53 protein-coding genes and 3 pseudogenes (2 of these 56 running past the window's edge) are annotated in these 55,357 nt (G+C 60.6%); 31 read left to right on the top strand and 25 right to left on the bottom strand.

The window, feature by feature from the left end; all coding sequences use genetic code 11:
* Positions 1–324: pseudogene (locus tag ACZZ0A_RS29225) on the top strand (ABC transporter permease); it begins 601 nt to the left of the window's first position.
* A 58-nt stretch (positions 325–382) separates the two neighbouring features.
* Here the strand turns inward: ACZZ0A_RS29225 and ACZZ0A_RS29220 are convergent.
* Positions 383–817: a hypothetical protein gene (locus tag ACZZ0A_RS29220; RefSeq protein ID WP_463544122.1), complete on the bottom strand. Its 435-nt coding sequence runs from the start codon at positions 815–817 to the stop codon at positions 383–385.
* Positions 818–900: 83 nt separating this feature from the next.
* Here ACZZ0A_RS29220 and ACZZ0A_RS29215 point away from each other — a divergent pair, with 83 nt between their 5' ends.
* The 3 genes from ACZZ0A_RS29215 (at position 901) to ACZZ0A_RS29205 (ending at position 3,571) form a co-directional block, all read left to right on the top strand.
* Positions 901–1,251 (top strand): MerR family transcriptional regulator, encoded by a 351-nt coding sequence (locus ACZZ0A_RS29215; RefSeq protein WP_095114408.1) that lies wholly within the window; start codon positions 901–903, stop codon positions 1,249–1,251.
* A gap of 22 nt (positions 1,252–1,273) precedes the next feature.
* Positions 1,274–1,960 carry an SDR family oxidoreductase gene (locus ACZZ0A_RS29210; RefSeq protein WP_086935984.1) on the top strand — a complete coding sequence of 229 codons (687 nt, stop codon included), beginning with the start codon at positions 1,274–1,276 and terminating at the stop codon, positions 1,958–1,960.
* 252 nt (positions 1,961–2,212) lie between these two features.
* Positions 2,213–3,571, top strand: a complete 1,359-nt coding sequence (locus ACZZ0A_RS29205; protein WP_463544065.1) for an 8-oxoguanine deaminase — start codon at positions 2,213–2,215, stop codon at positions 3,569–3,571.
* 127 nt (positions 3,572–3,698) lie between these two features.
* Here the strand turns inward: ACZZ0A_RS29205 and ACZZ0A_RS29200 are convergent, their stop codons facing one another.
* Complete coding sequence (locus tag ACZZ0A_RS29200; RefSeq protein ID WP_095114406.1) at positions 3,699–4,790, bottom strand: calcium:cation antiporter; 1,092 nt, start codon at positions 4,788–4,790, stop codon at positions 3,699–3,701.
* A 274-nt stretch (positions 4,791–5,064) separates the two neighbouring features.
* Between ACZZ0A_RS29200 and ACZZ0A_RS29195 the strand changes: the two genes are divergently transcribed.
* The 3 genes from ACZZ0A_RS29195 (at position 5,065) to ACZZ0A_RS29185 (ending at position 8,286) form a co-directional block, all read left to right on the top strand.
* The gene (locus tag ACZZ0A_RS29195; RefSeq protein ID WP_007914696.1) at positions 5,065–6,138 is read left to right on the top strand and encodes a BMP family ABC transporter substrate-binding protein; all 1,074 of its coding nucleotides are present in this window, start codon (positions 5,065–5,067) and stop codon (positions 6,136–6,138) included.
* A 148-nt stretch (positions 6,139–6,286) separates the two neighbouring features.
* Positions 6,287–7,252: a 2-oxoglutarate and iron-dependent oxygenase domain-containing protein gene (locus tag ACZZ0A_RS29190; RefSeq protein WP_095114405.1), complete on the top strand. Its 966-nt coding sequence runs from the start codon at positions 6,287–6,289 to the stop codon at positions 7,250–7,252.
* A gap of 80 nt (positions 7,253–7,332) precedes the next feature.
* The gene (locus tag ACZZ0A_RS29185; protein ID WP_007914694.1) at positions 7,333–8,286 is read left to right on the top strand and encodes an adenosine deaminase; all 954 of its coding nucleotides are present in this window, start codon (positions 7,333–7,335) and stop codon (positions 8,284–8,286) included.
* Positions 8,287–8,404: 118 nt separating this feature from the next.
* Here ACZZ0A_RS29185 and ACZZ0A_RS29180 read toward each other — a convergent pair whose 3' ends face one another.
* The 3 genes from ACZZ0A_RS29180 to ACZZ0A_RS29170 all read right to left on the bottom strand — a co-directional run bounded on the left by ACZZ0A_RS29180 (position 8,405) and on the right by ACZZ0A_RS29170 (position 11,896).
* Positions 8,405–9,787 carry an MFS transporter gene (locus tag ACZZ0A_RS29180; protein WP_463544064.1) on the bottom strand — a complete coding sequence of 461 codons (1,383 nt, stop codon included), beginning with the start codon at positions 9,785–9,787 and terminating at the stop codon, positions 8,405–8,407.
* 127 nt (positions 9,788–9,914) lie between these two features.
* Entirely contained in the window at positions 9,915–10,649 is a 735-nt protein-coding gene (locus tag ACZZ0A_RS29175; RefSeq protein ID WP_007914692.1) for an ArsR/SmtB family transcription factor, read from the bottom strand.
* Positions 10,650–10,966: 317 nt separating this feature from the next.
* Positions 10,967–11,896, bottom strand: coding sequence for a LysR family transcriptional regulator (locus tag ACZZ0A_RS29170; protein ID WP_123376368.1), 930 nt, complete (start codon positions 11,894–11,896; stop codon positions 10,967–10,969).
* Positions 11,897–12,015: 119 nt separating this feature from the next.
* Here ACZZ0A_RS29170 and ACZZ0A_RS29165 point away from each other — a divergent pair, with 119 nt between their 5' ends.
* The 3 genes from ACZZ0A_RS29165 (at position 12,016) to ACZZ0A_RS29155 (ending at position 13,687) form a co-directional block, all read left to right on the top strand.
* The gene (locus ACZZ0A_RS29165; protein WP_007914690.1) at positions 12,016–12,309 is read left to right on the top strand and encodes a putative quinol monooxygenase; all 294 of its coding nucleotides are present in this window, start codon (positions 12,016–12,018) and stop codon (positions 12,307–12,309) included.
* A 30-nt stretch (positions 12,310–12,339) separates the two neighbouring features.
* Positions 12,340–13,353, top strand: a complete 1,014-nt coding sequence (locus ACZZ0A_RS29160) for a zinc-binding alcohol dehydrogenase family protein (protein ID WP_007914689.1) — start codon at positions 12,340–12,342, stop codon at positions 13,351–13,353.
* Between the two features lie 160 nt (positions 13,354–13,513).
* Positions 13,514–13,687 carry a hypothetical protein gene (locus tag ACZZ0A_RS29155; protein ID WP_007914687.1) on the top strand — a complete coding sequence of 58 codons (174 nt, stop codon included), beginning with the start codon at positions 13,514–13,516 and terminating at the stop codon, positions 13,685–13,687.
* Between the two features lie 7 nt (positions 13,688–13,694).
* Here the strand turns inward: ACZZ0A_RS29155 and ACZZ0A_RS29150 are convergent, their stop codons facing one another.
* Positions 13,695–14,897: a multidrug effflux MFS transporter gene (locus ACZZ0A_RS29150; RefSeq protein ID WP_007914685.1), complete on the bottom strand. Its 1,203-nt coding sequence runs from the start codon at positions 14,895–14,897 to the stop codon at positions 13,695–13,697.
* An 87-nt stretch (positions 14,898–14,984) separates the two neighbouring features.
* The gene (locus ACZZ0A_RS29145; RefSeq protein ID WP_007914683.1) at positions 14,985–15,182 is read right to left on the bottom strand and encodes a cation transporter; all 198 of its coding nucleotides are present in this window, start codon (positions 15,180–15,182) and stop codon (positions 14,985–14,987) included.
* A gap of 147 nt (positions 15,183–15,329) precedes the next feature.
* On the opposite strand from ACZZ0A_RS29145, the gene ACZZ0A_RS29140 reads away from it, so the two are divergent.
* From ACZZ0A_RS29140 to cueR, 3 genes are all read left to right on the top strand, one after another.
* A complete protein-coding gene (locus ACZZ0A_RS29140; RefSeq protein ID WP_007914681.1) occupies positions 15,330–15,713 on the top strand; it encodes a hypothetical protein in 384 nt (127 codons plus the stop codon).
* A gap of 163 nt (positions 15,714–15,876) precedes the next feature.
* Positions 15,877–18,270, top strand: a complete 2,394-nt coding sequence (gene cueA, locus ACZZ0A_RS29135) for a copper resistance metal-translocating P1-type ATPase CueA (protein WP_463544063.1) — start codon at positions 15,877–15,879, stop codon at positions 18,268–18,270.
* On the top strand, positions 18,267–18,680 hold the full coding sequence (gene cueR / locus ACZZ0A_RS29130) for a Cu(I)-responsive transcriptional regulator (RefSeq protein ID WP_007914676.1): 414 nt from the start codon (positions 18,267–18,269) through the stop codon (positions 18,678–18,680). The genes cueA and cueR overlap by 4 nt, the downstream gene beginning before the upstream one ends.
* Here cueR and ACZZ0A_RS29125 read toward each other — a convergent pair.
* Both ACZZ0A_RS29125 and ACZZ0A_RS29120 read right to left on the bottom strand, forming a co-directional pair.
* Positions 18,634–19,842, bottom strand: a complete 1,209-nt coding sequence (locus ACZZ0A_RS29125; RefSeq protein WP_414916624.1) for an MFS transporter — start codon at positions 19,840–19,842, stop codon at positions 18,634–18,636. The genes cueR and ACZZ0A_RS29125 overlap by 47 nt on opposite strands.
* Positions 19,843–20,176: 334 nt before the next feature.
* Positions 20,177–21,073 (bottom strand): PA4780 family RIO1-like protein kinase, encoded by an 897-nt coding sequence (locus ACZZ0A_RS29120; RefSeq protein ID WP_007914672.1) that lies wholly within the window; start codon positions 21,071–21,073, stop codon positions 20,177–20,179.
* A gap of 447 nt (positions 21,074–21,520) precedes the next feature.
* Between ACZZ0A_RS29120 and ACZZ0A_RS29115 the strand changes: the two are divergent.
* Positions 21,521–22,609: pseudogene (locus ACZZ0A_RS29115) on the top strand (cache domain-containing protein); the annotation flags it as partial.
* Positions 22,610–22,699: 90 nt separating this feature from the next.
* On the top strand, positions 22,700–23,467 hold the full coding sequence (locus ACZZ0A_RS29110; RefSeq protein ID WP_371748302.1) for a methyl-accepting chemotaxis protein: 768 nt from the start codon (positions 22,700–22,702) through the stop codon (positions 23,465–23,467).
* A 210-nt stretch (positions 23,468–23,677) separates the two neighbouring features.
* Here ACZZ0A_RS29110 and ACZZ0A_RS29105 read toward each other — a convergent pair whose 3' ends face one another.
* On the bottom strand, positions 23,678–24,955 hold the full coding sequence (locus tag ACZZ0A_RS29105; protein WP_463544062.1) for an acetyl-CoA C-acetyltransferase: 1,278 nt from the start codon (positions 24,953–24,955) through the stop codon (positions 23,678–23,680).
* 257 nt (positions 24,956–25,212) lie between these two features.
* Here ACZZ0A_RS29105 and ACZZ0A_RS29100 point away from each other — a divergent pair, with 257 nt between their 5' ends.
* From ACZZ0A_RS29100 to ACZZ0A_RS29085, 4 genes are all read left to right on the top strand, one after another.
* Positions 25,213–26,565 carry a 3-oxoacyl-ACP reductase gene (locus tag ACZZ0A_RS29100; RefSeq protein ID WP_463544061.1) on the top strand — a complete coding sequence of 451 codons (1,353 nt, stop codon included), beginning with the start codon at positions 25,213–25,215 and terminating at the stop codon, positions 26,563–26,565.
* 2 nt (positions 26,566–26,567) lie between these two features.
* A complete protein-coding gene (locus tag ACZZ0A_RS29095; protein WP_463544060.1) occupies positions 26,568–27,422 on the top strand; it encodes a MaoC family dehydratase in 855 nt (284 codons plus the stop codon).
* Between the two features lie 299 nt (positions 27,423–27,721).
* Positions 27,722–29,347, top strand: a complete 1,626-nt coding sequence (locus ACZZ0A_RS29090; RefSeq protein ID WP_463544059.1) for a collagen-like triple helix repeat-containing protein — start codon at positions 27,722–27,724, stop codon at positions 29,345–29,347.
* A 134-nt stretch (positions 29,348–29,481) separates the two neighbouring features.
* Positions 29,482–31,152, top strand: a complete 1,671-nt coding sequence (locus tag ACZZ0A_RS29085; protein WP_463544058.1) for a ShlB/FhaC/HecB family hemolysin secretion/activation protein — start codon at positions 29,482–29,484, stop codon at positions 31,150–31,152.
* 636 nt (positions 31,153–31,788) lie between these two features.
* Here the strand turns inward: ACZZ0A_RS29085 and ACZZ0A_RS29080 are convergent.
* The 3 genes from ACZZ0A_RS29080 to ACZZ0A_RS29070 all read right to left on the bottom strand — a co-directional run bounded on the left by ACZZ0A_RS29080 (position 31,789) and on the right by ACZZ0A_RS29070 (position 32,711).
* On the bottom strand, positions 31,789–32,199 hold the full coding sequence (locus tag ACZZ0A_RS29080) for a response regulator (RefSeq protein ID WP_463544057.1): 411 nt from the start codon (positions 32,197–32,199) through the stop codon (positions 31,789–31,791).
* A 71-nt stretch (positions 32,200–32,270) separates the two neighbouring features.
* Complete coding sequence (locus tag ACZZ0A_RS29075; RefSeq protein WP_007914651.1) at positions 32,271–32,483, bottom strand: Flp family type IVb pilin; 213 nt, start codon at positions 32,481–32,483, stop codon at positions 32,271–32,273.
* An 18-nt stretch (positions 32,484–32,501) separates the two neighbouring features.
* On the bottom strand, positions 32,502–32,711 hold the full coding sequence (locus ACZZ0A_RS29070) for a Flp family type IVb pilin (RefSeq protein WP_007914649.1): 210 nt from the start codon (positions 32,709–32,711) through the stop codon (positions 32,502–32,504).
* 331 nt (positions 32,712–33,042) lie between these two features.
* Between ACZZ0A_RS29070 and cpaB the strand changes: the two genes are divergently transcribed.
* From cpaB to ACZZ0A_RS29030, 8 genes are read left to right on the top strand one after another with little or no spacing between them, the layout of a single operon-like run.
* Positions 33,043–33,984, top strand: a complete 942-nt coding sequence (cpaB, locus tag ACZZ0A_RS29065) for a Flp pilus assembly protein CpaB (protein ID WP_007914647.1) — start codon at positions 33,043–33,045, stop codon at positions 33,982–33,984.
* A gap of 20 nt (positions 33,985–34,004) precedes the next feature.
* The gene (locus tag ACZZ0A_RS29060) at positions 34,005–35,222 is read left to right on the top strand and encodes a type II and III secretion system protein family protein (protein ID WP_414893248.1); all 1,218 of its coding nucleotides are present in this window, start codon (positions 34,005–34,007) and stop codon (positions 35,220–35,222) included.
* Complete coding sequence (locus ACZZ0A_RS29055; protein WP_095114394.1) at positions 35,219–36,409, top strand: AAA family ATPase; 1,191 nt, start codon at positions 35,219–35,221, stop codon at positions 36,407–36,409. Before ACZZ0A_RS29060 ends, ACZZ0A_RS29055 begins: the two co-directional genes overlap by 4 nt.
* Positions 36,406–37,674, top strand: coding sequence for a CpaF family protein (locus tag ACZZ0A_RS29050; protein WP_463544056.1), 1,269 nt, complete (start codon positions 36,406–36,408; stop codon positions 37,672–37,674). The genes ACZZ0A_RS29055 and ACZZ0A_RS29050 overlap by 4 nt, the downstream gene beginning before the upstream one ends.
* 18 nt (positions 37,675–37,692) lie before the next feature.
* A complete protein-coding gene (locus tag ACZZ0A_RS29045) occupies positions 37,693–38,577 on the top strand; it encodes a type II secretion system F family protein (RefSeq protein WP_007914640.1) in 885 nt (294 codons plus the stop codon).
* Position 38,578: 1 nt separating this feature from the next.
* A complete protein-coding gene (locus ACZZ0A_RS29040) occupies positions 38,579–39,463 on the top strand; it encodes a type II secretion system F family protein (protein WP_007914637.1) in 885 nt (294 codons plus the stop codon).
* A gap of 22 nt (positions 39,464–39,485) precedes the next feature.
* On the top strand, positions 39,486–40,208 hold the full coding sequence (locus ACZZ0A_RS29035) for a tetratricopeptide repeat protein (RefSeq protein WP_095114391.1): 723 nt from the start codon (positions 39,486–39,488) through the stop codon (positions 40,206–40,208).
* Positions 40,209–40,218: 10 nt separating this feature from the next.
* A complete protein-coding gene (locus ACZZ0A_RS29030; RefSeq protein WP_007914635.1) occupies positions 40,219–40,491 on the top strand; it encodes a DUF3613 domain-containing protein in 273 nt (90 codons plus the stop codon).
* A 20-nt stretch (positions 40,492–40,511) separates the two neighbouring features.
* Here the strand turns inward: ACZZ0A_RS29030 and ACZZ0A_RS29025 are convergent.
* The 4 genes and pseudogenes from ACZZ0A_RS29025 to ACZZ0A_RS29010 form a co-directional block, all read right to left on the bottom strand.
* Positions 40,512–40,718 (bottom strand): annotated as a pseudogene (locus ACZZ0A_RS29025) (hypothetical protein); the annotation flags it as partial.
* A gap of 600 nt (positions 40,719–41,318) precedes the next feature.
* On the bottom strand, positions 41,319–41,681 hold the full coding sequence (locus ACZZ0A_RS29020) for a DUF6124 family protein (RefSeq protein ID WP_123376376.1): 363 nt from the start codon (positions 41,679–41,681) through the stop codon (positions 41,319–41,321).
* 1,152 nt (positions 41,682–42,833) lie between these two features.
* Positions 42,834–43,622 carry a response regulator transcription factor gene (locus tag ACZZ0A_RS29015; RefSeq protein WP_463544055.1) on the bottom strand — a complete coding sequence of 263 codons (789 nt, stop codon included), beginning with the start codon at positions 43,620–43,622 and terminating at the stop codon, positions 42,834–42,836.
* A 126-nt stretch (positions 43,623–43,748) separates the two neighbouring features.
* On the bottom strand, positions 43,749–44,219 hold the full coding sequence (locus ACZZ0A_RS29010) for an A24 family peptidase (protein WP_176472353.1): 471 nt from the start codon (positions 44,217–44,219) through the stop codon (positions 43,749–43,751).
* 75 nt (positions 44,220–44,294) lie between these two features.
* On the opposite strand from ACZZ0A_RS29010, the gene ACZZ0A_RS29005 reads away from it, so the two are divergent.
* Positions 44,295–44,738 carry a TadE/TadG family type IV pilus assembly protein gene (locus ACZZ0A_RS29005; protein WP_414893245.1) on the top strand — a complete coding sequence of 148 codons (444 nt, stop codon included), beginning with the start codon at positions 44,295–44,297 and terminating at the stop codon, positions 44,736–44,738.
* Positions 44,735–47,488 (top strand): PAS domain-containing protein, encoded by a 2,754-nt coding sequence (locus ACZZ0A_RS29000; protein ID WP_463544054.1) that lies wholly within the window; start codon positions 44,735–44,737, stop codon positions 47,486–47,488. The genes ACZZ0A_RS29005 and ACZZ0A_RS29000 overlap by 4 nt, the downstream gene beginning before the upstream one ends.
* Here ACZZ0A_RS29000 and ACZZ0A_RS28995 read toward each other — a convergent pair.
* The 5 genes from ACZZ0A_RS28995 to ACZZ0A_RS28975 all read right to left on the bottom strand — a co-directional run bounded on the left by ACZZ0A_RS28995 (position 47,485) and on the right by ACZZ0A_RS28975 (position 51,977).
* Positions 47,485–49,482 (bottom strand): pilus assembly protein TadG-related protein, encoded by a 1,998-nt coding sequence (locus ACZZ0A_RS28995; protein WP_007914629.1) that lies wholly within the window; start codon positions 49,480–49,482, stop codon positions 47,485–47,487. The two genes, ACZZ0A_RS29000 and ACZZ0A_RS28995, sit on opposite strands and share 4 nt — an antisense overlap.
* 204 nt (positions 49,483–49,686) lie before the next feature.
* Entirely contained in the window at positions 49,687–50,244 is a 558-nt protein-coding gene (locus ACZZ0A_RS28990; protein ID WP_414893243.1) for a DUF4136 domain-containing protein, read from the bottom strand.
* Between the two features lie 54 nt (positions 50,245–50,298).
* Positions 50,299–50,913, bottom strand: coding sequence for a DUF4136 domain-containing protein (locus ACZZ0A_RS28985; RefSeq protein WP_463544053.1), 615 nt, complete (start codon positions 50,911–50,913; stop codon positions 50,299–50,301).
* A 12-nt stretch (positions 50,914–50,925) separates the two neighbouring features.
* Positions 50,926–51,675, bottom strand: a complete 750-nt coding sequence (locus ACZZ0A_RS28980; RefSeq protein ID WP_007914626.1) for a methyltransferase — start codon at positions 51,673–51,675, stop codon at positions 50,926–50,928.
* Complete coding sequence (locus ACZZ0A_RS28975; RefSeq protein WP_122606447.1) at positions 51,675–51,977, bottom strand: MazG-like family protein; 303 nt, start codon at positions 51,975–51,977, stop codon at positions 51,675–51,677. The genes ACZZ0A_RS28980 and ACZZ0A_RS28975 overlap by 1 nt, the downstream gene beginning before the upstream one ends.
* A 183-nt stretch (positions 51,978–52,160) precedes the next feature.
* Here ACZZ0A_RS28975 and ACZZ0A_RS28970 point away from each other — a divergent pair, with 183 nt between their 5' ends.
* Complete coding sequence (locus ACZZ0A_RS28970) at positions 52,161–52,454, top strand: hypothetical protein (RefSeq protein WP_007914623.1); 294 nt, start codon at positions 52,161–52,163, stop codon at positions 52,452–52,454.
* Between the two features lie 70 nt (positions 52,455–52,524).
* Here the strand turns inward: ACZZ0A_RS28970 and ACZZ0A_RS28965 are convergent, their stop codons facing one another.
* Complete coding sequence (locus tag ACZZ0A_RS28965) at positions 52,525–52,983, bottom strand: ecotin family protein (protein WP_007914622.1); 459 nt, start codon at positions 52,981–52,983, stop codon at positions 52,525–52,527.
* Between the two features lie 110 nt (positions 52,984–53,093).
* Positions 53,094–53,537, bottom strand: coding sequence for an ecotin family protein (locus ACZZ0A_RS28960; protein WP_463544052.1), 444 nt, complete (start codon positions 53,535–53,537; stop codon positions 53,094–53,096).
* A gap of 211 nt (positions 53,538–53,748) precedes the next feature.
* Between ACZZ0A_RS28960 and ACZZ0A_RS28955 the strand changes: the two genes are divergently transcribed.
* The gene (locus ACZZ0A_RS28955) at positions 53,749–55,098 is read left to right on the top strand and encodes an MATE family efflux transporter (RefSeq protein WP_463544051.1); all 1,350 of its coding nucleotides are present in this window, start codon (positions 53,749–53,751) and stop codon (positions 55,096–55,098) included.
* Here the strand turns inward: ACZZ0A_RS28955 and ACZZ0A_RS28950 are convergent.
* Positions 55,092–55,357, bottom strand: the 3' end of a protein-coding gene (locus ACZZ0A_RS28950; RefSeq protein ID WP_007914619.1) for an alpha/beta hydrolase. 610 nt of this gene lie beyond the right edge of the window; the window shows 266 of its 876 coding nt (coding positions 611–876); its start codon lies beyond the right edge, outside the window; the stop codon is at positions 55,092–55,094. The genes ACZZ0A_RS28955 and ACZZ0A_RS28950 overlap by 7 nt on opposite strands.

Genomic DNA, 55,357 nt, shown 5'->3' with positions numbered 1-55,357 from the left:
TTGGCCGGGGCTTATTTGTCGCTGGCGTATACGCCGATGTGGGCGGAGAACATGACCGCCGGGCGTGGCTGGATCGCGTTGGCGCTGGTGGTGTTTGCCAGTTGGCGGGTGTGGCGGTTGTTGCTCGGGGCGTATCTGTTTGGCCTCGCCAGCATCCTGCATTTGGTGGCGCAGGGATTGGGGCTGGCGATTCCGTCGAGTTTGCTGGCGATGCTGCCGTATGTGGCGACGATTGTGGTGTTGGTGCTGTTGTCGCGGGATGCGCTGCGGACGCGGTTGTATGCACCGGTTTCGCTTGGGCAGCCTTGGCAGTCAGGGCATTGATGCGGTGATCTCACTGGCCCCATCGCTGGCAAGCCAGCTCCCACAGGTTTAGTGCTGATCACAAATTTTGCGCACTACTCGGACACTGTGGGAGCTGGCTTGCCAGCGATGAGGCCCTGACAGGCAACACTTGAGCGATGCCCCACGCCAGTTCGAAGACCAGGAAAACCAGCAAAATCGAACTGGCGCCATGGAGCAAGGCATACGCCTGCCAAGCCGCAAACAGAAACCGCGCCACCACGTCATAGCGTCCATAAAGCGCCTGCGGATCACGAATCCGCAGCACCGCCCACACGCACACCACCGAGCCCAGCAGATTCGCCATCAACATATGCACAGGCTGAAACACCGGCAGCTCGCCGGGCAAATTCAGCACGCTCAACAATCCGTGCAAAGCGGCAAAACTCCACGGCGTGGCAAACGCCGCCGTGACGACCAGGTCATACCAGGCACTGCCGCGCACCACGTTGCGATATTGCGTTGAAGTCCACATCATCCATGCTCCAGAAATTTGAGGAGCAACCACGGTAAAGCCTGGAGTATGCTCCAGGGTCAATAGCCCTTTTGAGAACCAGCATGCGCATCGGTGAGTTAGCCCAGGCCAGTGCCGTCAGCCGTGACACCCTGCGCTTCTACGAGCAGCGCGGGTTGATTGCGGCGCAGCGCAGCGCCAACGGTTATCGCGACTATCCGCCGGAGATGGTGCAACTGGTGCTCTATATCAAAACGGCGCAACGCCTGGGATTTACCCTCGGCGAGATCGGCAACAGCGTCGCCGCGTTGTGGAATGCCCCCAATCCTGACAACGCCGTGGCGCAGTTGCTGCGCGACAAACTGCAACTGATCGAAACCCGCATGCGCGAACTCGACGCGCTGCGTCAGGAGTTGCAACTTCGCCTCGGTCAGGCCTGTCCATTGAATCCATGATCCTCATTCATCAAGGAAGCCCATCATGTCTGCAAAAAACGCACTGATCATCGGCGCCTCCCGGGGCCTTGGCCTCGGTCTGGTGAAAACCCTGCTGGCCGACGGCTGGCAAGTCACCGCCACCGTGCGCAATCCGCAAAACGCCGAGGCGCTGCAAGCGCTGGGCAAAGTGCGGATCGAGAAGCTCGACATGGACGATCAGCAAGCGGTGATCGCTCTGAGTCAGCAGCTCAAAGGCGAAACCTTCGACCTGCTGTTCGTCAACGCCGGGGTCAAAGGCCCGGCCGATCAGACCCCGGGCGGCGCGACTCTGGCTGAAGTCGGTCAGCTGTTTTTCACCAACGCGGTGGCGCCGATCAATCTGGCGCAACGGTTTGTCGGGCAGATTCGTGACGGCAGCGGTGTGCTGGCGTTCATGAGTTCCGGGCTGGGCAGTGTGACGGTGCCCGACGCGCCGGAACTGGCGTTATACAAGGCCAGCAAGGCTGCGCTGAATTCGATGACCAACAGTTTTGTCACCCAATTGGGCGAGCAGAAGATGACGGTGTTATCGCTGCATCCGGGTTGGGTGAAGACCGATATGGGCGGTGAAGGGGCTGACCTTGACGTTGAGACCAGCACCCGTGGGTTGATCGATCAGGTGAATGCGTACACCGGCAAGGGCGGACATCACTTCATCAATTACAAGGGCGAAACGATTCCCTGGTAATTGATGATCCCCTGTAGGAGCTGCCGAAGGCTGCGATCTTTTGATCTTAAAAACAAAATCAAAAGATCGCAGCCTTCGGCAGCTCCTACAGGGGTTGTGTATTTTGGTGATGTTGTCCTGTCGGGTTGGGCTTGCCCGGCGTGGCAATTTGTTTGAAACTGCGCACCTCGTCCCTCGCGGCGACCCTGGATCAGCAGACAGGGCATCACTGAGCTGGCAACCCTGAACCCCATTTTCAGAGGAGCCGGCAACATGCCCGCGACCCGTACCTGGTTAAAAAATCCCCTCGCCATTTTCACCTCCAACGAGCTCGATGCCCGTGGCGGTCTTGTCGTGCAAGACGGTGTCATCGTCGAAGTCCTCGCCGCTGGCCAACAGCCGTCGGCGCCGTGCAATGCAGTGTTCGATGCCCGCGAGCATGTGATCCTGCCAGGCCTGATCAACACCCACCATCACTTCTATCAAACCCTCACCCGCGCCTGGGCGCCGGTGGTCAATCAGCCGTTGTTCCCATGGCTGAAAACCCTGTACCCGGTGTGGGCGCGCCTGACGCCGGAAAAACTCGCACTCGCCACCAAAGTGGCGTTGGCTGAATTGCTGCTGTCGGGCTGCACCACCGCTGCCGACCACCACTACCTGTTTCCGGACGGTCTGGAAAACGCCATCGACGTGCAAGTCGAAAGCGTCCGCGAACTGGGCATGCGCGCCATGCTCACTCGCGGTTCGATGAGCCTCGGCGAGAAGGACGGCGGTCTGCCGCCGCAGCAAACCGTGCAGGAAGGCCAGGTGATTCTCGACGACAGTCAGCGCCTGATTCACGAGTACCACGAACGTGGCGACGGCGCGCAGATCCAGATCGCCCTGGCGCCGTGCTCGCCGTTCTCGGTGACCCCGGAAATCATGTCGGCCAGCGCCGAACTGGCGAACAAGCTCGACGTGCGTCTGCACACGCACTTGGCGGAAACCCTCGACGAAGAGGATTTCTGCCTGCAGCGTTTCGGCCTGCGCACCGTCGATTATCTCGACAGCGTCGGCTGGCTCGGCCCGCGCACTTGGCTGGCCCACGGGATCCACTTCAACCCGGACGAAATCACTCGACTCGGCGAGGCGGGCACCGGTATCTGCCATTGCCCGAGCTCGAACATGCGTCTGGCTTCCGGCATCTGCCCGAGTATAGATCTGACTGACGCGGGTGCGTTGTTTGGTCTGGGCGTGGATGGGTCGGCGTCCAACGATGCGTCGAACATGATTCTCGAAGCGCGTCAGGCGCTGTACATCCAGCGTCTGCGTTACGGCGCCGAGAAGATCACCCCGGAACGCGTACTGGGCTGGGCGACCAAGGGTTCGGCGAGCTTGTTGGGCCGTACCGATATCGGTGAGATTGCCGTGGGCAAGCAGGCGGATCTGGCGTTGTTCAAGCTTGATGAGCTGCGCTTCTCGGGCAGCCATGATCCGATTTCCGCGTTGCTGTTGTGCGGCGCGGATCGTGCGGATCGGGTGATGATTGGTGGCAAGTGGCGTGTGGTCGATGGGCAGGTTGAAGGGCTTGATCTGAAAGGTCTGATTGCCGATCACAGCCAGGCGGCTCGGCAGCTGATCGCAGGTACCTGATCCCCCTCCCCATCTGATCGTTCCCACGCTCTGCGTGGGAATGCATCTCGGGACGCTCCGCGTCCCAGCGGCGGACGCAGAGCGTCCATGGCGGCATTCCCACGCGGAGCGTGGGAACGATCAATCATCAGAGACCGAGCAGGGACAGCATGATGAAGGTCGCGAACAGCACGAAGTGCGTCATGCCTTCGATGGCATTGGTCTCACCGTCATTCAAGTTGATCGCACTAACGATCAGCGTGATGAAGATCATCACCGTCTGCACCGGCGTCATCGCCATCTGAAACGGCTGGCCGGTGTACAGGGCCATCGCCTCCATCACCGGCACCGTCAAAATCACCGTCGACAGTGACGCGCCCATCGCAATGTTCACCACCGACTGCATGCGGTTGGCCAATGCTGCGCGCAACGCGGTCAGAATCTCCGGCGCTGCGGATATCGCCGCCACCAGAATCGCCGTGATCACCGGCGGTGCACCCGTGCCTTCCAGGCCCAGATCGAGGGTCTTCGACATTACCTCGGCCAATGCGCCGATCACCACAATGCCAAACACCAGAATGCCGATCGACAGACCGATGCTCGGTGCTTTTGCCTGCGCGTCCTGCGGTTCTTTCTTGCGGCGTTTGTCGGGGTAGCTGTAGCTGAAAAAGTAGCTGTGCGGGCCGACCTGCATGCGCAGAAACAACGCGTAAAGCACGACCATCGCGCCGATGGTGAACGCTGAATAAATCTTCCAGTTGGCCTCGGGAATGAACTCCGGCACCACCATCGACACGCCCATGGCGGTGAGGATCATCACGCTGTAGCTGCGCGCGGAATCGTCGTTGTAGGACTGTTCGCCGTGTTTGATCCCGCCCATCAGCGCTGCGAGGCCGAGGATGCCGTTGATGTCGAGCATCACGGCGGAGTAGATCGTGTCGCGCACCAGCGTGGGCGACGCTTCGTTGCTCATCATGATTGCCAGAATAACCACTTCGACCAGCACGGCCGCAAGCGTGAGGATCATCGTGCCGTAAGGGTCGCCGACCTTTTCGGCGAGCAATTCGGCGTGATGGGCGACGCGCATCGAGGCGGCGACGATGAAGGCGATCAGCACCAGACCGGCAGTCAGCGCGACGATCTGGCCGCTGTGCAGCATCCAGTGTTCCAACGAATAGGCAACGCACGCGGCGATAACTGCCAGCAGGAGAAAGCTTTCTTGCTTGAGGAGGGTGAGCATGGCGGGCCTTTTGCCGAAGAGAGCGAATGAGCTACTGACTGCGGAGCGGCGCTAACGTTTCGTTACACCTTAGCGCACCAAGCGATGGCGTGAACTCGCGGACTTGCACTGCGTTGGTCCGGGCGCTGAAAAGATCGCAGCCTTCGGCAGCTCCTACAGCTTGCGCATTCCCATGTAGGAGTTGCCGAAGGCTGCGATCTTTTTTGTTTGTTGTCCTGTTGGTCAGCAATTTGCATTGGCCCTGACCACACACAACAAAACGGAGCTCCAATTCATGCAAATACGTCCGCTGCACAAACTGCTGTGCGCCGCCCTCGGTCTGGGGATCAGCCTGAGCGCCAGCGCTGCCGATCCGCTGAAGGTCGGTTTCGTCTATATCGGCCCGATCGGTGACCACGGCTGGACGTATCAGCATGAACAGGGGCGCAAGGCACTCGCGGAGAAATTCGGCAATCAGATCACCACCAACTACGTCGAGAACGTCGCCGAAGGTGCCGACGCCGAGCGGGTGATCCGCAACATGGCCAAGGACAAGTACGACCTGATCTTCACCACCTCTTTCGGCTACATGAACCCCACTGTCAAAGTCGCCAAGCAGTTTCCCAAGGTGACCTTCGAACACGCCACCGGCTACAAACAGGACAAGAACCTCGGCACCTATCTGGCGCGCACTTACGAAGGTCGCTACGTCGGCGGCTTCCTCGCAGCGAAGATGACCAAGACCAAAAAGATCGGTTACGTCGCCTCGTTCCCGATCCCCGAGGTGATCCGCGACATCAACGCGATTCAACTGGCCCTGAACAAGTACAACCCGGGCACCGAGATCAAAGTGGTGTGGGTCAACTCGTGGTTCGACCCGGGCAAGGAGGCCGACGCGGCCAACGCGCTGATCGATCAGGGCGTCGACGTGGTGTTCCAGCACACCGACAGCCCGGCGCCGATTCAGGCGGCTGAGCGTCGTGGCGTGTACGCGGTGGGTTATGCCTCGGACATGGCGCACTTCGGGCCAAAAGCGGTGCTGACCTCGATCGTCAACGACTGGGCGCCGCACTATATTCAGGCGACGCAAAGCGTGATCGACCACACCTGGAAATCCCAGGACTACTGGGGCGGGCTGAAGGAGGGCACGGTTGAACTGCCGATCAGTGACTTGGTGCCAGCGCCGGTGAAAGCCGAGGCCGAGCAACTCATTGCCGACATCAAGAGCGGTGCGTTGCAGCCGTTTACCGGGCCGATCAAGGATCAGGCCGGCGTGGAGAAAATCCCCGCAGGCGTGAGCGCGACGAATGCGGAGCTGGCGTCGATGAACTACTACGTTGAAGGCATGAAGGCCGAGATGCCGAAGTAATCCCCCTGACCCCGATCGTTCCCACGCTCTGCGTGGGAATGCCGCCCGGGACGCTCCGCGGCCCTGCCAAAAGCGGACGCAGAGCGTCCATTGAGGCATTCCCACGCGGAGCATGGGAACGATCTCCCGTACTTTTCAAGGATTGTGTATGGATCAGCTTCCGATCATCGATATCAGCCCGCTCTACAGCGACGATGAAAACGCCTGGCCCGCCGTGGCCGGGCAAATCGACCACGCCTGCCGCGAGTGGGGCTTTTTCTACATCAAGGGTCACCCGATTTCGGCGCAACGCATCGACGCGGTGCTCGATCAGACTCAGCGTTTTTTTGCTCTGCCCGCAGCGGAAAAACTCAAGATCGACATCACCCAGACCCGCCACCATCGCGGCTACGGTGCGATCGCCACCGAGCAACTCGACCCAAGCAAACCCAGCGACCTCAAAGAAACCTTCGACATGGGCCTGCACCTGCCGGCCAACCATCCCGACGTACTCGCCGGAAAACCGTTGCGCGGGCCGAACCGTCATCCGGCGCAAACCGGCTGGGCCGAGTTGATGGAACAGCATTACCTCGACATGCAGGCTCTCGCCCAAACCCTGCTGCGGGCAATGACTCTCGCGCTGGGCATCGAGCGCGACTTCTTCGACAGCCGTTTCAACGACCCCGTCAGCGTGCTGCGCATGATCCATTACCCACCGCGCCACACCGCCAGCTCCGCCGAGCAGCAAGGCGCCGGCGCGCACACCGATTACGGCTGCGTCACCCTGCTCTATCAGGACAGCGCCGGTGGCTTGCAAGTGAAGAATGTCAAAGGCGAATGGATCGACGCGCCACCGATTGAGGGCACTTTCGTGGTCAACCTCGGCGACATGATGGCGCGCTGGAGCAACGACCGTTATCGCTCGACGCCGCACCGCGTCATCAGTCCGCTCGGGGTCGATCGCTATTCGATGCCGTTCTTCGCCGAGCCGCACCCGGACACGCGCATCGAATGCCTGCCCGGTTGTCAGGACGCACAACACCCAGCGAAGTATCCGACCACCACCTGCGCCGAATTCCTGCTCTCGCGCTTCGCCGATACCTACGCTTATCGCCGTGAGCAGGAAGCCGTTTGATGGATCGCTTGGTCAGGTTTTGCCAATTGTTTCGGCGAGCATCTGTAGAATGCCGCCATTGCACCTGATGAGAAAAGAATATGTACGACTGGCTCAACGCCTTGCCCAAGGCTGAACTGCACCTGCACCTGGAAGGCTCGCTGGAGCCCGAGCTGCTGTTCGCCCTGGCCGAACGCAACAAGATCGCCCTGCCGTGGAACGACGTGGAAACCCTGCGCAAGGCTTACGCCTTCAACAACCTGCAGGAATTCCTCGACCTGTATTACCAAGGTGCCGACGTATTGCGCACCTCGCAGGACTTCTACGACCTGACTTGGGCCTACCTGCTGCGCTGCAAAGCACAGAACGTCATTCACACTGAACCGTTCTTCGACCCGCAGACCCACACCGACCGGGGCATCCCGTTCGAAGTGGTGCTCAACGGCATCGCCGCGGCACTCAAGGATGGCGAGCAACAACTGGGCATCACCAGCGGTTTGATCCTCAGTTTCCTGCGCCACCTCAGCGAAGAACAAGCCGAGAAAACTCTCGATCAAGCGCTGCCGTTCCGTGATGCGTTTGTCGCGGTCGGCCTCGACAGCTCCGAGATGGGCCACCCGCCGAGCAAGTTCCAGCGCGTGTTCGACCGTGCCCGCCACGAAGGCTTCCTGACCGTCGCCCACGCTGGCGAAGAAGGCCCGCCGGAGTACATCTGGGAGGCCATCGACCTGCTGAAAATCCAGCGTATCGACCATGGCGTACGCGCCATCGAAGACGAGCGCCTGATGCAGCGGATCATCGACGAGCAGATCCCGCTGACCGTGTGCCCGCTGTCGAATACTAAGCTTTGCGTGTTCGATCACATGTCGCAGCACAACATCCTCGACATGCTCGAGCGTGGCGTGAAGGTTACGGTGAACTCCGATGACCCGGCGTACTTCGGTGGTTACGTGACCGAGAACTTCTACGCACTGCATGAGCATTTGGGCATGACCCAGGATCAGGCCAAGCGCCTGGCGCAGAACAGCCTGGATGCGCGACTGGTAAAGCCATAAGCAACACCGCAAAACCTTTGTAGGCCTTCGCCTGCTCGCGATAGCAGGGTGTCAGCTAAAAAATCTATATCTGACACTCCGCTATCGCGAGCAGGCGAAGGCCTACATTGGATCTGTGTTAGCCGATAGATTGGGTTTCAGTCAGCTCTTCAAGGGTTTTCCCGCGCGTCTCCATCCCGAACAGCCACACCACCCCCGCCGCTATCGCAAAGCATGCCGCGCCCAGCGCAAACACCCCGCCCTGCCCGGTAATCGGGAACACCAGCCCGGTCACCAACGGCCCGAGCAGCGACCCCACGCGGCCAATTGCCGAGGCGAAGCCCGAGCCTGTCGCCCGCGCCGACGTCGGATACAACTCCGGCGTGTAGGTGTAGAGCACCGCCCACATACCGAACAGGAAAAACTGCATCAACAGCCCGGTGCTGATCAGCAGCGCAACGTTGCCGCCAAACACCGCGCTCTGCCCATACAGAAACGCCATCACCCCGCCGCCGAGCAACGTGACGATGCACACCGGTTTGCGCCCCCAGCGCTCGACCAGCCACGCCGCCATCAGAAACCCGGGAATCCCGCCCAGGGAAATCAGCACCGTGTAATACACCGACTGCGTCACTGCGAAACCCGACTGTTGCAGCAGCGCACTGAGCCACGACGTCAGCCCGTAAAAGCCAAGCAGCGCAAAGAACCACAGACTCCAGATCATCGTGGTGCGCTGGCGATACTGCGGCGACCAGATCTGATTGAGCGCCGAAAAGAAGTTGCCCGGCGGCGTCACAGTGCGCGGCAAACGAATCGGTTCCGGCAGCGCCGCACCGCCCAGCGAGTTGCGCACCCGCGCCTCGATGCCGTTCAACACCTTGTCCGCAGCGTCATCGCGCCCCGCCTGTTCCAGCCAGCGCGGTGACTCGGGAATGAAAAAGCGGATCGCCAGCACAAACACTGCCGGCACGGCCAACACCAGAAAGATGTCGCGCCAGCCAATCAGTGGCAGCAGAAAGTAGGACAGCACGCCAGCAGCGACGAAGCCGAGCGGCCAGAAGCCGTCCATCAACGCGATGTAACGACCGCGACGTTGCGCCGGAATCAGCTCGGACAACATCGACTGGGCGATGGGAAACTCCATGCCCATGCCGATCCCCAACAGGATGCGGAACAGTGTCAGCGTCTCGACCGTTTGCGCCGTCGAGCACAGATAACTGGCCACGCCCCACAGCACGATGCTCCACTGAAACACCGGTTTGCGCCCGAAGCGGTCGGCGAGCATGCCCGACAGCGACGCTCCCAGCACCATGCCGAAGAAGCTCGAACTGGCGAGCAGCCCCGCTTGCGCACTGCTCAGGCCGAACTCGGCTTTGATCGAGCCGAGCAGGAACGTCATCATCGCCAGGTCCATGGAGTCGAAGAAAAACGCCAGGGCAATAATGATGAAAATGATCCGGTGATAACCGCTTATTGGCAGTCGCTCCAAGCGTTCCGCCGCGCTGTAGCCGTGTGTGTCCATGCCGCCTCCCCCGATCCGAAATATCCCCGGATCGAGTGTGCGCGATAGCGCTCAGGCGTTGCTGCTGGATGCGACCTGTTCGCAGTCGTGGACGACGCCAGAAGTGCTGACGTCGAATGCGAGTGCTCTACAACGCCATTTCCAGTTCGGTTTCCTTGGCGAAGCGGTGCAGTTCCCGTTGGCCAGTGGCCGTCAATTGCAAGGCTCTGGAATCGTTGGGCAGGGTCAGCCAACCGGACTGCATGAACAACTGCAGCAACGCGGCACCCAGTGAGCCTCCCATGTGCGGACGACGCTCGCTCCAGTCCGGACAGGCACACGCCACTTGTACGTTGCGATGGGCCAACGCTTGAATGAACACACCGCGCCCAGCCAACAATTTCGCCCCCTTGTGGGTCACCACGACGCGTTGCTCAAGCTGTTCGATCCAACCGGCATCAAGCAGCCGCTGATACAGATCCGCCGCCAGCGTACCGCCCAGATGGTCATCGCAAAAACGCGCACGCAACAGTGAGGACGGCGCGGTCTGCGGTTTGGCCATGGGGGTGGTGCGTTTGAATACCTCGGGAATGTCCCTTGGAGCACTGGCAATGGTAGCGCTGGCCAACGCTTCTATTGCAGCGCCGACCTCCGGTGCCGAGAGACGGAAAAACCGCTTGCGACCGCGGACTTCGACCTTCAACAGACCACCCGTGGAAAGCCGCGCCAAGTGCGCGCTGGCCGACGACGGCGACAGCCCTGCCAGTAGCGCAAGCTCCTCGGTTTGCCGGGCCGAGCCATCCATCAACGCCCACATCATCGCGCTGCGCTTGGGGTCGGCCAGCAACGTGGCGATCTGGCTGATGCAAGGTGCATGTTCCATGTGTTCACTCCCTGTTGAATCGTATCGTCTACTGCTCGGAGACATCTTGGCCGGTAATGAGTCATCGGCCAAGACGCGAAAATCGCCATGAACCGGGACAAGGCAGGCCAGTGACGCAGCCTGCTCCAGCACAGAACCCGCAGCAGTTGCGCGACCATCACTCGAATACTGGCGACGCGGTGCGAGGGTCTCCGGGCCGGGGTGTCGGTGCTGGCATGAGGCGGGCGCTAGTATAAGCGGGTTAGCTCCCGCGTCCCGCGCCGGGGCCTGCGCAGGTGGTGATTGTTCCTGACAGAAATTTCTCTATTTACCTGCGACTAATGATCAACTTCCGAAAAAGCGGGAAATTGACTACTCAAATCAGCGCATCGGCTGGCGAGCATTTCCCGCAGAAGGTTCACCGGCTTACTCAATTGAGCGCGATGGGCGCACAACAAATTCAGCGGTGCGCGCTCACACAGCAACTCCGGCAGCAGCACTTTGAGACGCCCGGCGAGCACATCGGCGCCCACGTCCAGCCACGACTTGTAGGCAATTCCGGCGCCGGCCACCGCCCACAGGCGCACCACGTCGGCGTCATCGCTGAAACGGTCACCACTGACGGTCAGGCCGACTTCACGTTTGCCGTCATGAAAACTCCAATGGTCATGCACCCGACTGCCGAGCATGTACAGCAGGCAGTTGTGCTGGGCCAGTTGTTCGAGCTGGCGCGGTTCGCCGTGCCGGGCCAGATACGCCGGCGAGGCACACAGCACACGACGGTTATGCGGGGCGATGGGCAAGGCGACCAGGCTTGAGTCTTCCGGTTCGCCATAACGCAAGGCGATGTCTACCGGTTGGCGGAACAGGTCAGCAATGCGGTCGCCGAGCAGCAAACGCACGGTCAGCTTCGGGTGTTCACGCTGGAACGCGTCGAGCCATGGCAGCAACAGATTGCGGCCGAAGTCCGAAGGTGCCGACAACTGCAAGACCCCACTGACCTGATCCTGGCCGCTGGCCAGCAAGCGCCGGCCTTCATCGAGATGGCTCAACGCCGCGCGGGCGTATTCGAGAAAGCCTTCACCTTCGGCCGTCAGACGCAAACTGCGGGTCGAACGCGCGAGCAACCGCGCGCCGAGTTGCTGTTCGATCCGTTTCAACGCCGCACTGGCCACGGCCGCAGACATGTCCATTACCCGCGCTGCCGCCGACAGACTGCCCAGATCCGCCGCCCGGACAAACAACTGCAAGTCATCGAAACGCAGCATGCTCAGCCTCGATTATCAAAAAAATATTGAAAGAGACTGCTCTTTTAGCCGGTTTTATCTCGCAGAGAAATAGCCAATCATCACTCCATCGCATTCATCCCGCTTCTCTGGAGCCGAGCATGTCCCAGCCTTTCACCGCTATCGCCACCCTGATTGCCAAACCCGGTCAACAGGATCTTCTCGAACAGGGCTTGCGCGCCCTGGTTGAACCGAGCCGCGCCGAACACGGTTGCAGCCAGTACGACCTGCACCGCGACCTCACCGACCCGCAGGTGTTTTATGTGATCGAACACTGGGCCAGCGAAGCGATTCTTGAGGCGCACAACAACAGCGCGCACTTTCAGAACTTCCAGGCCACTGCCGGCCACACCATCGAACACTTCCAGCTCAAGCGCCTTGGCGTGATTGCCTGATCTTCTTCTATTAACTGTACGGAGCCCTTCATGAAAGCCATTGCCTATTACGCTTCCCTGCCGATCAGCGACGCCAAATCCCTGCAAGACATCGAACTGCCAGAACCGGTCGCCGGCCCGCGCGACCTGCTGGTGGAAGTCAAAGCCATTTCGGTCAACCCGGTCGACACCAAAGTGCGGCAGAACGTGGCACCGGAAAACGCTGCAGCGAAAGTGCTGGGCTGGGACGTCGCCGGTGTGGTCAAGGCTGTCGGCAGCGAAGTGACGCTGTTCAAGGCTGGCGACAAGGTTTTCTACGCCGGCTCCATCGCCCGTGCCGGCGGCAACAGTGAACTGCACGTGGTCGATGAGCGCATCGTCGGCCATATGCCGAAATCTCTCGGGTTTGCCGAAGCTGCCGCACTGCCGCTGACCGCGATCACCGCATGGGAATTGCTGTTCGAACGCTTGCAAATCCGCGAAGGCAAAACCAACGAAGATCAGAGTTTGCTGATCGTTGGCGCGGCCGGCGGGGTTGGCTCAATCCTCACGCAATTGGCCAGGCAACTGACCGGCCTGAAAGTCATCGGCACCGCATCCCGTGAGCAAACCCGTGACTGGGTCAAACAACTGGGCGCCGACCTCGTCATCGATCACAGCCAGCCGCTGAGCGAAGAGCTCAAGCGCGCCGGGATCGACAGCGTGACCCACGTCGCCAGCCTGACCCAGACCGAACAGCACCTCGATCAACTGGTCGAAGCGCTGGCGCCGCAAGGCAAACTGGCACTGATCGACGATCCGAAGTCGCTGGACGTGAGCAAACTCAAGCGCAAGAGCCTGTCGCTGCACTGGGAGTTCATGTACACCCGCTCGCTGTTCGAGACGCCGGACATGATCGAACAGCACAAACTGCTTAACCGCGTGGCGCAGCTGATTGATGCCGGGACGTTGAAGACCACGGTGGGCGAGCACTTCGGCACGATCAATGCGGCGAACCTGCGTCGTGCTCATGAGCTGCTGGAAAGTGGCAAAGCCAAGGGGAAAATTGTTTTAGAAGGTTTCTAAAAAACCGCACGTCGCAGCCTTCGCCGAACCTAGAGCGGTCGGCGGGGCTGCGCTGTTTTTTGCCGTCAGTCCGATGCTTGACCGTTGTCACAATTGCGATCGTATTCAGGTCTACAATCGAAGCCTCTGCGATACATCTTTTACGCAAGGGAGGTCAGCAATGAAGATCCTGATAAAAGAAGTGGCAAAGTCTCAATGGCAGGTTCGACTGGACCAACACGCCGTGACATTCCGCAGTGAAGCCGAAGCACTGGCCTTCACCCGCACCCTCGAAGCGCGACTGTGCGCGCCCCATCAGATTCCCGACCGCAGCCAGCAGCGCGCTGCCGGCTGAGGCTGTTTTATGCCTCGGCCTGAGCTTGCGCCAGTGCCCGGGCATTCTGCAGACGGCGGGTGAGCAGCGCCACGCACACCACCAGCAAACCGCACAGGCTGATAACAATCGCCATCGGCACGGCTGTGCCGTCGTGCAACACCCCCACCAGTGCCGAAGCGCCGGCGGCGACGCTGAATTGCATGCAGCCGAGCAGCGCCGAGGCACTGCCGGCGCGCGCACCCTGGCCGTTCATCGCGCAGGCAGCGGCGTTGGGGCTGATGCAGCCCAGGCTCGACACGCAGATGAACAGTGGAATCAGCAGCGGCCACAAGGACTCGGTATGCATTGCGCTGACCGCGAGCAGCGCCAGCCCGGCAGCGAAATACACCCACACTGCCCTCGACAGCAGGAACGCCGGGCCGCGTTTGGCCAACATCCGCGCATTGACCTGCGCCACCAGAATGAAGCCCGCCGCATTGGTACCGAACAGCCAGCCGAAATGTTCGGCCGGGACGCCATACAACTTGATGAAGATAAACGGCGAGCCGGCGATGTAGGCAAACATCCCGGCGATGGCGATGCCACCGGTCAGGGCATGACCGAGGTAAACCCGATCCTTGAGCAAGCGCCCGTACTGGCGCAGGGCGCCGGACAACGGCTGGCGCGGCATGTGCGCCGGCATACTTTCCGGCAGCCCCAGCGCCACGGCCAAACCGGCCAAGGCACTGAACCCGGTCAGCACAAGGAAGATCGACTGCCAGCCTGTGGTGTTGACCAGCAGACCGCCGAGCATCGGCGCCAGAATTGGCGCCAGGCCCATCACCAGCATCAATTGCGAGAAGACTTTCGCCGAACCCACCGCGTCGCACTTGTCGCTGACCACCGCCCGGGAAATCACCATCCCCGCACAACCGCCCAACGCCTGGACGAAACGTGCGCCGATCAGCCATTCCAGGTTCGGCGCATAAGCGCAGGCGAGCGACGCCAGGGTGAACAGCGTAAGCCCGACGAGTAACGGGATGCGTCGGCCAAAGCGATCCGCCACCGGCCCATAAGCCAGTTGGCCGATCGACAACCCGGCGAAATATGCCGCCAGCGTCATCTGCACGTGTTTCTCGTCGGTGCCGAACGCCAGCGCCATCGAGGGGAATGCGGGTAAATAGAAGTCGATGGCCAAGGGCCCGAAGGCGGTCAAGGCACCGAGAATCAGAATGGTACGGAAGTTCATCAGGCATCCAGGTTGCAAGTCGGCAGCCCGACAGTCTAGCCGCGCCCGGACGCCTTGAACATTCCGATAGCTCGCTAACGATCAATTTCAGACGAGCTTCACCTCATATCCCTCTTCGCGAATCGCTTCGATGACCTGATCAGCACTCATGGCGCTTTCGACGCCGACCTCTTTCGCCGCCAAATCGACCCGCACGCTGGCGGCCGGATCCTTGGCCTGCACGGCGTTGGTGATGGCTTTGACGCAGTGACCGCAGGACATGCCTTGAACGTTGAACACTTGCATGGAATGACTCCTTTGAGTGAGGTTGCCGCCACTTTCGAGCTTGCCACGATGGCAAGGTCAAGTTCTTCAATAAACTGCCGGGCTGGCAATCGGCGCCGCGCTCGGCCAAGCTGCGTACATCAATGACTCGATTCAGGAGATTCAGCCATGCGCTGGTCAGCTTTCAGCCTGTTTGGCTTTCTCGGCCTTTTTGCCGCCGTCCCTCAGGTGCAAGCCGCCGGCGAGGACTATGCGGTGCTGATCATTTCCCGCGAGCGTCTGGAAGTGTCGACCTCGTGTGAGATCGGCGTGTACATCCAGGATCAGCTCTCGGCGCGGTTGCTGCAGGAGCAAAGCATTTCCTTCAACCTGCCGCCTGGCACTGTTTCGCTGCGCTTGAAGTTGCTGCCGGGACAAGTCGCCGGTTGCAATCCGGGGATGCTCGCGCCGGGGTCGCAGGAGATCAAATTGCATGCCGGTGATGTGCTGAAGTATCGGTTGGCGATGAATTCCGAAGGCGTCTACTTGAAGCCTGCGGCTCTCGAATACTGAGTCGCTAGCCAAAAGATCGCAGCCGTCGGCAGCTCCTACAGGGATTGCATTCCAATGTAGGAGCTGCCGAAGGCTGCGATCTTTTGCATTTGAGATTGGCGCTTGACCTTGCCCGCATGGCAAGGTTGATCCTTGTAGGCATCTACTACAGGGAGTACGACCGATGTCCGATTCCATCACTTTCGATCTGCCGATTGCCGGCATGACCTGCGCCAGTTGCGCCGGGCGTGTCGAGCGGGCATTGAGTAAAGTCAGCGGCGCCAGTGCCGTCAGCGTCAACCTCGCCACCGAGCAGGCCCGCGTGCAGGCACCCGGCGACAGCCTGCCGGCCTTGATGGAGGCGGTTGAACGCGCCGGTTACAGCGTCCCGCAGCAAACCCTGGAACTGAACATCGAAGGCATGACCTGCGCCTCCTGCGTCGGTCGCGTCGAGCGTGCGCTGAACAAAGTCCCTGGGGTGAAAGGCGTCAGCGTCAACCTGGCCAACGAACGTGCGCACCTCGAACTACTTGGCCAAGTCGATCCGCAAAGTCTGCTCGACGCGGTGAGCAAGGCCGGCTACTCGGCCAGCGTCTGGCAAGCCGAACACCCGCAAACCGATATCCAACAGCAGCGGCTGAAACATGAACGCTGGGCGCTGATCTGCGCGATCGCCCTCGCCCTGCCGCTGGTGGCGCCGATGTTGCTGCAACCGTTCGGCATTCACTGGATGCTCCCGGCTTGGGCGCAATTCGCCCTCGCCACGCCGGTGCAGTTCATTTTTGGTGCGCGCTTTTACGTCGCCGCGTGGAAAGCCGTTCGCGCTGGTGCTGGCAACATGGACTTGCTGGTCGCCCTCGGCACCAGCGCCGGCTACGGTCTGAGTCTTTATGAATGGGCCACCGCTGCCGGGCGCATGCCGCACCTGTATTTCGAAGCATCGGCGGTGGTCATTGCCTTGGTGCTGCTCGGTAAATATCTCGAGAGCCGCGCCAAACGCCAGACTGCCAGCGCCATCCGCGCCCTCGAAGCGTTGCGTCCGGAGCGGGCGATTCAAGTGATCGAAGGCCGCGAGCAGGACGTCGCTATCAGCGCCCTGCGCCTGGGCGATCTGGTGCTGGTCAAACCCGGCGAGCGTTTCCCGGTCGACGGCGAAGTCATCGAAGGCCAGAGCCACGCTGATGAAGCACTGATCAGTGGCGAAAGCCTGCCGGTACCGAAACAACCGGGCGACAAAGTCACCGGTGGCGCGATCAACGGTGAAGGTCGCTTGCTGGTGCGCACTCAGGCACTCGGCGCGGAAACCGTACTGGCGCGGATCATTCGTCTGGTGGAAGACGCCCAAGCGGCCAAGGCACCGATTCAGAAACTGGTGGATAAAGTCAGCCAGATCTTCGTGCCGACGGTGTTGCTGATTGCCCTCGCTACGCTGATCGGCTGGTGGCTCTACGGTGCGCCAATGGAAACGGCACTGATCAATGCTGTCGCGGTGCTGGTCATCGCTTGCCCATGTGCACTGGGTCTTGCCACGCCGACGGCGATCATGGCCGGCACTGGCGTAGCAGCGCGTCACGGCATTCTGATCAAGGATGCCGAAGCGCTGGAGCGCGCCCATGAAGTCAGCAGCGTGGTCTTCGACAAAACCGGTACGCTGACCTCCGGCACACCGCGTATCGCCCACTTCAGCGCCATCGACGGTGACGAAAACAACCTGCTGACACTGGCCGGCGCTCTGCAACGCGGCAGCGAACACCCACTGGCCAAAGCAGTGCTGGATGCAGCCGCCGAGCGCGGCCTGACGGTGCCCGAGGTCAGCGACAGCCAGTCGCTGACCGGTCGCGGCATCGCCGGCAATCTCGACGGCCGGCGCCTGGCGCTGGGCAATCGGCGGATGCTCGAAGAAAGTGATTTGAGCGCGGGCAACCTGAGCGAATCTGCCCAGGCATGGGAGGCCGAGGGCCGCACCCTGTCGTGGTTAATCGAACAAAGTCCTGAACCGCAAGTACTCGGCTTGTTCGCCTTCGGTGACACTTTGAAACCCGGTGCACTGGAAGCCGTACAACAACTGGCCGCGCGAAATATCCACTGCCACCTGCTGACCGGCGACAACCGTGGCAGTGCACGCGTCGTCGCCGAGGCCCTGGGCATCAGCAATGTCCACGCTGAAGTGCTGCCAGCGGACAAAGCCGCCACCGTCACTGAGCTGAAAAAAACCGGCGTGGTCGCCATGGTCGGTGACGGCATCAACGACGCGCCGGCCCTCGCCGCTGCCGACATTGGTATCGCCATGGGCGGCGGCACCGACGTGGCCATGCACGCGGCGGGCATCACCCTGATGCGCGGCGATCCACGCTTGGTGCCAGCGGCGCTGGAGATCAGCCGCAAGACCTATGCGAAGATCCGCCAGAACCTGTTCTGGGCCTTCGTCTACAACCTGATCGGTATTCCGCTGGCGGCGTTCGGCTTCCTCAATCCAGTGCTGGCCGGTGCAGCGATGGCGCTGTCGAGCGTCAGCGTGGTGAGCAATGCGCTACTGTTGAAAACTTGGAAACCCAAGGACCTGGAGGAGCACCGATGAACATCGGTCAAGCGGCCAAACACAGTGGCCTCAGCGCAAAAATGATCCGCTATTACGAGTCGATCGGCCTGCTCAAAGCGGCGCATCGCACCGACAGCGGTTATCGGCTCTACGGTGACGATGACCTGCACACGCTGGCATTCATCAAGCGCTCGCGGGACTTGGGCTTTTCCCTGGAAGAAGTCGGCAAACTGCTGACCCTGTGGCAGGATCGCCAACGCGCCAGCGCCGATGTAAAGGCGTTGGCGCGCCAGCACATCGACGAGTTGAATCAGAAGATTCGCGAACTTGGCGAGTTGCGTGACACCCTGCAAGACCTCGTCGAGCACTGCAACGGCGACCACCGTCCCGACTGCCCGATTCTCAAGGAGCTGGCGTCGGGCTGCTGCGCGCAACCCGCCCGCGCTTGAGCGCCAACAGCTTCACCGTGAGCAATGTGCCGAGGGGAATGCCGTGGAACAGCATGACCACGGCACCCGGCGTCCACCACGCGTAGAACGGCGCGGCGATGAGCATGCCGATGCCGAACCCGGTCATCTGCAGCAAAGTCAGCACGCTGAAAATCGGCAGGCGTAACTGCTCGGGTTCGCGTTGCAGACGCGACATCAGCCCGACTTCGGAAAAGCCGTCACCCAGTCCCGCCGGCAATGAAAACAGCAGCAGGCCGTAGAGGCTGTGTTGCTGGAACATCAGGATAAAGCCGCAGGACATCAGCGCCACGCCGAAGAAAAACCGTCGCTCGAGGTCAATGTTGTCCGAACCCTTCAGACGACTGGCGATTCGCGCACCCAGCAGTTTGCCGCTGGCCCACACCGCCAGCATCAGCCCCAGCGTGGTACTCGCCGACTCTGGCGTGAGCAGTTTGGAAATGATCGGAAAGCCAACGTTGTGCGCGGCGCTGCCCAGGGTGTCGGCCATGGTCACCGCAAGCATCGCAGCAACCACCGGCGCAGCACGCAAGCCCTGTTTGAGGGCTGACCATTCGCTGCGTTCGGTTTCCTCGTTGGCTGTTGCAGGTTCGAAACGCAGCGGCACGATCAACAATGCTGCCAGCAAATAGGTCAGTGCATTCAATGCGAACACCGTTTCAAAACCAAAACCCGCCACCAGCAAACCCGATACCAGACTGCCACCGACCATCGCGGCAGAGGAGGCCGAGGTGATCCAGGCGTTGGCCTTGAGCAGTTGATCAGCGGGGATCAGACGCGGCAACTGGCTGTTGAGGCCGATGGCGAACATCGAGTTGCCCAGTCCCAGACCGAAGGCAATCACCGGCAACAGCATGGCTTGCTGGCTGACAGGCACAATCAATAACAGACCCAGCACACTGGCGCGCAGCAGATCGAACGCGATCAGTGGCGCGCGTCCGCTGCAGCGCCGGTAAAACGCAGTGCCGATCAAACTGGCAAAGATCCCCCCACCCACGCGGCTGGCGAGGAAAATCCCGACGCTCATGGCGCTGTTGCTCAGCAGGTAGACGTAGGTGGCCAGCGCGACCATGTTGAGGAAGGCGCCGAAATCGGAGATCAGTCGGGCGGTGACGATCAGGTGGGTGTTGCGCGGGGTGGTCACATTCAGTCCTTGAGTGTGGCTGGAGCGGTGGACAGTAGACGCGAAATTGCGTTGATCCGAAAGGGCCCTCACCCTAACCCTCTCCCAGGGGGAGAGGGGACTGATTGGGGGATGCTGTGGAGATACGCCGACCTGAAATTTCTTTACCGAATCCAAACAGGTCCAAATGCTGACCTCGTCCAATCCGTAATCGACCCGGTGTTTCAGGTCGATGTATGACGCAAGACACCTCGGTCGGCCCCCTCTCCCTCTGGGAGAGGGTTGGGGTGAGGGGCTTCTAGGGATTCTGATTCAAACAAAAAACCCGGCCGAAGCCGGGTTTCTCATCAAGCGATCACTGCATCCACGGTGGCGGCGGTGGTTCGTCGGACTTGCCTTTCGGCTCGTCGTCCGCTGCGCGGATGGCCTGCTTGCGTTCCTCGTCGAGGCGCGCCGCTTCGATCTCGCGCAATACCCCGCCCACATCGGCCAGGTCTTCCGGATCATCGAACTCACCGGTCAGCACACTGTTCGGGTGCAAGGTGCCGGCTTCGTACAACGCCCACATTTCCTTGGCGTACTTGGTCAGTTTCAATTCCGGCGCAAAGCGACCGAAGTACGAAGCCATGTTGCCGACATCGCGCTCCAGCATGCTGAACGCATGGTTGTTGCCGGCAGCGTCGACGGCTTGCGGCAGGTCGATGATGACCGGACCGGTCGGCGTCAGCAGCACGTTGAACTCCGAGAGGTCACCGTGCACCAGACCGGTACACAACATCAGCACGATCTGCGAGATCAGGAACGCGTGATACTCGCGCGCCTGATCCGGCTCCAGCACCACGTCGTTCAGACGCGGCGCGGCATCGCCGAATTCGTCGGCCACCAACTCCATCAACAGCACGCCGTCGAGGAAGTCATACGGCTTTGGCACCCGCACGCCGGCACCGGCCAGACGAAACAGCGCCGCCACTTCGGCGTTCTGCCAGGCATCTTCAGTCTCTTTGCGACCGAACTTGGAGCCCTTGGCCATCGCCCGAGCCTGTCGGCTATTACGAACCTTGCGGCCTTCCTGATACTCGGCCGCCTGGCGGAAACTGCGTTTGTTCGCCTCCTTGTAGACCTTTGCGCAACGTAACTGATTGCCGCAGCGCACCACATAAACAGCTGCTTCTTTACCACTCATCAGTGGGCGCAGCACTTCGTCGACCAGACCGTCCTCGATCAGGGGTTCAATGCGTTTTGGAGTCTTCATCAGCTTTTATTGTGGGTCCTTTATTACCAAACACGCGAATGTCACTCGTTATACGGCAATCCTCGCATCACGGGGAGGGGTTGCCGACCTGTGAACGTTGAGAATGCACACACTGTGCCGGATTAAACAGGGCCAACTCTGCGTTCGCGCATCGACCGTCGAGAATCATAGCCGAGCCTGTTGTACTTGTTGGTACATGTCTTCAAGGGCATTTGCGACAGAATCTGACATTTGGCTGATGCCCCTTCGGAAGATTTTTGCAAAGTCGCCTCAATTTCCCTGTTTCGCAGCCGAAGTCCTCAATGACAGAGGGATTTGTCCGACAATCGTTCCACAATAATCAGCGATGCCGCACTCAGGGCAACGGGTGATCCATAACGTTTTCGGCTGCCAATAAACCACAAGTCATCTGCACTGCGTGGGCCTACAAGAAAATCTGGAGCGCGGATGAACATCAAACAGAAATTGACGTGGGCGTTTGCAATCATCGCCTGCTTGCCGGTGGTGCTGGTCGCAACGGTGGTGGTGATGAACCTGCGCAGCGATGCCCGGGACAGCTTTGTCGACAGCAGCGGTCGCGAGATCCGTCAGGTCAGCAATGCCATGCAGCTGTTTTTTGATGGCATCAGCCAGAACGTCGATTACCTGGCGTCGCAACCGCTGATCAAAAACACCGACGACAGCCTCAAGACCTACATGGGCGCCAACGCCGAATCCATCCCGCAGGGCGAGATGGACAAAAAGGTCTTCGCGTTCCTCCAGGACCTGGGCAACGCTCACCCGGCTTACGCCTACGCCATCGTCGGTACCGCTGCCGGTGGTTACGTGTCGTGGCCGGACGATCCCAAGCTCAACAACTACGACCCGCGTCAGCGGCCGTGGTACAAGGCTGCCCAGGCCAAACCGGGCAAGCCGTTGCGTACCGCCGCTTATTACTGGGCGCAGGACGATGCGACCTACGTCAGCACCGTGCGCACCATCGACAACAAACTCGGCAGCAACGGCGGCGTGGTCAGCATCGACGTGACGCTCAAGCAGCTCACCGAGATCGTCAAACAGATCAAGCTGGGCGAAACCGGCTACCTGATGCTCCTGGAAAACAGCGGCACGGTGCTGGTCGACCCGAAACAGCCGGAACACAATTTCAAGCCGCTGGACAGCCTCGGCGAAGGCTATGCGCAACTGGCCAAGGCCGGCAAAGGCCTGGTGGAAGTCGAGCTTAATGGCGAGCGCTACATGGCCAACGTCTGGCCGTCGGAGCAATTGGGCTGGACCTTCGTTGGCCTGATCAAGCAGAGCGATGTGATGAGCTCGGCCACGCAACTGACCTGGCTGATCGCGATCATCGCTGCCGTGCTGGCCGTGCTGTTCGCCGTGGTCGGCGCCAGTTTCGCCAGCCTGATCGTGCGTCCGATCCGCAGCGTCGCCAGCGGTCTGGAAGGCATCGCGCAGGGCGAAGGCGACCTGACCAAAAACCTCGACATTCGGGGCAACGACGAAACCGCGCAACTGGCCAACTGGTTCAATCAGTTCCTCACCGCGATCCGCAGCCTGATTCAGCACATCGGCGGCGCCGCCGGGAAAATCCTCGCGACCTCGCAGAGCTCGACCCGCGTGTCGAGCGACATGGCCGAAGCGGCCGGGCGGCAGCGTGAAGCCGTCGACATGGTCTCGACCGCCTTCCACGAAATGGTCGCCACCGCCAACGAAGTCGCGCGCTCGTGCAGTCAGGCGGCGGACTCGGCGGACAGCGGCCAGCGTCAGGCTCGTCAAGGCCAGCAGCAGATTGATGCGGCGGTGCACAGCGTCGACCAACTGAGCCAGGAGCTGGAGCAATCGGCGCAGTCGATGCAGCAACTGGAGCGCGACAGCAACGATATCCAGTCGATCCTCGGCACCATCCGTTCCATCGCCGAACAGACCAACCTGCTGGCGCTCAACGCCGCCATCGAAGCGGCGCGTGCCGGTGAACAGGGCCGCGGTTTTGCCGTGGTCGCCGATGAAGTGCGCGCACTGGCCAAACGCACCGCGGATTCGACGGCAGAGATTGATGGCCTGCTCGGCAATCTGGCCAAGCGCACCAGCCAGGTCACGCAACAGATGCACGCCAGCCTGCAAGTGTCGCAGCAGTCGGTGACACGCATCGGCGAGGCGCGCGAGAGTTTCGGGCAGATCCGCGAGTCGGTGGACGTGATTCGTGACATGAACACGCAAATCGCTACCGCCGCTGAAGAACAGCATCAGGTGGCTGAGGACATTAACCGGCACATCAGCCAGATTCACGGGGATGCGCAGTTGGTGGCAGAACTGGCCAACTCGGCGCGTCTGGATTCGCAGAGTCTGGCGGGGTTGTCGAATGAGCTGGATGGGTTGGTCAGACGGTTTCGTACCTGAACCTCAACAGCGACCCCAGCCCTCTCCCAGAGGGAGAGGGGGCTTACCGAGGTGTCTGGCGGCATGCATCGACCTGAAATACCCCGTCGATTATGGATTCGGTAAAGCAAGATCAGGTCGGTGTAACTCTAAAGCATCCCCCAATCAGTCCCCTCTCCCTCTGGGCGGTCCGACGTTTCGGGAGGGCTAGGGTGAGGGGCTCTTCAAGCGTTAGCGTTCGATGATGGCGGTGACGCCTTGCCCGCCCGCCGCGCAAATCGAGATCAGGCCCCGGCCCTTCCCCGCCGCGTCCAGCAACTTCGCCAGGTTCGCGACGATGCGCCCACCGGTCGCGGCAAACGGATGCCCGGCCGCCAGCGAACTGCCCTTCACATTGAGTCGGCTGCGATCGATCGAGCCCAGCGGCGTATCAAGACCCAGCCGGGTTTTGCAATATTCCGGATCTTCCCAGGCCTTCAGCGTGCACAGCACCTGAGCCGCAAACGCTTCATGAATTTCGTAGTAGTCGAAGTCCTGCAGGGTCAGACCATTGCGCGCCAGCAACCGCGGCACCGCATACACCGGCGCCATCAGCAGCCCTTCGGCGCCGTTGACGAAATCCACTGCCGCTGCTTCGCCATCGCGCAGATAAGCGAGGATCGGCAGGCCACGCGCCTTCGCCCATTCCTCACTGCCGAGCAGCACCACGGACGCGCCATCTGTGAGCGGCGTGGAGTTACCCGCCGTCAACGTGCCTTTAACGCTTTTCTCGAACGCCGGTTTCAGCGTCGAGAGTTTTTCCAGGGTCAGGTCCGGGCGCAAATTGTTATCGCGAGTCAGACCAAGGAACGGCGTCATCAGGTCGTTGTGCCAGCCTTCGCTGTAGGACGCGGCGAGTTTGTGGTGGCTTTCGAGGGTCAGTTGATCCTGCTCTTCACGCGGGATCTGCCAGGTCTGCGCCATCAATTCACAGTGCTCGCCCATCGACAGGCCAGTGCGTGGCTCGCCGTTGCGTGGGAAATCCGGAATCAGATGTTTCGGTCGCAATTGCAGAAAGGTTTTCAGTTTGTCGCCGGTAGTTTTGGCGCGATTGGCTTGCAGGAGAATTTTGCGCAGGCCTTCGCTGACACCGATCGGCGCGTCCGAGGTGGTGTCGACGCCGCCAGCAATACCGCTCTCGATCTGGCCGAGGGCGATCTTGTTTGCCACCAGGATCGCCGCTTCCAGACCGGTGCCGCAGGCTTGCTGAATGTCGTAGGCCGGCGTGGCCGGGGACAGGCGCGAGCCAAGCACGCATTCGCGGGTCAGGCTCATATCTCGTGACAATTTCAGCACCGCGCCCGCCACCACTTCGCCGATGCGCTGACCGTGCAGGTTGTAGCGTTCGATCAGGCCTTCGAGGGCGGCCGTGAGCATCGCCTGATTACTCGCGGTGGCGTACGGCCCGTTGGAGCGGGCAAAAGGGATACGGTTACCGCCGATGATCGCGACGCGGCGCAGCTGACTCATGAATAACTCCTTTTCAAATTGATCGAATTTGATGCAGTCCCCTGTGGGAGCGAGCCTGCTCGCGAAAACGCCGGCACATTCAGCATCTTCAGTGGCTGACATATCGCTTTCGCGAGCAGGCTCGCTCCCACAAGTACCGCGTTCCTCTGCAAGACCTGCTAAACCTCAGTGTCTAGCGTAGGCCTTATTGCGTGAATCGAACGATTGATTGCCATCGACAGTCCACACTTTGAACCCCAACTTCTGGAGAGCGTTCCATGTCTGACCGCTATATCGACTTCGCCAACTCGTCCATCGGCCATCGTCTGGTCGGGGCGCTGGGTCTGCCGTCGCCGGTGCGACTGGAACGCTGGCAGGCCGGGCGCCTGCGGCCGGTGGAAGGTGCGCTGCTGATCGGCGGCGGGCCGCTGGCCGAACGCGTCAGCGCTTTCGCCAACCGTTTGACCGAGAGTATCTACCGCTACGGCGAGCAACCGACGACCGCGACTGAATGGATTCCCGGCCACGGCCCGAAACTCAAAGCCGTGGTGTTCGACGCCAGCGAACTGCTGCACACCGACCAGCTCAAACAGCTGCGCGAATTCTTTCAGCCGTTGATGAAGAACCTTGAGCACAGCGCGCACCTGGTGATTCTCGGTCGTGCGCCGGAAAGCCTGACTGACCCGTTTGCCGCGAGTGCGCAACGAGCACTGGAAGGGTTTTCCCGTTCGCTGGCCAAGGAGCTGCGCAGCGGCGGCACGCTGCAATTGATCTACGTCGGCGAAGGCGCTGAAGATCAACTGGAAGGTCCGCTGCGGTTTTTCCTCTCGCCGAAAAGCGCGTTCGTGTCCGGGCAGGTGATTCGCCTGACGGCGTGTGCGACGCAGGTGACTGACTGGACGCGGCCACTGGCCGGGCGCAAGGCGCTGGTCACCGGTGCTGCACGCGGCATCGGTGCGTCCATTGCCGAAACCCTGGCCCGCGATGGTGCCGAGGTGATCCTGCTCGATGTTCCCCCGGCCAAGACGGATCTGGAAGCCCTCGCCGCGCGCCTCGGCGGTCGTGCGATTACCCTCGATATCTGCGCCGAAGACGCCGCCGCGCAATTGATCGAACAACTGCCTGACGGCCTCGACATTCTGGTGCACAACGCCGGCATCACCCGCGACAAAACCCTGGCCAATATGACCCCGGAATTCTGGGACGCGGTGCTCGCAGTCAACCTCAATGCCCCGCAAATATTGACCAAGGCGCTACTCGACAATGGCACGCTGCACGATAATGCGCGGGTGATTCTGCTGGCCTCAATCAGTGGCATCGCCGGCAACCGTGGGCAAACCAACTACGCCGCGAGCAAGGCCGGGCTGATCGGTCTGGCGCAGGCATGGGCGCCGACGCTGCTGGAACGCGGTATCAGCATCAACGCCGTCGCCCCCGGTTTTATCGAAACGCAGATGACTGCACACATTCCGTTCGGCCTGCGCGAGGCTGGCCGGCGTATGAGTTCACTGGGCCAGGGCGGTTTGCCGCAGGATGTCGCCGAAGCGGTCGCGTGGCTGGCGCAACCAGGCACCGGCGCATTCACCGGGCAGGCGCTGCGGGTTTGTGGACAAAGTGTTCTGGGGGCTTAGGCATGAGCATCGAATGGCATACGCTGGATCGCGAACCGAATCTGCCGGGGCTGTACGCACGGGCGGCGACACGACGGAAAATCACCGGCACGCAATTGCCTGACGGCGGCTTGCGCTGTTGGGTCGATGTCGATGGCAAACGTCTGGCGGCCTATCGCAAGGTGTGTGGATTCGTCGATGACGGTCTGCTGCCGCCGACGTATCCGCACATCCTCGCCTTCGCCCTGCAGATGCAATTGCTCACTGCCAAAGAGTTTCCGTTTCCCCTGTTGGGGCTGATTCATTTGAGCAACCGCATTCGCGTGTTGCGCCCGATGGGCGGGATCGGTCTGGCGCAAGTCAGCGTTCGCGTGCACAACCTGCAACCGCACCCCAAAGGTGCGACGTTCGATCTGCTGACCACGCTGGATGATCAGCTCGGGCCATTGTGGGAAGCGGAAAGCCAGATGCTCTGTCGCGGCGTCAAGCTTGAGGGCGAGCCGGTCGAACAGACCTGGGAGCCGTCGCAATCGCTGATGGAGGTGGCGCGCTGGAAAGCCCCGGCCGATATCGGTCGGCAATACGCCAAAGTGTCCGGAGACTACAACCCGATTCACCTGAGTGCGGCAAGTGCCAAGCTGTTTGGCTTCCCAACAGCCATCGCCCATGGTTTGTGGAACAAGGCTCGAACCCTGGCGGCGCTGGGCGATCATTTGCCCAAGGCCAACCTCGAAATCGCCGTGCATTTTCGCAAACCGGTGCGCCTGCCCAGTGAGGTGACCTTGCTGGCGAGCGCGGCGGGTTCCAGTGGAGAGTTGCGGCTGATCGGTGCACAAGACCTGGAGCACATGGTCGGGCAGTGGCAACCGATTGCCTGAGCACTCGGAACACCGTTAATTGTGTGTATATCACTTAAGTTTTTCCCAGCCTTTCCCCCTTCGCCGAAAAAACCCGGGCCTTGATTATCAAGGCCTTTTTTTGCGCGGCTATATCGTGGGTATTAGTCCTTAGGCGCTGAACTTCACCCTCTATATAAAGGCGTTAATACCAACTTGAGAATGGCCTGAAACCCGCCCCTGGACTGAGATTGAGCACAACGGTCGAAGGCATCACCGACGACAGATCGGCGAGCCATCGAAGTCAACGAACGTTGTGACAGGTGCAAGGAATTACGATCATGAAAACTCAAGGCGTATGGTGCAAATCGGCAATCGCTCTGGCATTGATTCTCTCCCTTGGCCTCACCGGGTGCAGCAGCGGTGGTGGCGGTCATAAAAGCAGTTCCGGCAGCTCTGCGGCGGACGGTACCGCTGGCACTGGCGGTACGGGAGGCACCGGTGATACTGCGGGCACTGGCGGAACCGGCGGAACCGGTGGCACCGGTGATACTGCCGGGACTGGCGGAACCGGTGGCACGGGTGGTACTGGCGGAACCGGTGGTACAGGTGGCACAGGTGGCACCGATCCGACCAATCCAACCAACCCGACAGATCCGACCGATCCCACCAACCCGACCAATCCAACCACCACCCCGTTGGTCACCACCACACTGGTGCAGGATGTCGGCACCACCGTGGCCGGTGTCGGCGATGGCGTCGGCCAGATCGGCGATTCCCTGAGCACCGTTCCTGTGGTCGGTGGCGTGGTCCAGAGTGCGGCCAACACCGCTGGCAATGTCGTCACTACGTTAGGTAATGGTGTGAGCAACGGCATCGGTAAACTGGCCACCGACCCTAACGGCCTGACCACCACCGTCGCTTCGGTCGGCGGCGTGGTCACCGATGTAGGCAACGGCGTCTCTGATCTCAGCGGCAAACTGACAACGGCAACCGGCAGCGTGCCGGTGGTCGGCGGTGTGGTGACCAAAGTCGCACCGTTGCTTGATGGTGTCGGCGAGAAAGTCACCATGCTCGGCAATACCCTCGACACCACACTGACCAGCGGCCCGACCAGCCAACTGACCAACAAACTCGGCGGTAGTCTGGTGCCGGTGATTGCGATGGTCGAAAGCACCACGGACAAACTCGGCGCGACCACAGGTCTTGGCGATCCACTCAAAGGCGTGGTTGCGCAAGTCGGCGGCGCGGTGAACACCCTGGGCGGCAAGGTCACCGACGCGGGTAACGGCAATGCCTTGACCAACACACTCGGCGGCGCATTGAGCAATACCGGCACCGCGGTGGGCAAGGCCGGCGGTCTGGTGTCCAACGGCACCGGCGCGGGTACTGGCGGTGGAGTGGGTGGTGGCTTGGGCGGTGGCCTCGGCGGCACCGGTTTGCTGCAAACCGTTGGCGGTGCGGTGGTCAACGTTGGCGCAGGCTTGAATGCCGGAAATACCAATGGCGTCGTCAGCGCAGGTGGTGTTACCGCTGTCGGCCTGGGCAATACCGTGGCTTCGCTCAACACCGTGCTGGGCGGATCGGGCACCCCGATCACCGCGACAACTTCACCTCTGGCCACGGTCGGCGCCACCTTGGGCAATGGCCTGAACCCGGTCACCAGCGCTGTTACCAACGTGACTCAACAAGTCGGCGCGGCGACCGGTATCGGCTCACCTGTTGCAGGTCTTACCGGTCAGGTTGGCGGTGCGGTCAGCAGTATCGGCAGCACCATTGCAGCGACCAATAACCCGGTCACCACCGCGGTCGGTGGTCTGGTCACCAACGTCGGCGGCACCGTCGCAGCCGTCGGCGGTCTGGTCAACGGCGGTGCCAGCGGGGGTACCAGCGGGGGTACCACCGGTGGCGGTCTGGGCGGTGTACTCGGCGGTCTGACCGGCGCCTTGGGAGGCAACAAACGCTAAATTGCACCTGGCCGATTCGACGGCCTCACCTACAGCGCCTACGCTTGGTTGAGGGCGGAAGATTCCCACGAGTCTTCCGCTTTTTTCTTAGGAAAAAAACAGCTCTGCGCTGTGATCTGACCATGGAGTGTCCTATGCGCGTAATGGCATCCCTGCTGTTCCTCAGTCTCAGTTCCGCCGCCCTCGCCGACACCCTGCCCAGTTTTCTCAACAGCAACGAAACCATCCGCAACCTGCCTGTGCCGAACCTGCCGGCCGATGCTTATCGCCCGAGCGCCACGCCCGTGCAAGTGCCGGACGCCGGTGCCGCCGCTGCGCAACCGCTGTTGATGGATACCAAGATCAATCTGCAAACCGTGCAGATCGAAGGCGGAACCCTCTACCCGCTCAACGAGCTCGCCGAAATCTATAAGCCCCTGATCGGCCACCAAGCCACGCTCGCCGACCTGATCGAAGCCACGCGCAACATCACTCGACGCTATCAGCAGGACGGTTACCTGCTGTCCTATGCGTTCTTGCCGCAGCAAAACTTCAACGATGGCGTCGCGCGCGTGGTGCTGGTGGAAGGCTACGTGCGGGATGTCCAGATCCAGGGCGATGTCGGCCGGGTCAAAGCGCTGCTCGACAAACTGGCGGCGAAGATCCAGGCCGAACGGCCGCTGACCCGCAAGACCTTCGAGCGTTACACCACGCTGATGACGCGCATTCCCGGCGTGACGATTCAGGCCCAAGTGCCACCACCGGGCACCACCGACGGCGCGACAACCCTGGTCGCCCAGGCCAGCCGCAAACCCTTCACCAGTACGCTGAGCACCACCGAAGACAACCGCAACGGCACCCAGGCTTTGCTCGGTGTCAGCAGCAACTCGCAAACCTCGATGGGCGAGCAACTGAGCCTCAGCGGTTTGTTCCCGCCGGGTGACGATCACGAACATTACTACCGCCTCGACTACAACCAGTTCCTCAATGACGAAGGCGCGCAACTGGCGCTGTCCGCATCACGCTACCGCGCCGATCCCAGTACCGAAGTCCTCATCGACGGCGGTGGTCGACTCAGCACCCATCGAGAAAACGACCGCTACTCCATCGGTTTCACTCTGCCGCTGATTGCCGCCTCCAACGAATTGCTGACCGCCGGCTCGCGCCTGTACGCAGTCGACGACAAGACTCGCTACAACGGCATCAACTTCCCGTTCAGCACCGAGTTCCGCACCGACGTACGCGCTCTGGCCTTCGAAGGCGACTGGCGCAAGGCCGATGCCCGGCAACTGCGCATTCTCAGTGGCGGCGTGTATCAGGGTTTCGACAGCCTGGGCGCGCATACCAACTACGACGACATCGAGCTCGATTTCTTCCGCGTACGCCTGTCCGGGGTGCAGAGCAACAAGTTCCTCGACAACTGGCAAGGCGTGCTGTCGGCCGCGCTGTACTGGAGCGACGACACCCTGCCCGACAGCGAACGCGCGGTGTTCGGCGGGCAGAATTTCGGTCGCGGTTATCCCGACGATCAAGCGTCCGGCGACAAGGGCTGGGGCGTAGCGTACGAGGTCAACTACAGCTTCAACCGCGACGGCAACTGGGTGCGCATCCTGCAACCGTACGTGGTGCTCGACCGCTCGCGCAGCTGGTTCAACGAACTGCCGGTAAAGGCCAACAATCTGTCATCGGCCGCGATCGGGCTGCGGTTTGGCGATGCCAAGTACTACAACATTGCGCTGGAAGCGGCGAAGGCAATGTCGGATGAAGCGCTGGACACCTTCAATCGCCGGCCACGCTACAGCATTAGCTTCAGCTACCAGTTGTGAGCCGAAACACCCAGGAGACTTCGGCAGCGGCGGGTGGAATGTACAACCGGCAGAAATGGGTCGGATTGCAGGCCGCCTTCGCTAGCAGGCTAGCTCCCACAGTTGAACTGGGTGCATCCAGAGAGAAATTGGTCGGCTGTCGGGCCGCCATCGCGAGCAGGCTCACTCCTACAATTGGATTGAGTGCATTCAGTTAAAAATTGGCCGGCTGTCAGGCCGCTTTCGTAGGAACGCCGTCCGCAGCAAACTCGCCCCCACAGAAAAGCCAAAGCAAAACAGCGCACACCGCGCATCGCTACCGCTCCTCACCACTCAACAGGATGAGCGTTAGCTCGGCTGCAGCTCTTGATCTTGATCCACGGGCGACGTCGGAAGGCTGAGTGGAGGGATTGATCCGAGGGTGGGAGCGTAGCGACCGTTTGGCGAAGTCAAACACAGCGAGAGGAGGTGCAGCGAAGCAAACCGTAGGCGCTGCCCCCGGATCGATCCCGGAGCGAAGGAACCCCGAGCCCCAGCGAGCGGGCCGCACGTAGGAGCAAGCCTTTTTGGTTACTTTTTCGGCGTCTGGAAAAAGTGACCCGCCGTAAGGGCGGAACCCTAATCAGCCACACCCGCAGCAACGGATAGGCCCCCCAATCACCCAGCCACATTCCTCGAAGGCTTGGGAAACAAATTATCCAGCGTTTCCAACAACCTGACGTAATAAATCGGCTTGCGAAAAAGATCCACCACCTGCAACCGCAACAGATCACTGACGTCTTCCATATCCGCATGCCCCGACATCACAATCACCGGCAAATGCTGCCGAGAAGTATGCTCACGCAACCGCTTGATCAACGACATCCCGGACTCCTCCGGCATGCGCAGATCAGTAATCACCAGCGCGATATCGGGATGGCGAGTCAGATGATGCAACGCCAGCTTCACCGACGTCGCCGTATGGCAAATAAACCCTTCACCCTCCAGCAACTCCGCCAGCTCCAGCAACGCGTCCTCTTCATCGTCAACCAGAAGCAACTGTTGGCGCGGCAGCGAAGGAGCATTCATGGGCAATCCCTGAAAACTGAAAGTGAACCCGAGTGTAGCGCGGCATCAACCAGGCATCAGCTTCGTTCAGCTCAGGACGGCGGTGCAGGGGCCGTCACGGCAGTGCCGCCCAGTGCCACCAGCAAATTGTTGAACATCACCAGTACCCGGGCGCCAACGGGGGTGACGAACACGATGACCACCACCGCCACCATCGCCACGACAATCGCATACTCGATTGCCGACGCTGCTTCAGTACTGGCAAAGAAGCCGCGGACACGCACTTTCAAATAATCAAAGAGCATCGCAATTCTCCTCGCCAGTCAGGGCCTGGTTACCGCTGTGCCACCCAGCCCGGTCAGAATGTTATTGAAGTAAGCCAACACCCGGTTACCCAGCGGAGTGACAAAAGCCACAACGACTACCGCAACCATCGCCACCACGATCGCATATTCGATCGCCGACGCGGCTTCTTCGTTTTTGACCAGCAAACGGACTCTGGCCATCAAATAATCGAGGATCATCCGACACATACGACTACTCCTTTGCGCCTTTGGCGCCAATGTCACGCTGCAGTGGCCAAGACCCACCGTGCCATTTGAGCATTGTCAACAAACCCCCGCCCAACAACTGTAAGAACGGATTAATCACAAAGGATTAATCACATCGCGAAGTTGCCGATTGCTGCTGTTAATTGGCCAAGACTCATACTTTCGTGAGTTATTTTCCTGTCAGTAATGGCGTTTTGGCTTGAATCAGCTAGCGTGGAAATAGCGAAATAGTTGCATGTTCATAGCTGCCGGATTGGGAACTTCTCTCGTTAGCAAGTGCGGTGGGTAGTGCAGCAGGAAAGGGAGAGCCGTCATGAACAGTCGCGTCACCATGGGCCTTGCAGCCATCCTGTTATTGGGAGCCATTTTTGTCGGTTACTGGGGACTGGTACTCAGTCGTCAACCAGCGCCCGTCGCCGCCGCCCCCGTCGCCCCAACTGTCACCGTTGAAAAAACTGTCGCGATCGCCGAAGACCAGACCCGCCAACCGGTAGTGGTGTTGCTGCACGATGTGCCGCCGTTCACCGCACTGACGGCCGCCGATGTCACGGTGGAAAAACTGCGCAGTGCCCCGGCCGGCAGCTTGAGCAATGTCGATCAGGCCATCGGCCGTACACCTTGGCGGCACCTCAGCGCCGGCACCTGGCTGAATGATGAAAGCTTCAGCGCCGGCGGCTCACTGGCACGCATGATTCACCGCGATGAGCGCGCATTGACCGTGGCGGTCGACGAAGTGATCGGCGCGGCTGGACAACTGATCCCCGGCGATTACGTCGATGTCTTGCTCTACCTGCGCCAGGATTCCAGCAACCTCGAACAATCGGCGCAGATCGTTCTACCGGCCATGCGCGTGCTTGGTGTGGGTGATCAGTACGGCCTGACCAACGACGGCCAACCGGCATCGCCGGCCCTGAGCGCCGATGAAAAACTCAAACAGGATCAACGCCGCATCGCCGCGCGCACCGTAGTGCTGGCAGTGCCGGAACAACTGCTCAGTCGCCTGATGCTCGCCACACAAGCCGGCACCTTGCGCCTGGCCGTACGCAGCAGTGAAGAACAACGCCTGGCCAAGTACTGGGCCGGTGAAAATCAGTCCGCGGCCCATGTCGACACGGCTAACCGACAACTCTTCCAGTTCACCCAACTGGCCATGGGCGCGGCACCGAAAGCGCCCTCCAGCGGCGGCTCCGCTGGCGCTGCACGGCCGGCGGTGGAAATCATTCGCGGCAATCAGATCACCCAACAAAACCCATGACTGCGCAAGGATCCAAGGGCATGCAGAGTCGTTTCAGGCCGACATTCAAAACCATGCTGCGCGCCCTGCTACTGATGGGTCTGTCGATGGACGCTGCGTTCGCGGCGGTCGGCAACTGTTCGGCACTGGGGCGCATGCCGCCGGTGATCGAAATCGGCGAAGGGTTTCAACAGGACGTGCAGTCCCCGGTAGCGATCACCCGTCTGGCGATTGGCGATCCGAAAATCGCCGACGTACACGCCAACGGCAGCTCGTCCTTTCTGCTCACCGGTGTGGCGCCCGGCGCCACCAGCCTGATGGTCTGGACGTCGTGCTCAAGCGAGCCGCGCCAGAGCATGGTGTTCGTGCAGGGCGCCGCCACCGCTGCGTTGAGCAGCAGCCTGCCGTCGGATGATCCGAGCCTGCCGTCGCAAGTGCAGACCGACATCCGTTTCGTCGAAGTCAGCCGCACCAAACTCAAGGAAGCCACCGCCTCGCTGATCGGCACGCGCGGCAACTTTCTGTTCGGCTCGCCCGGCACCCTGCCCCCCATTGATGGCGTGCCGCAGCCACGTCTGCCGGTGGACAACTCGCTGTTCAACTTCTCGTGGATCGGCGGCAAGACCATGGCGATCATCAATGCCCTGGAAACCAGCGGCTTCGCCTACACCCTCGCACGGCCGAGTCTGGTCGCGCTGAACGGTCAGAGCGCAAGCTTTCTGGCCGGCGGTGAAATACCGATTCCGGTGCCCAGTTCCGGCAGCGACAGCGTGTCGATCGAATACAAGGAATTCGGCATCCGCCTGACTCTGACGCCGACCATCATCGGCCGTGATCGCATCGCGTTGAAGGTCGCTCCGGAAGTCAGCGAACTGGACTTCAGCAATGCCGTACAAATCGCCGGCACCACCGTGCCCGCCCTGACCATCCGCCGCACCGACACCAGCGTGTCACTGGGCGATGGCGAAAGCTTCGTCATCAGCGGCTTGATCAGCACCACCAACAGCTCGCAGGTGAACAAGTTTCCCGGCCTCGGCGACATCCCGGTGCTCGGTGCATTTTTCAAAGGCTCACAGATCAAGCGCGAAGAGCGCGAACTGCTGATGATCGTCACCCCGCACCTGGTGCAGCCATTGGCCGCCGACGCCCAGCTGCCATCATTACCCGGGGAAAAACTGCGCAATTACGACCCGAATTTCTATCGCATGTTTTTTCTTGAAAACGGCAACTTCGACAAGCGCAGCGGGTTATCCCAATGAGCCAGAATCTGAGCCAGACCTTTCTCGCCATCACCCGCAACAGCACCGATCTGGAGTGGCTGCAAGGCGCGCTCGCGCCGCTCGGTCAGGTGGTCAGCGCCGGTGGCGGCAGTCTCGACGAATTGCTGGCACTGGTGGACGTGACCTTTGCCAGCCTGGTGTTCGTCGGCCTGGATCGCGAACACGTGGTCGCCCAGAGCGCATTGATCGAAGGCGCGCTGGAAGCCAAACCGATGCTGGCAATCGTGGCCCTTGGCGACGGCATGGACAATCAGTTGGTGCTCAATGCCATGCGCGCCGGCGCCCGGGATTTTGTCGCCTACGGTTCGCGCTCCAGTGAAGTCGCCGGGCTGGTGCGGCGCTTGAGCAAACGCCTGCCGCCCGTGGCACCGAACACGCAGTTGGGTGGCCTCACGGTCATGTATGGCGTGCAGAGCAGTTCCGACGGCGCACTGCTGGCCAACCACATGGCCTCGGTGGTGCAAAAGAGCGGTCAGCAAACCTTGTTGCTCGACCTCGGGTTGCCGCGCGGTGACAGCCTCGCCCTGCTCGGGCTGGAGAGCTCGTTTCACTTCGGCGATGCCTTGCGCCACCTGCGCAGGCTCGACGCCACGCTGATCGACAGTGCCTTCACCAGCGCCGAGGCCGGCTTGCGCATTCTCGCCTACGCCAGCAACGATGAACCGCTGGAAAACACCAGCGCCGCCGAGCTGTACATGTTGCTCAGCGCCTTGCGCCAGCACTTCCAGCACATCGTCGTGAACCTCACCGGGCAGACCGACAGCGAAGCCTTGCGCACCTTTGTCAGCCACTGCGACAAGTTGCTCTGGTACACCGATCAGAACGTGCTCAACTGCCGGCGCAACCTCGCCGTGCTCAATCTGTGGCGGGAAAAAGGCATGAAGCTCGACCACGGACGCCTGCTGATCGACCGCTACCTGAGCAACGTTGCGCCTAATTCGGAAACCCTCGGCAAAACCTTCAACCTGGAAGTGATCGCCACGCTGGCCCTCACCCCGGAAGTGCGCCTGAACGCGAAAAACCAGGGCGTCAGTCTGTTCGAACTGGCCCCACGGGAAAAACTCACCCAGAGCCTGCGCGCCCTCGGTGAAAGGTTAGCGAAACGTTCCGAGGGCCTGGCCAAGCCTAAAGTGACCTGGTTCGACCGCTTGCGAGGCACCTCATGAGCGCAGAAAAACTTTTCGGCGCGGCGCCCCGCAGTGGCGTCGGCAACAGCGATCACGAAGGCCTGAAACTGGTTCTGCATCGCTACATCATCGACGCCCTCGAAGAGTCCGGCAAAAATCTGCTGGAAGGTTCTCGTCAGCAACTCGCACAGTTCGTCACCGACAAAGTCGCCGAGTACATCGCGCGTTTGCACCTGGCGATTTCCCGCTACGAAATGGAGCGCCTGGCCGAAGAGATCGTCGACGAGTTAACCGGTTTCGGCCCGCTGGAAGTGTTGCTGCGCGATCAGTCGGTGACCGAGATTCTGGTCAACGGCCCGCACCGGGTGTTCATCGAACGCGACGGTGTGCTGCACCAGAGTGACCTGCGGTTTATCGATGCGCATCACGTCGAACGCGTGATGCAGCGCATCCTCGCGCCACTCGGTCGGCGCCTCGACGAATCTTCGCCGATGGTCGATGCGCGCCTGCCGGATGGCAGTCGGGTCAACGCGATCATTCCGCCGATAGCCCTCGATGGACCATGCCTGTCGATCCGTAAATTTCGCAAGGACATGCTCAAGAGCAGCGACCTGATGGCCATGCAAACCATCGACCTGTCGATCTTCGAGTTTTTCCAGAATGCCGTCGGCAAGCGCTGCAACATCCTGATCAGTGGCGGCACGGGCACCGGCAAAACCACGCTGCTGAATATTCTCAGCCAGTTGATCAACCCGCACGAACGTCTGGTGACCATCGAAGACGTCGCCGAATTGCAACTCGGCCACCCGCACGTGGTGCGCCTGGAGACCCGTCCGCCGAATGCCGAAGGCCACGGTGAAGTGAAGGCCAGCGACCTGATTCGCAACGCCCTGCGGATGCGCCCTGACCGAATCATCCTCGGCGAGATTCGTGGCGTCGAAGTGGTCGACGTCCTCACCGCGATGAACACCGGTCACGACGGCTCGATGAGCACCGTACACGCCAACAATGCCCAGGATGCCTTGCTGCGTCTGGAAACGCTGGTCGGCCTGACCGGCCGCTCCATCGCCGAACGCACCCTGCGCCAGATGATCTGCGCCGCCCTCGACGTGATCATCCAGTTGACGCGCATGCCTGACGGGCGCCGCTGCGTCAGCGAGGTCGTGGAAGTGGTCGGCATTCGCGAGGACGTCTACGTCACCAACACCCTGTTCCGCCTCGACCGCCGCAGCGGTTTCGGCTTCCTGCGCGAAGCGGTCAATCCGGCCGGCGACAAGCTACGCCACGAGACGCATCTGGGCTGACGGCAAGGAGCACCGAGCATGCTGGGACCGATCATTCTCATCGTTATCTGCCTGACGCTGCTGGGGCTGTCGATTCGCCTGTTTTTGCAGGGGCTGCGCAAGACCGCAACGGAAAAAGTCCTCAATCGACTGGCCGCCGGGCAACCGCAACTGGCTGCCGAAAAACCGGTGTGGGTTGGCTTGGAACGGATGTTTCTGCGCGCAGGGCTGGGCCGCCCGACCGAGCGTTTCGGCCTGTGGCTGAGTCTGTGGGCGCTGGCGATGGCACTGGGTTATTTTCTCGCCGACTGGATCGGCCTGCTGCTGATGATCTTCATTCCGCCCCTGGCGTTACGGCTGTACATCGCCGTGCTCTACCAGCGCCGGGTCAAACGCATGATCGAGCAACTGCCACAGTTGCTTGATCACACCGTGCGCAGCCTGAAGTCCGGGCGCACCCTGAGTGACGCGGTCATGGGCGGCATCGAAGCCAGTGAAGATCCGCTGAAAAAAGCCATGGGCCGGGTCCAGCGCAACGTGCAATTAGGCGTGAACTTGCCGGATGCCGTCAGCGACTTTGCCGAACTCTATGAACAGGACGAACTGCGCATGTTTGCCCTCGGACTGAAGGTCAATCATCGCTACGGCGGCAATGCCAGCGAACTGCTGGAGAACCTGATCAAACTGATCCGCGAACGCGATCAGGGCGCGCGGCAACTGCGCGCCCTTACCGGCGAAACACGCATGACCGCGTGGGTGCTCGGCTCGTTGCCGTTGCTGCTGGTGAGTTACTTCATGCTGACCAACCCCGGCTACATGCTCGGGATGTGGAACGACGCGAGCGGGCAGCACATGCTGATCAGCGCCGCCGTGTTGCAAGTGTTCGGAAGCCTGGCGCTGTGGCGCATGTTGCGGAGCGTTTGACATGGTCTGGCTCGCGGCTCTGATGTTGCTGCTTGGCGCCTTGATGCTGGTGATCAATCACCTGCTGGTGGAGCGCCGTCGAGTGCGCCAGGTCAACCAGCGCCTGCAAGGACAACTGGTGCGCGAGAACCGCTTCGGCAGCTGGTTGCGCGCATTGGGCAGCAGTAAGTTCGGGCAACGCTCGGTGAGCATCGACAGCGAAACCCAGACTCTGCTCAACCGTATCGGCTGGCGCCGCGCCAACGAGCGAGCGCTGTTCGCGGCCTGCCAGATCGGCACGCCGTTGCTGACATTGGGCCTGGCGATCTTTCTGCAAGAAGTGTTTTTCCCCCAGGCCAGCAACCGCTGGATCGTGCCGATGCTCGCCACCGGCGGCGGCTATCTGCTGCCCAAACGTCTGCTGGCTTACGCAGCGACGCGGCGGCAGAAAACCATTGCCGTGGAGGTGTCGACCTTCATTCCGCTGCTGCGCATCCTTTTCGAATCCGGCATGGCCGTCGAACAAGCCCTGCGGGTACTCAGCATTGAAGCGCAAAAACTGCTGCCGGAACTGACCAGCGAACTGCGCCTGATTCTGGCCCGTGTCGACAGCGGCCTGGAACTTGGCCAGGAGTTGAACAAAGCGGCGGTGATGCTCGCCGTAGATGAATTCAGCGACACCTGCGTGATCCTCCAGCAACTGATTCAACAGGGCGGCGGCGCGATGAAGTCGCTGCTGGCGCTCAAGCAACTGCTGGATGACCGCCGCCTGACGCGCCTGCAGGAATACATCTCGAAAATGTCGGCGAAGATGTCTGTAGTGATGATGCTGTTTCTGTTTCCGGCACTGCTGATCGTCCTCGCCGGCCCGGGCTTCACCGCCATTGCCCGCGCGTTTGCCAACTGACCTAGCTCATGGAGAGCGTTTGATGAAAGTACTGATAGTCATGGCAAGTCTGTTGCTGCTCGGCGGTTGCGCCACCGACGGCCAGGCACCGTGGACGGCGCTGCTGTCACCGAGCAGTTGCAGCAAAATGACCCAGGAGCAGGAGCTGGCCCTGAACCTCGCGGACGACCTCGCCAACGACGGCAAACTGCACGCCAGCCTGGCCAACCTGCAAAGCCTGCCGGACAACATCAGCGAAGTGCGCCTGCGCAAAGCCAAGGTCTATCGCTTGCTCGGCCGCAGCGAAGCCGAGCCGCTGTACCGCGGCCTGCTCGGCGGCTGCCTGACCGCCGAAGCCGAACACGGCCTCGGCCAACTCTACGCCGCCCGTGGCGACAACGGCCAGGCCCAGGCCCACCTGCAACGCGCCGCGCGCCTGGCGCCCACCGACGAAAAAATCCGCAACGACCTAGGCGTGGTCTATCTCAACCAACTGCGCCTGAACGACGCCCGTTTCGAATTCCTCACCGCGATCGAACTCAAGCAGAACAACCAACTGGCGACCCTGAACATGGTCACCCTGTTGCTGTACCAGAACGACTGGCCACAAGCTGCCGAAATCATCAGCCGCGCGAAACTGACCCCGGAACAATTCACCGAAGCCCAGCAACGCGCAGAAAAACTCAAAGCCCCGGTCAAGACCAAACCAGCCACCAGCAATCAAGTGGCCGCCGTCGCTGACCCGTTACCGTCATCGCTCAAGTAAGGAGACAGCCATGCATCCCTTAAAAGGTCTCTGCTACCTGACCCTGCTCAGCCTGCCCCTCAGCGCCGCCGCCATCGACGCCGGCCCCGCCTCGGCGCAACAACAGGAGACCGAAGGCTGGCTGGTCCTGCAAAGCCGCAACAAAGCCGCCTCGCCCAAGCCACAAACGGCGACCGCGACCGAACGGGATCTGGCGATGCAGCGGTGGCTGAAGAAGTACAAATATGAGATTCCGGATTTTTATGATCCGGATGCGGGCGGGAAGATCGAGAGCAAGAATTAGTGATGGGGTGACCTTGCGAGCGCTTTCGCGAGCAGGCTTTCGGTATCGATTTTCGGATGGATGAGAAACATCGTGCTGGGCTGGCGGGGTTTTGCAGATTCGGGGCAGAGGTAGAAATCCAGAGCGCGTTTGATGGCTTCGCGGTTCTTGACGAGGTCGTCGGCGCGGATGGCATCTTCGAGCGGGGTGGTGGGTTCGGTGGGTGGGTCGGGGATCAGTTTGTCCATATCAACTCCTACTTGGCTGAGGAGCCAACCTTTGTCGTTTCCACACGACAAAAGGTGGCAGCTGTACGCAGGGTGGAAAACCGATAAGTAGGCAACCGGCCAGACCGAAGCCTGCCCGCGCACAGCCGCCGCGACACAGTTTGCAGACGAAAGAAGACGCCGACAATGATTGCGGTAGCGATGCAACGCATCTACTTGAAATTCAGGTTTCCACACCCGGTCGCTGAATTGGCAGCGACAGCCAGAGACTAGAGAGTGCACGTCCGACGGACAACCTGAAAACCATGTGGGAAGGTTCCGGTTATCTGGCACACATTTAAACAGCCAAAAGCCCACCCTCACCCTAACCCTCTCCCAGAGGGAGAGGGGGACTGACCGAGGTGTTTGGTAGAGGTACGCCGCCGTGAAATATCGAGTTGAACTCAGGCTTTGAAAAACACACAAATCGGCCCCCTCTCCCTCGGGAGAGGGCTGGGGTGAGGGGCGAATCCAACGCAAATCAAAAGCCGCCCCCCCTGCGCTCTCCCACAGCTGAAATGCATTTCAAAATGTGGCAGCAAGCCTACTCGCGAAGAACGATGACACAGTTTGCCTGCCGAATCAGGCCTGCGGATCCACCCGATCCAGCGCCCGGTTTACCGCCAGCTCAGCCAGCATGACGATCTGCTGAATCGCCAGCGCGGTATTGCGCTCGGGCCGGGCCAACTGATCGGCAAAGTTACCGGCCAGCGTGTTGGCCGAAGCCAGGGATTCGCAGGCGTGGGCGAGCAGGCTTTCGGTATCGATTTTCGGATGGATGAGAAACATCGTGCTGGCTTGGCGGGGTTTTTCAGGTTCGGGGCAGAGGTAGAAATCGAGAGCGCGTTTGATGGCTTCGCGGTTCTTGACGAGGTCGTCGGCGCGGATGGCATCTTCGAGCGGGGTGGTGGGTTCGGTGGGTGGGTCGGGGATCAGTTTGTCCATTGAAACAACTCCAAAGTCTTTGCCGCCACCCACTGCCATTCTCACGGGGCAAAAGGTGGCAGCTGTATGCGGGGTGAGAATACCGGTTATGGACACCCGGCCAGACCGAAGTCTGCCCGCACACAGCCGCCATGACACATTGCAGACAGCAGACAAGCTGGCGGCGATTATGCGTGCACAAAGACTTGATGACCATAAATTGCCGGGTTCTCACACCCGATCGCTGAGTGTTCAGCGACAGCCAGAGACTAAAGAGCGCACGTCCGACGGACAACCTGAAAACCGTGTGGGAAGGTTCCGGTTATCTGCAACAAATTTAAACAGCCAAAAGCCAACCCTCACCCTAGCCCTCTCCCAGAGGGAGAGGGGACTGACCGGGGTGTTTGGTAGAGCTACGCCGACGTGAAATACCGAGTCGAATTCAGACTCTGAAACAGATCAAAAGCCCCTCACCCTAGCCCTCTCCCAGAGGGAGAGGGGACTGACCGGGGTGTTTGGTAGAGGTACGCCGACGTGAAAGACCGAGTCGAATTCAGATTCTGAAACAGATCAAAAGCCCCTCACCCTAGCCTTCTCCCTGAGGGAGAGGGGACTGACCGAGGTGTTTGGGAGAGCTACGCCGACGTGAAATTCCGAGTCGAATTCAGATTCTGAAACAGATCAAAAGCCCCTCACCCTAGCCCTCTCCCAGAGGGAGAGGGGACTGACCGAGGTGTTTGGGAGAGCTACGCCGACGTGAAAGACCGAGTCGAATTCAGACTCTAAAACAGATCAAAAGCCCCTCACCCGCTCCTAACCACTCAACAGGATGAGCGTTAGCTCGGCTGCAGCTTTTGATCTGCTGGCCCCTTCGGCAGGCTGAGTGGAGGGATTTATCCGGGGGTGGGAGCGCAGCGACCGTTTGGCGAAGCCAAACACATCGAGAGGAGGTGCAGCGAAGCAAACCGTAGGCGATGCCCCCCGGATAGATCCCGGAAGCGAAGGAACCCCGAGCCCTAGCGAGGGGCCGAACGCCGGGGCCCAGCCTTTTGGTTACTTTTTGGCGTCTGAAAAAGTGACCCGCCGTAAGGGCGGAACCGCCAGCCGCAACACCCAAAAAAACGGATATACACACCAAACCCCAAGAACCTGGTCGGCCCACAGGCCGCCAAGTCAATGCGCCGTAACCCGCTGCCGCGCAGCAGAAGCACTCGGCGACAAAGCCAGAGCCAACTGCGTCCGATTATGCATATGCGTCAACCGCAACACCTGCGAAACATAAAGCTTCACCGTGTTCTCGGTAATCCCCAACTCACAGGCAATCTGATAATTGGTCTGCCCCTTGCCCACCAACCGCGCCACATCCAATTGCCGCGGCGACAACTGATTGAAAATCGCCGGCATCTCCTGCGTCTCAGCCTCAGCAGACTCACCCCCCAATCCATCGCGAGCCACCGACGAAGGACTACGCCGTACCTTGTCCAGATCCTGATAAAGGTCATCAATCGACTCAGACAGATACTGCAACTTCTGATTCAAATGCCCCAGTTGCAGATTCTTCTGCCGTTCCTGCAGAGCCGCCTCCTGTCGCCGCACACCTTCGAGCAATTCATCCAGATCAATCGGCTTCTGATAGTAATCAGCAATCCCGGCACGCAACGCCTTGATCACATCCTGCTTGTCGGCACGCCCGGTGAGCATGATCGCCTCAAAAGCCCGATGCTTGCCCGCCAGTCGCTGCAACGCCTGAATCAACTGAATGCCATCCATGTCCGGCATGTGCAGATCACTCAGCACCAGACCGATTTCCGCGTCCTCAGTAAAACGCTCGATCGCCTGCAGACTCGATTCGCACGGCACACAGCGATAACCGCTACTTTCAAGAAACTCGCACAGCTCCTCAACAATCAACGGCTGATCGTCGACCACGAGGACTTTTACCGCAGACGTAAGCTTGTTCACGTGCTACTCCATGTGCCAGGCCAAAGCTGACCATTCCTGTACTGCCAGCCTTTGGCTGTATAACCAGTTCCTTTGAAAGTAGACGTACTTTCCGACTATGTACATAGGACTAGTGGCGCTTGGCGACTAGTGGATCCAAAGCATGACAAACACGGCCCCCACCAACACGAACGGTGCAAATGGCAGCTTTTTTGACTTATCTGGCGCCAGATATCGCAGACGATCTCTAAGCCCTTGACTCATATGGAGCCAGACTCTTGGCGCCAGCAGCAGCCAGACCACACTGGCAAACCCTGCGCCAATAAACACGCCAAGAATGAACAGACCGTCCGTCGCAAGGCCCAGAGCTGTCATTAATTTCACATCGCCGGCACCCATCCGGCCCATGAAAAAACCCGGAAGGGTCAGCGCCAGAGCGATCAGGCAAGCCCAACCGCCCTGCCCCGCATCAGCGCCCAGCCAAGTGCTGCCGGTCCACAGCAGCCAGATCAGCGCCAGCGCGGCGACGCCGAAGGTCAGCCCATTGGCGATGCGTCGCTGGCGCGCGTCTTGCGCCGCGCACAGCCCCAGCCAGATCAAGAGGACAAAACTGTACATCGGGTAAAAACCGTCCATTTTTGCGGAATGATTCTATGCTGATACTACGCAGTGACAGTCAGGGTAGACGCACTCATGAAAACCGGCTTTCGGAAGTCGCAAAAAGGTGCGGTGGCGATCGAGTTCGCCTTGGTGTTCATCATCTTTTTCGCCGTGTTCTACGGTCTGGTCAGCTACAGCCTGCCGTTGGTGATGATGCAATCGTTCAATCAGGCCACGTCCGAAGCGGTACGCCGCAGTGTCGCGGTCGACCCCAACACGCCCGACTATTCAACGGTCGTGCTTAACACCGCGAATGCCACGCTGACCCAGCAATTGTCCTGGATTCCGCCGGTCTTCAACCTGGTGGTCGGCGTTGATACCAGCAGCCAATACAGCGCGTCAGGCCTGCTGACGGTGCGAGTGGATTATCCAGTCAGCAAGTTGAATCAGGTCATGCCGTTTCTGGTGCTTCCGGTCGTTGGCACAGTGCCCAGTCTGCCCACCTATCTGACCGCCAAATCGAGTCTGCAATTTTGACGTCGGGGGACAAACTGTTCGGGCGCTTGCTCAAACGCACACCGCCCGCCGCCCATGAGTTGCCCGACCCTCTCGGCTCACCCGCAACAGGCTTGCACCTGTACCTGAACGATGACGGTGGCGTGCTGCAAATGGCTGGGCCGTTGCGGCATCTGCTGGCGCAGTTCAAGCCTCACGATCACCCTTTACCGCTGAGCGCCTACCTGCTGCCGCACAGCACACTGGCCATCGAAGGTCGACCAAGGGAATGGCAGGGGCTGCTGCTTGATCTCGACTTCTTCGGTCTGGGCGAGCAAACCGTGCACCTGCGTGGCTGGGTGCAGCCGCAGGGTGAAGGCTGGCTGATGCAGTTGATCGATATCGCCGACTTGCTGCTCGAACGTCAACAATCGCGTCAGCGGGATGCCTGCCAATTGATTGCCGGGCAGATCAGCGAACAGTTACGCGCGTGCAGCCAGTGGCGTTTGCCGGTGATCGTCAGCGAACAATTGCAACTGATCGCCCAGCGCTGGCATATCCCTTGTGTGGCCCTGGCCTTGCTCGATGACGAGCAACAGGGTTGGCAAATCTATCGCCAGTATCGCGCTCACGATGCGCCGAATCTGTGGCATGACCAGCAGCGTCTGGGCACGCCGCTGGACAGCCTGAACGGTGTCGCGCCACAGCGTGTCGGCGCACACCATGGCCTCGACGAACACTCGCGGGTGCAAGTCCTGTTCGGCAATGCCGAAGGTTTCGCGGTGCCGTATAGCGATGAACGCGGCGTGGTGGCTTGGCTGCTCTGCGGTTTTTACTCCGTGGACAGCGCCGCGCCGTACCTGACCGAGCGCGACTGGATCGCACTGGTCGGTGCACTGGCCGGGCCTTTACTGGGGCGTTTGCGTGAACAGCAACATCACCTGCAACTGGAACGCATCGAAGCGCTGCAAACCCTGCTGGGCACCGGCTGGTGGGAGATCCTTGCAGGCGACAACAACATTCAATTGGCGCCTGCGCTGGCCGCAGCCCTGAAGGTGAACCCTGGCGGATTATCGCTGGAAGACTGGCTGAGGCAAATCCATCCCGCCGACCGTGAAGAGCTGCGCAGCCGTCTGCAAGCCTTGCAGCAACAGGGCGAAGCCCTGACGCTTTCGGTGCGTCTGAGCAGCGATGATCCCGCGCAGGCCCCCCTGTGGTATCGCGTGCAGGGCCAAGTGATTGGCAGCGGCGAGTACCGCCGGTTGGTCGGTTTCATGCTCGATATCAGCGACATTCAGAACCAGCACCAACGAGCCGCTGCCGCACATGCACGGCTCGACAATCTGATCGCCAGTTCGCCCGCAGTAATTTACGTCCAGCAGTACCACGACGGTGCACTGATTCCGGCGTTCTTCAGTGCCAGCCTGCATCCGTTGCTGGGCTGGAGCCTTGATGATTGCGGGAACGGGGCCTTGGTCGAAATGATCCACCCCGAAGACCGTGACCTGTATTTCGCCCGCAGTCGCCAGCTGTTGCGCGAAGGTTCAGTGCGCGCGCGTTATCGGCTGCGCGATCGTCACGGTGAATATCACTGGCTGCTCGATGAAGCCAAGTTGCTGCGCAATGACCTGGGCCTGCCCGTGGAAGCAGTCGGTCTGTGGCTGGACGTCACCGAGGCGACCCTGGCGGCCGAGCAGGTGAAAAAGAGCGAAGAGCGCTATCGGATTCTGGTGGAGGACTCGCCAGCGATGATCTGTCGTTATCGCCCGGACCTGATTCTGACCTTTGGCAACCGGCCGCTGGCGAGGTATCTGGAATGCACGCCGGAGCAACTGCCAGGGGTCGATCTGGGCAGTTGGATGTCCGAGGAACAACGCGCCGCATTCGTCCAGCGTCTCGGATCACTGACGGCGGAACAGCCGGTGAGCACCGCAGAAATCAGCCTGCAACTGCCCGGCCGCGAACACGCCTGGTGGGTCTGGTCCGATCGCGGTGTATTCGATGAACACGGCCAATTGATCGAAGTGCAAGCGGTGGGCCGCGACAACACCGAGGTGCGCCGCTCGCAGCAGCAACTCACGCAAAGCGCGAAAATGGCCACCCTCGGCGAAATGGCCACCGGCCTGGCCCATGAAATCAATCAGCCGCTGAACGTCATGCGCATGGCCATCGTCAACGTGCTCAAGCGTCTGGGCAATGGCGATGTGCAGGTCGACTACCTGACCGACAAACTCAACCGCATCGACGCGCAGGTGCAGCGTGCGGCGAAAGTGGTCGATCACATGCGCGTATTCGGCCGGCGCTCGGAGATCGAGCAGCAACTGTTCAACCCCGCCTCGGCCATTGAAGGCACGCTGTCGCTGCTGGCCGAGGGCATGCGCGGCAAAGGCGTGGATTTGCGCATCAGCGAGACCGGGTTCGAGGTCCAGGTGCGCGGCTACGTCGATCAGCTTGAACAGGTGTTGATCAATCTGATGGTCAACGCGCGGGATGCGTTACTGAGCAAACGCGAGAAGGATTCATCCTTCAAACCGTGGATTTCGATCTATGCCGAACGCGATGAACAGTGCGTGCGGCTGTGGGTCGAGGACAACGGTGGCGGTATCGATCCACGCTTGCTGGAGCGGATCTTCGAGCCGTTTTTCACCACCAAACCGATCGGCGTCGGCACCGGTCTGGGATTGTCTGTGAGCTACGGCATCATCGACAACATGGGTGGCCGGTTGAGCGTGCGCAACTCGGTGGAGGGCGCACGGTTCTGCATCGAATTGCCGGTTGCCGTGGACGCCTAGATCACCAGATAGGCCTTGCCGGTCTGGCCGCAGGTCATGTTGGCGCCGACGTCGACGTCCATCAGATTGATGCCCAGACCTTTGAGCAGGTTGTTCAGCAGCGGGTCGAGCAATGGGCTGACCAGATTGGTCACCACTGGCAGTAACTTGCTGGTGACATCGCTGATCAACGAGGCGACGCCGGTAACAACGGCACCCAATGGATTGCTGCCCTGGGGTTTGTAGACGATCAGGTTGATGCCGGCGAGGGTGTTCGACAGGCTGCCGACGATGTTGTTGGTGGGTGCGGCTGACTGAATGCTTGGGGGCAATTTGAGGTTGGCCGGGGTGGCGAATGGCGTGGCGCTGGAGAAGACCAGATCCTGAGTGTTTTGCGCGACGCTGGTGTCGAGCATGATGCCGATGCCTCCCGCGCCGAAAGGGACATGGGTGGCAGGATCACAGGTGCCGAGCAGCAGGATTTTGTGACAGGTGACGATCCCCAGATCGATCAGCGCCAAGGGTGCCACCGTGGGTTCGGCCGCCGAAGAGAAGGCATTGGTCGGATCGATCTTGCCGAGTTTCAAATCAGCGATGGACGTGATGGTATGCGCGGTCAGGCTCTTGGTGCCGGTGGTGCCCGTCGGACAGCTGTAATCGGTGACATAACTCTTGGCGCCGCCGGCATCCAGACTGATGTCGATTTGCGGTGATGGCAGCAATTGTGGATCAAGTTGCTCACAACCGGCGCCCAACAGGCACAGGACTGAATTGAGCGTACTGACCAGATTCAGACTCAGTAGTGCATTGAGGGTCGGGGTCAATCCACCGACCAGCCCCAGCACGGCATTGGTCAGCCCGGTGACGCCGCTGAGCACCGGCAGACTGACTGACACCAATGTGCGCACCTGCGCCGTACGCACATAAATCCGGTCCGCCCCGGTCGGGTTGACCTTGGCCCGCGCCGGATCGCCAATCGCAGAAAACTGCGGCGGTTCGATCACTTTCACCCGCACCGTGACATTCGCCAGCCCGAGCACGCTGATCGGCAATGTCGCCGCCACCGCACTCTTGCTGTTGGCCAGTTGCACCACGCCCTGAATCAGTTGCAGCAGTTGCAGATTGGCGTCCAGCCCTGCCGCCGTGGTGCCAGTCTGCAGTTGCAGGATGTCGCCGAGTTTGACCGGCGCGGCATTGATTGCCGCGACCTGCAATTGGCCCAGTGCAGTGATCACCTGGGCGGTCGCGCCATTGAGCTGCACCACCGTCGCCGCCGCCTGAATCAGTTGCGTCACGGTCGCCTGGGTGTTGAGCAACTGCGTGTAATTGCCCGCCGCGACGTTGAGATTGATCGCCAGTTGATCAAGGTATTTGAGCAAGTTGATGTCGGTGTTCAGCAGGCCATCCCAGCCCAGAGCCGTGAGATTGACGTTACCGCCCAATAATCCGGAAAACAGTGGATTGAGGATGTTCGACTGCGCCGTATCGATGCTGGCCAGGGTGCTGCGAATATTCAGCTGGGCCACCGTCGGCTGCGGTTTGGCGGCCACCGCCGAGGCATTGAGCGTGGTATTGAGACTGACCGGTGTGCCGCTGAACAAGGCCTGTACACCACCGGCAAAACTGCTGGTCACCGTGCGACTGGCGACGACTTTGACCGCTGCCGCTTGCGTGGCATCCACTGCGAACGTGCGCAGGCCGGTGGCGGCCGTCACCAAGGTGCCGCATGTGGTGGCGAGGGTGTTGCTGGCATCGACGAGGTAGCCATTGCGCACCGCGCTTTGCCCGGCATAACTGGCGGCGCTCAGGCCCGGCAGGCAATTACCGCCACGGCTGACGGCTTCGAGGGCGGCGTTGTCGACCACGCGCTGCAATTTGCGTTGTTCCATGTACAGGCGACCGGTGTCGACCACCAACAGCAGCATCACCACCGCCAGACTGAGGGTGGCCGCCGCCATCAAGCCAATCGCCCCGCGCTGCCGGGCCGGGCTGTTGAATCGCGAACGAGGCGACATGGCGCACTCCTTTGCCGCTAGCTCCATTGGTGCAACTGAGTGTAGACGCGCAATCCCCGGTAGGAGCTGCCGCAGGCTGCGATCTTTTGATCTTGGCCTCTAAAAAAGCAAAATCAAAAGATCGCAGCCTTCGGCAGCTCCTACAGGGGTTCGTCGCAGGGCAAAAAATGGGAGCTCAAGAGCTCCCGCTTTTCCTGAACGGATTCAGCGCGGTGGATAGTTGACCAGAATCCGCCCGACCGTCTCGCGGATGGCATTGCTGCGATCCTGCGGATTAGGCTTGCTGGCGAGCATCTGCTCATCACTGCCGCGCCACACCAGTTTGCCGTCCTTGCCGTCGAGCAGGTCGATCTGGATGGTCGCGACCTTGTAGGTGATGTTGCGCGTTTCGTTGTACATCGGTGCGCCCCAGTAGCCGTTCCACGGGCCACCCCAACCGCCGCCGTAGTTGGTTGTTACTTGCTGCTGACGATCCTCGACGATCAAGTAGGTCTGCACACTCAAGTCACCCTTGGCGCCCGCAGCCGCCGGGCGCAAGCCACGCTGATCGAGTTGGTCGGCGACTGCCTGGCGGATGCGCTGTTCGGTCAGGTCGCTTTTGATTCGCGGATCATCGGGGCGATATTGCAGGGCGGGGTCTTTCCAGCTCCAGCTGCGATAGGCGGCAAAGTCGCGGCTGGCATCGAAGTCGTGATTGACCTGGTTGGCCGCGCAGGCGGTGAGCAGCGCGGCCATGGCCAGTAGAACGAGACGGCGGAACATGGTTTTTCTCCGGTTGAAGACATGAACCTGCGGCAGCTTCTGATTGGCAGGAAGCTAACCGGGAGGATACGCCGACATGGCCTTTTCCACAGCCTCGCGGATCGAATCGGTGCGATCGATTTCGCTGCCCTTGTTCGCGGTTTCAGCACTGGCGCTCCACACCGGTTGCCCCGTGCCGGCATCGAACAGATCGACTTGCACCACCACGACTTGCTCGGAATACGTGCGTACGATCGGCACCGTGTTGTACATGCCATAACCGCGACCATATCGATCATAGCCGCCGTATCCGCCGCCGTAATAACCGTAGTCGTCCTGGACCTGACGCAAGCGGGTTTCCAAACGCAGATTGGCGCTGACCAACAAGTCGGCCGGGCGCTTGTCGTGCAGCGGGCGCAAACCGCGCTGATCGAGGGCATTGCTCACCGCCTCGGCCAGTTGCGCCGAATCGGCCCACGCCGTACCCGGCGGCAATTGCCCATTGAGCCAGGCCCAACTGCGATAGCGTCCGTAGTCACGCGGCGGCGCCGGGTACGCGCTGCGGTCGAAGGTGGCGGCGGCCTGGGGCGGTGCAGGCGGCAAGGGCCGCGATTGCGCCACGTACGGGTTGCTGCTTTGGCAGGCAGCCAACCCCAGACAGATCAGCAATAACCCGGATTGAGCTTTCATGTCGCGCTCCGATCAGATCGGCCGGCAGATCCAGTGCAAGTAGCGCCCAAGCCCGGCGAAGCTTGGGTGACGGCGGTGAGCGAGTTCCATCTCGAGCAAATCCGCGAGTTCGGCGCGGGCCTGGAACTCCACCGGCATGTAGTCGTGGAAAACGCGAATCCCGCTCTGGGTTTCGACCTGCCACAGGCCGTCGAGTTGCGTTGCCAATTCCCGTGGGTCCAGCGGTTGTTGCGGGGTCAGGCTCTGCTTTTCCCCGGCCATGCTGTTCTTGCGCATTTTCTTGAAATGGCCTTTGAGCAGGTTGCGGTAGATCAGCGCATCACGGTTGTAGAACGCCAGCGACAACCAGCCACCAGACTTGGTCAACTGATGCAGCACCGGCAGGATCGCGTGGGGTTCGGCGAGCCATTCCAGCACGGCGTGGCAGATCACCAGATCGTACGGTTCAGTAAGTTGCCCGAGCAGTTCCTGCCATGGCGCCTGAATGAACGTCGCGGTTTGCCCGGCTTCAGCGAAACGCTGGCGCGCGCCTTCGAGCATCGGTGCGGCCGGCTCGGTGAAGGTCACATCGTGACCGCGTTCAGCCAGCCACAGCGACATGTGGCCAAGGCCGCCGCCAATGTCGAGCACCCGCAACGGACGACCCGGCAATGCCTCGATAAGATCGGCCTGCAACACCGCGAGGCGAATCGCGCCTTTGGCGCCGCCATAGATTTTTTCGGCGAACCGCGTCGCCAACTGATCGAAATGCCGGTCGCTCATCAGTTGAACCGCCGTTCGCTGTCGGCGAGCTTGGCGCGCACCACTTCATTCATGTCCAACCCCAATTCGCTGCACAGCAGCAACAGATACAGCACGATATCGCCGACTTCCTGCCCGGCGTGGGCGAGTTTGTCCGCCGGCAACTGGCGCGACTGGTCTTCCGTCAGCCACTGGAAGATTTCCACCAGTTCAGACATCTCGACACTGGCCGCCATGGCCAGATTTTTCGGGCTGTGAAATTGCCGCCAGTCATTGCGGTCGCGAATGGCGTGCAGGCGTTCGGTCAGTTCAACAAGGTTCATCGGGCTCTCCTGAAGGCGTATAGCTTCGGGGGGATACCCACCAAAGGCAAGCGGCGCAGGTGATCTGATGTGGGAGCGAGCCTGCTCGCTCCCACACAGAATGGGTGCAAACCTTCTATCATGCAGGGAACTCGGCCACCTGCGTTGTGGCCCAAGGCTCAGCTCTTTCATCAGGATGCACACATGCAGGTAGAAAGCTTTTTCGAATGGCTCGGCCAGGCGCTCGGTTCGGTCATCCGCTTTATCGTCGACGGCCTCAGTGGCTTGTTCAACATTCTGAGCAATGCCGGCGGCAACTTTGTCGACGGGCTGGCCAAAACCCTGGGCATGGACACCTCGATCATCAGCATCATCGCGCTCATTGTCGGGTTGATGCTGTTGTGGTCGGCGATTCGGGCGTTCATGAATGCCTCGATCATTGCCGGGATTATCTGGTTGTTGCTGGGGTTGTGGCTATTGAGCTGGATTATTCATTGATCCTGTAAAAGCCCCCTCATATCAGGGGGCTGATCAAATACAGGATCAATCAATTCAAAGCTGGCAGCACTCAGCTCCCGGATTCTTCGGGCCTGGCTTCTACGGTGTAATGAATATCGATGTCCTCATGTGCGTGAATAACAATTGGAGCGGTGCTGGAATAGGCAAGCAGGCTGTCCCTGAGTATCAGATCGTAAGTCTTGGCATCACGACCGCATTGCAGTCGCTGTGTAGTCAGTTCATAGGGTTTATCGATCTTGTAATAACCCTCCGGAATCGCCTCCAGATCACCGAAAAACAGATTGCCCCCCATTCCGCAGTCTGTCCAAAGATTGCATTCTCCAATAACGGTGATCCTGGCCTGAATGCGTACGACCAGCGTTTGCGCGTCGTCGCGCCTCGGCAGCCAGAAAACATGTTTCCGATCAGGGGCTTTTATCCGGATATTCTCCGGGCGTTCGGAGTAGCCCCTGTCGCGCACAGTTTCCTGAGACACAGGTTCGTGGATGATGTTTCGCTCGTTTTCCATTTCGTTTCCTTACAGCCTGATCATTAGTAAACACAGGCCAATTCAATCCATTAATGTTCCGGACATGCGCCGCAGCGAAATACCCGGCGGTTTTTTTGTTCAACAACCGCTCAACCGCTAATCGCCGCGCGCTTTTTTTCAATCGCGTACGAAATATCAATATGCTCGTGCGCATGAATAACAATGGGTTGTCTGCTCGAATAATCGAACGTGTTATCCGTGAGCACTAACGACACCGTTTCTTCGTGGGTGACCGGGCATCCCTTTCTTGTCGACAGGGTAATCGGCAAATCAAGTCGAAAATATCCCAGCGACTCTTTGTGAAGTCTGCCTGGCAATGTAGTCGTCACGTTGCAATCAACGCTTCTTGTTATCTCAGCCTTGATGAGGACCTCAAAGGACGCTTCATCGCTGCGCTTTTTCAGCCAGATAATGTGCTTGCGATAGGGGGCGCTGACTATCGCGTTCTCTGCGCTTTCGAAAAAACCGGTGGAGCGAAGCGCCGTCACAACAGCGTTGACGATGCCAGAGATGATGCTTTCAGAGTGATCCATTGCGCCTTCCAGTAATTTGTTTGACTGCTTGAGGGCGATTGAACCCCGTGTGCAAATCTGGTGTGCGGTACATAGATATACGCGGCATGTTTTTGAGCTGGGCGCATAACCCGATGTGTCGTCGGGGAGCGCCATTGCCGCCCGACGCAGATTTCGGGTGCGGTAAATCCGCGGTGCATCGCTACAATGTCCGCTTCCCCAAGGAGCCTGCATGCCCACTCTGATCGCCGACTGGCGCGACCGCCCGACGCACCGCAAGGTCTGGGCACTCGCCGCGCCCATGATTCTGTCGAATATTTCCGTACCGCTGGTGGCGCTGGTCGACAGCACCGTCATCGGCCACCTGCCCCACGCCCATCAATTGGGCGCGGTGGCAGTCGGCGCCAGCCTCTACACTTTTCTCGCTTGGGCCATGGGTTTTCTGCGCATGGGCACCACCGGGTTTGCCGCACAGGCTGCCGGGCGCAGCGACGGTGCGGCATTACGGCAGATTCTGTTGCAGAGCCTGCTGCTGGCGATGGGACTGGCACTCGTGCTTGGCACGTTGGGTGTGCCGCTGAGCGGCGTCGCGCTGCACTTCATGCAACCGTCGGCGGAGCTGGATCAGCTCACTCGGGACTTTTTCCACACGCGGCTGTTCGGCTTGCCGGCGGCGCTGGCCAGTTATGCGCTGGTCGGCTGGTTCCTCGGCACGCAAAACGCCCGGGCGCCGCTGGCGATTCTGCTGAGCACCAACCTGATCAACATCGTTCTCAATTTGTGGTTCGTCATCGGCCTGGACTGGGGCGTGGTCGGTTCGGCGCGGGCCTCGGTGATCGCCGAGTGGAGCGGCGCCCTGCTCGGCCTGCTGCTGACACGCAAGGCATTGCGGGCGTATCCGGGGCACATTGTCTGGACGGCGCTGAAGGTCTGGCAGAGCTGGCGCCCGTTGCTGGCGGTCAACCGCGACATCTTCATCCGCAGCCTGGCGCTGCAATCGGTGTTTTTCATGATCACCGTGCAAGGCGCGCGACTGGGTGATTCGACGGTGGCCGCCAACGCGCTGCTGCTCAATGGCTTGCTGTTGACGGCGCATGCGCTGGACGGTCTGGCCCATGCCGTCGAAGCTTTGTGCGGACACGCCATCGGCGCCCGTGATCGCCTGGCCCTGCGTCGATCGCTGGTGGTTGCCGGCGGCTGGTCACTGATCGCCAGCCTCGCCTTCGCCACGTTGTTTCTGCTGGCCGGGCACCTGTTCATTGAGATGCAGACCGACATCCAGAGCGTGCGCGACACGGCCTTCGTCTACCTGCCCTACCTCGCCGTGCTGCCGCTGATTGCAGTCTGGAGCTACCTGCTCGACGGCTTGTTCATCGGCGCTACCCGCGCGCGGGAAATGCGCAACGGCATGTTGATCACTGTGGTGCTGTTGATGCCGTTCGCCTGGGCGTTGCAAGGTCTGGGCAATCACGGGCTGTGGATATCTTTTCTGCTGTTCATGGTGTTGCGCAGCCTGACGCTCGGCGCACAAGCCTGGTGGCTCAAACGCAACGATGGCTGGTTCAGTGGCGGCGTTCACTGAGCTGGCGTGTGGGCGATAAACCCGACCACCTGATCGAGCACCGGCGCCAGTTGCCGCAACGGTCGTGACAAGGTCGCAACCAACGTAATGTGATTGGGCCGCGAGTAATACAAGTCCTGCACAGGCACCCCTGCCTCGCGCAGTTTGCTCGCAAGCCCGCCGGTGTTGCGCGTCGGGTTGACCAGATCATCCTCGGTCGCGGCAATCAGCAGCGCGGGCGGTGCGCCGCGACTGACATGGTTGATCGGCTGCGATTGCG

The sequence above is a fragment of the Pseudomonas sp. AC242 genome (genome assembly GCF_979258655.1).
The sequence above is the reverse complement of the archived record's forward strand: the minus strand, read 5'-3'. Positions and strand labels throughout refer to the sequence as shown.

What these genes read in the sequence shown, in the direction of transcription:
- ACZZ0A_RS29220 (WP_463544122.1), bottom strand. Translation starts at nt 817, where the DNA reads ATGTGGACTTCAACGCAATATCGCAACGTGGTGCGCGGCAGTGCCTGG.
- ACZZ0A_RS29215 (WP_095114408.1), top strand. Translation starts at nt 901, where the DNA reads ATGCGCATCGGTGAGTTAGCCCAGGCCAGTGCCGTCAGCCGTGACACC.
- ACZZ0A_RS29205 (WP_463544065.1), top strand. Translation starts at nt 2,213, where the DNA reads ATGCCCGCGACCCGTACCTGGTTAAAAAATCCCCTCGCCATTTTCACC.
- ACZZ0A_RS29200 (WP_095114406.1), bottom strand. Translation starts at nt 4,790, where the DNA reads ATGCTCACCCTCCTCAAGCAAGAAAGCTTTCTCCTGCTGGCAGTTATC.
- ACZZ0A_RS29195 (WP_007914696.1), top strand. Translation starts at nt 5,065, where the DNA reads ATGCAAATACGTCCGCTGCACAAACTGCTGTGCGCCGCCCTCGGTCTG.
- ACZZ0A_RS29190 (WP_095114405.1), top strand. Translation starts at nt 6,287, where the DNA reads ATGGATCAGCTTCCGATCATCGATATCAGCCCGCTCTACAGCGACGAT.
- ACZZ0A_RS29185 (WP_007914694.1), top strand. Translation starts at nt 7,333, where the DNA reads ATGTACGACTGGCTCAACGCCTTGCCCAAGGCTGAACTGCACCTGCAC.
- ACZZ0A_RS29180 (WP_463544064.1), bottom strand. Translation starts at nt 9,787, where the DNA reads ATGGACACACACGGCTACAGCGCGGCGGAACGCTTGGAGCGACTGCCA.
- ACZZ0A_RS29175 (WP_007914692.1), bottom strand. Translation starts at nt 10,649, where the DNA reads ATGGAACATGCACCTTGCATCAGCCAGATCGCCACGTTGCTGGCCGAC.
- ACZZ0A_RS29170 (WP_123376368.1), bottom strand. Translation starts at nt 11,896, where the DNA reads ATGCTGCGTTTCGATGACTTGCAGTTGTTTGTCCGGGCGGCGGATCTG.
- ACZZ0A_RS29165 (WP_007914690.1), top strand. Translation starts at nt 12,016, where the DNA reads ATGTCCCAGCCTTTCACCGCTATCGCCACCCTGATTGCCAAACCCGGT.
- ACZZ0A_RS29160 (WP_007914689.1), top strand. Translation starts at nt 12,340, where the DNA reads ATGAAAGCCATTGCCTATTACGCTTCCCTGCCGATCAGCGACGCCAAA.
- ACZZ0A_RS29155 (WP_007914687.1), top strand. Translation starts at nt 13,514, where the DNA reads ATGAAGATCCTGATAAAAGAAGTGGCAAAGTCTCAATGGCAGGTTCGA.
- ACZZ0A_RS29150 (WP_007914685.1), bottom strand. Translation starts at nt 14,897, where the DNA reads ATGAACTTCCGTACCATTCTGATTCTCGGTGCCTTGACCGCCTTCGGG.
- ACZZ0A_RS29145 (WP_007914683.1), bottom strand. Translation starts at nt 15,182, where the DNA reads ATGCAAGTGTTCAACGTTCAAGGCATGTCCTGCGGTCACTGCGTCAAA.
- ACZZ0A_RS29140 (WP_007914681.1), top strand. Translation starts at nt 15,330, where the DNA reads ATGCGCTGGTCAGCTTTCAGCCTGTTTGGCTTTCTCGGCCTTTTTGCC.
- cueA (WP_463544063.1), top strand. Translation starts at nt 15,877, where the DNA reads ATGTCCGATTCCATCACTTTCGATCTGCCGATTGCCGGCATGACCTGC.
- cueR (WP_007914676.1), top strand. Translation starts at nt 18,267, where the DNA reads ATGAACATCGGTCAAGCGGCCAAACACAGTGGCCTCAGCGCAAAAATG.
- ACZZ0A_RS29120 (WP_007914672.1), bottom strand. Translation starts at nt 21,073, where the DNA reads ATGAAGACTCCAAAACGCATTGAACCCCTGATCGAGGACGGTCTGGTC.
- ACZZ0A_RS29110 (WP_371748302.1), top strand. Translation starts at nt 22,700, where the DNA reads ATGGCCGAAGCGGCCGGGCGGCAGCGTGAAGCCGTCGACATGGTCTCG.
- ACZZ0A_RS29105 (WP_463544062.1), bottom strand. Translation starts at nt 24,955, where the DNA reads ATGAGTCAGCTGCGCCGCGTCGCGATCATCGGCGGTAACCGTATCCCT.
- ACZZ0A_RS29100 (WP_463544061.1), top strand. Translation starts at nt 25,213, where the DNA reads ATGTCTGACCGCTATATCGACTTCGCCAACTCGTCCATCGGCCATCGT.
- ACZZ0A_RS29095 (WP_463544060.1), top strand. Translation starts at nt 26,568, where the DNA reads ATGAGCATCGAATGGCATACGCTGGATCGCGAACCGAATCTGCCGGGG.
- ACZZ0A_RS29090 (WP_463544059.1), top strand. Translation starts at nt 27,722, where the DNA reads ATGAAAACTCAAGGCGTATGGTGCAAATCGGCAATCGCTCTGGCATTG.
- ACZZ0A_RS29085 (WP_463544058.1), top strand. Translation starts at nt 29,482, where the DNA reads ATGCGCGTAATGGCATCCCTGCTGTTCCTCAGTCTCAGTTCCGCCGCC.
- ACZZ0A_RS29080 (WP_463544057.1), bottom strand. Translation starts at nt 32,199, where the DNA reads ATGAATGCTCCTTCGCTGCCGCGCCAACAGTTGCTTCTGGTTGACGAT.
- ACZZ0A_RS29075 (WP_007914651.1), bottom strand. Translation starts at nt 32,483, where the DNA reads ATGCTCTTTGATTATTTGAAAGTGCGTGTCCGCGGCTTCTTTGCCAGT.
- ACZZ0A_RS29070 (WP_007914649.1), bottom strand. Translation starts at nt 32,711, where the DNA reads ATGTGTCGGATGATCCTCGATTATTTGATGGCCAGAGTCCGTTTGCTG.
- cpaB (WP_007914647.1), top strand. Translation starts at nt 33,043, where the DNA reads ATGAACAGTCGCGTCACCATGGGCCTTGCAGCCATCCTGTTATTGGGA.
- ACZZ0A_RS29060 (WP_414893248.1), top strand. Translation starts at nt 34,005, where the DNA reads ATGCAGAGTCGTTTCAGGCCGACATTCAAAACCATGCTGCGCGCCCTG.
- ACZZ0A_RS29055 (WP_095114394.1), top strand. Translation starts at nt 35,219, where the DNA reads ATGAGCCAGAATCTGAGCCAGACCTTTCTCGCCATCACCCGCAACAGC.
- ACZZ0A_RS29050 (WP_463544056.1), top strand. Translation starts at nt 36,406, where the DNA reads ATGAGCGCAGAAAAACTTTTCGGCGCGGCGCCCCGCAGTGGCGTCGGC.
- ACZZ0A_RS29045 (WP_007914640.1), top strand. Translation starts at nt 37,693, where the DNA reads ATGCTGGGACCGATCATTCTCATCGTTATCTGCCTGACGCTGCTGGGG.
- ACZZ0A_RS29040 (WP_007914637.1), top strand. Translation starts at nt 38,579, where the DNA reads ATGGTCTGGCTCGCGGCTCTGATGTTGCTGCTTGGCGCCTTGATGCTG.
- ACZZ0A_RS29035 (WP_095114391.1), top strand. Translation starts at nt 39,486, where the DNA reads ATGAAAGTACTGATAGTCATGGCAAGTCTGTTGCTGCTCGGCGGTTGC.
- ACZZ0A_RS29030 (WP_007914635.1), top strand. Translation starts at nt 40,219, where the DNA reads ATGCATCCCTTAAAAGGTCTCTGCTACCTGACCCTGCTCAGCCTGCCC.
- ACZZ0A_RS29020 (WP_123376376.1), bottom strand. Translation starts at nt 41,681, where the DNA reads ATGGACAAACTGATCCCCGACCCACCCACCGAACCCACCACCCCGCTC.
- ACZZ0A_RS29010 (WP_176472353.1), bottom strand. Translation starts at nt 44,219, where the DNA reads ATGTACAGTTTTGTCCTCTTGATCTGGCTGGGGCTGTGCGCGGCGCAA.
- ACZZ0A_RS29005 (WP_414893245.1), top strand. Translation starts at nt 44,295, where the DNA reads ATGAAAACCGGCTTTCGGAAGTCGCAAAAAGGTGCGGTGGCGATCGAG.
- ACZZ0A_RS28995 (WP_007914629.1), bottom strand. Translation starts at nt 49,482, where the DNA reads ATGTCGCCTCGTTCGCGATTCAACAGCCCGGCCCGGCAGCGCGGGGCG.
- ACZZ0A_RS28990 (WP_414893243.1), bottom strand. Translation starts at nt 50,244, where the DNA reads ATGTTCCGCCGTCTCGTTCTACTGGCCATGGCCGCGCTGCTCACCGCC.
- ACZZ0A_RS28985 (WP_463544053.1), bottom strand. Translation starts at nt 50,913, where the DNA reads ATGAAAGCTCAATCCGGGTTATTGCTGATCTGTCTGGGGTTGGCTGCC.
- ACZZ0A_RS28980 (WP_007914626.1), bottom strand. Translation starts at nt 51,675, where the DNA reads ATGAGCGACCGGCATTTCGATCAGTTGGCGACGCGGTTCGCCGAAAAA.
- ACZZ0A_RS28975 (WP_122606447.1), bottom strand. Translation starts at nt 51,977, where the DNA reads ATGAACCTTGTTGAACTGACCGAACGCCTGCACGCCATTCGCGACCGC.
- ACZZ0A_RS28970 (WP_007914623.1), top strand. Translation starts at nt 52,161, where the DNA reads ATGCAGGTAGAAAGCTTTTTCGAATGGCTCGGCCAGGCGCTCGGTTCG.
- ACZZ0A_RS28965 (WP_007914622.1), bottom strand. Translation starts at nt 52,983, where the DNA reads ATGGAAAACGAGCGAAACATCATCCACGAACCTGTGTCTCAGGAAACT.
- ACZZ0A_RS28960 (WP_463544052.1), bottom strand. Translation starts at nt 53,537, where the DNA reads ATGGATCACTCTGAAAGCATCATCTCTGGCATCGTCAACGCTGTTGTG.
- ACZZ0A_RS28955 (WP_463544051.1), top strand. Translation starts at nt 53,749, where the DNA reads ATGCCCACTCTGATCGCCGACTGGCGCGACCGCCCGACGCACCGCAAG.